The sequence below is a fragment of the Mycobacterium spongiae genome (assembly GCF_018278905.1).
In the GTDB taxonomy this organism is placed as follows: domain Bacteria; phylum Actinomycetota; class Actinomycetes; order Mycobacteriales; family Mycobacteriaceae; genus Mycobacterium; species Mycobacterium spongiae.
Window position 1 is genome coordinate 2,188,902 of record NZ_CP046600.1, and the last position, 57,671, is coordinate 2,246,572.

The following is a 57,671-nucleotide window of genomic DNA, read 5'->3' on the forward strand; positions in this document are numbered from 1 at the left end:
GGCCGGCCATCATGTCCGGGTCATTCCCACCGAATCCGCGCTGCGATTCGTCGGGGCAGCAACCTTCGAGGCCCTATCAGGCGAGCCGGTGCGCAGCGGTGTTTTTGACGACGTTCCGGCCGTACCGCACGTTCATATCGGTCAGCAGGCCGACCTGGTCGTGGTCGCGCCGGCGACGGCGGACCTCCTGGCGCGGGCCGTGGCCGGCCGTGCCGATGACCTGCTGACTGCAACGCTGCTCACCGCTCGGTGTCCCGTGTTGTTTGCGCCAGCGATGCACACCGAGATGTGGCTGCACCCCGCCACCGTCGACAATGTGGCCACGTTGCGTCGCCGCGGCGCCGTGGTGCTGGAGCCGGCGTCCGGGCGGCTCACCGGCGCCGATAGCGGTGCCGGCCGACTTCCCGAGGCTGAGGAGATCACCACCCTGGCCCAGCTGCTCCTGGAACGTCACGATGCCCTGCCCCATGACCTTGCGGGCCACAAGCTGCTGGTGACCGCCGGTGGCACTCGCGAGGCGATCGATCCGGTGCGCTTCATCGGCAACCGCAGCTCCGGTAAGCAGGGCTACGCGGTTGCGCGGGTGGCGGCGCAGCGCGGCGCTGAGGTCACGCTGGTAGCCGGTCACACCGCGGGGCTTGTCGACCCCGCTGGTGTCGAGGTAGTGCACGTTAGCTCCGCACAGCAACTCGCCGACGCGGTATCCAAGCACGCGCCCACCGCCGACGTGCTGGTCATGGCGGCAGCGGTTGCCGACTTCCGGCCCGCGCAGGTCGCCACCGCCAAGATCAAGAAGAGTGATGGCGTCGAGGGGCCACCAACCATCGAGTTGGTGCGCAACGACGACGTACTGGCCGGCGCGGTTCGGGCTCGCGCCCATGGTCAACTGCCCAACATGCGGGCCATCGTAGGATTCGCGGCCGAGACTGGCGACGTCAACGGCGACGTGCTTTTTCATGCCCGAGCTAAACTGAGAAGCAAAGGCTGCGATCTGTTGGTCGTCAACGCCGTCGGCGATGGGCGGGCCTTTGAGGTGGACAGCAACGACGGCTGGCTGCTGGGTTCCGATGGCACGGAGTCTGCACTACAGCACGGATCGAAGACGTTGATGGCGAGCCGCATCGTCGATGCGATCGTGATGTTCTTGGGCGGCGAAAGCGGAGTAGCGGAGCCGTGAGCTAGGTTCTGTACGGCTCCTGGACAGGTGCTGGGCGAACGCTTGATCGACGAACTGAGAATGATGCCGAAGTATATAATTCGGTTAACTAATTATCGGAAGGATGAAGAGTAGTGAGCGAAAAGGGGCGGCTGTTTACCAGTGAGTCGGTGACAGAGGGACATCCCGACAAGATCTGTGACTCAATCAGCGATGCGGTCCTCGACGCGCTTCTGGCGCAGGATCCCCGCTCACGTGTTGCAGTCGAGACTCTGGTAACCACAGGTCAGGTGCACGTGGTGGGTGAGGTGACGACGACGGCAAAAGAGGCCTTCGCGGACATCCCCAACACCGTGCGTGAACGCGTTCTCGAGATCGGCTACGACTCGTCCGACAAGGGCTTCGATGGGGCATCTTGTGGGGTGAACATTGGCATTGGTGCGCAGTCGCCCGACATCGCCCAGGGGGTCGACACGGCCCACGAGGCGCGTGTCGAAGGCGCGGCCGACCCGCTGGACTCTCAGGGCGCCGGTGACCAGGGCCTGATGTTCGGCTATGCCATCAACGACACCCCGGAATTGATGCCCCTGCCTATCGCGCTGGCGCACCGGTTGTCGCGGCGGCTCACGGAGGTCCGCAAGAACGGCGTGTTGCCATACCTGCGCCCCGATGGCAAGACCCAGGTCACGATCGCCTACGAGGGCAACGTCCCGGTGAAGCTGGACACCGTCGTCGTCTCGACTCAGCACGCGGGCGATATCGACCTGGTGAAGACGCTGGATCCCGACATCCGGGAAAAGGTGCTCAACAGCGTGCTCGATGACCTGGCCCACGAAACCCTGGACGCGTCGTCGGTACGTGTGCTGGTGAATCCCACCGGCAAGTTCGTCCTCGGCGGTCCGATGGGCGACGCAGGGCTCACCGGCCGAAAGATCATCGTCGACACCTATGGCGGCTGGGCGCGCCACGGTGGCGGCGCCTTCTCCGGTAAGGATCCGTCCAAAGTGGACCGTTCCGCGGCTTACGCGATGCGCTGGGTAGCCAAGAACGTGGTCGCCGCAGGGCTGGCGGAGCGGGTCGAGGTGCAGGTGGCCTACGCCATCGGTAAGGCTGCCCCCGTGGGCCTGTTCGTGGAGACATTCGGCTCGGAGGCAGTTGACCCGATCAAGATCGAAAAGGCCATCGGCGAGGTGTTCGATCTACGGCCCGGCGCGATCATCCGCGACCTGAACCTGCTGCGCCCGATCTACGCGCAGACGGCCGCTTACGGGCATTTCGGCCGCACCGACATCGAACTTCCGTGGGAGCAGCTCAACAAGGTCGACGACCTCAAGCGCGCCATCTAGTCTTGGCGCGGGCTCGGGGCCTCCTGCAGGGGGATACCCGCGAGTTTGCGCGACCAGCTGTCCGCGGTGCGGATTGGTGGCGACGCTGCACCGCGCAGCGGGTCTGCTACCGTGCAGGCTCGGCGTTGGCTTGGCACTGGGCTCATCTGCCGTCAACCCACCACCCACCCGGCAGTAGCCGGTCGGCATCCGATGAACGGCGATGTACCGGACACGACGGACTCGCGATCAATCCCGATATGTTGGTTGTGCGTCAGCCTCGCGGGCTTGCGCGGGTGACCTCGTCCAGCACCTCTCGCAGGTGAACCAGAATCCACAGGTGCCCTTGCCCGGGCACGATGTTGGCCTGACAGGACGGGATGACGTCGCTCAAGTATTTTCCCATTGCAGGTGGAACGCTCCGATCCAGCTCGCACGACCACAGCAGGACCTCGGTGCGGATCTGGTCTAACGCAAAGCCCCAGGGACGCCCGTGATTGGCGGCCATGTCGTCGACCATCCCCGCTGCGCCACCGCGCACCGCTTCGGCGAAGTCTTTGACCAGCATCTCGTGAATCTCCGGTCGGGCGAGGATGGCTTTGTCCACGTCGTGAATCTTGTACTTCATGGTGTCGAGGTATCGCCGCGGATGGCGTCGGATAACTGCCGCCAGGAATCGGGTGTTCGCGCTGGACAGCCAAGGCACATACCACGTCAGTTTCATGAAGAACCGGTTGGTGCCGCTGATTCCGTCGAAGACGCCAGGAGCGTCGGTCGGTGCGGGAGATGAGACGATGCCCACCGTCGTCAGGCGCTGCGGCATCTTCCAGGCGCACGCCAACGCACCGGGACCGCCACCGGAGATACCGACGATCGCGAACCCGGGGATGGCTAACGAATCTGCCAGTGTCTCAACGTCATTCGCCCAGTCCAGGAGCGTGCGACCCGGGTTGGGATCGGAGCCGCCGTAGCCGGGACGATCCGGCGCGATGATTCGCACGGCGGGCGGAAACGAACCATCGGGCAGCATGCCCCAGCTAAGACGCGTGCCCGGAAGTCCGTGGAAGACGAAGACGGGAACACCCGCACCGTCGCCATACTCCGCATAGGCCAACCGCCGATCGCCGGACACCCGAATCGCAGCATCGATTCGCGGCACCATCACAGCGACTGTCCTGTGTGGAAGGTCAGGCGATTGCTCGTCACTAGGCGCTGAATCGGTAGTTGTCGAGATCGAAATGGCGACTGCGCCAGTAGGCCTCCACAGTAGTGGTGGGGCGCAGCGGGACGTCGCCGTTCTTGTCAAAGTAGTAGCTGTTGGCCCGCCGGCAGCTGTCCTGCCAGAAGACCTGGCGGTAGCGCCGGCGCATCACTTCGGCGAAGTAGCGGGCGTTGGCTTCCTCGGTCACCTCGACCCGGGTCGCGTCGTTGCGCCGGGCCCGTCTCAGGCAGCGCACGATGTGGTGCGTCTGGGTCTCGATGAGTGCGAAATACGATGAGCCGACGTAGCCGTACGGGCCGAACACGGTGAAAAAGTTCGGGTAGCCGGGAACGCTGACACCTTCGTATGCCTGCAGCCGGTGCTCGTCCCAGAACCGACTCAAGGATCGCCCGCCGCTTCCGGCGACGGCATAGGTCGGCACGTTGTCGGTGTCCATGACGCTGAAACCCGTTGCCAGCACCAGCACGTCGATCTCGTGGTTGTCGCCGTCGGTGGTAGCCACCGCGGTGGGCGTGATCTTGTCGATCGGCTCAGTGACCAGGCGAACGTTCTCGCGGTTGAACGTCGACAGATAGCTGTTGTGAAAGCCCGGCCGTTTGCAGCCCACCGCATACTGCGGGGTGAGCTGCTCGCGCACCGCCGGATCTTTGACCTGCTGGCGCAGATAGCGCCGGCCCGACGCTGCCATCCAGCGGGCCAGCGGAAACAGCTTGAAGTAGTGCGCCGCTATCGGGAAGGTCGCCTCGATCAATGCCTGGCTGAAGAAGCGATGGAGAGGACGACCCCCCGGAATTCGCAGCGCCCAGCGAACCGGCGCCGGTAGCGGGACGTCGAGTTTGGGGAAGCACCAGATCGGTGTGCGCTGAAATACCGTGAGGTGGGAAACAATTGGTGCAATCTCGGGAATGACCTGTACGGCCGAGGCGCCGGTGCCGATGATCCCGACGCGCTTGCCGGTCAGGTCCTCGTTGTGGTTCCAGCGCGCGGTGTGCATGGTGGCACCGTCGAACGAATCCACGCCGTCGATGTCAGGCAGTTTCGGTACTGTCAGAACACCACTGGCGCTGATCAGGAACCTGGCCGTGATTTCGCCGCCCGGGTCCGTTTGAACGCGCCACAGCCTGTGCTCGTCGTCGAAGTCAGCGGCGATGACCTTGGTGTTGAACCGGATCCGGGACCGGATGCCGTACTTGTCGACACAGTGTTCGGCGTACGCCCTCAGTTCATGCCCCGGTGCGTAGGTCCGCGTCCAGTCCGGACTCTGTTCAAACGAGTACTGATAGGAGAACGACGGAATGTCCACGGCAATACCGGGATAGGTGTTCCAGTACCAGGTGCCGCCGACGCCGTCGCCGGCTTCGACCACGAGGTAATCGGTGAACCCCGCCTGGTCGAGCTTGATGGCGGCGCCGATCCCGGAGAATCCGGCACCGACGATCAGGGTGTGGTAATTGGGTCTGCTATGCGATTGCGTGCTCATGAGCGTCTGCTTCCGATGAGGTGTACTCCGTGCTTGGGCCGCAGGGTCAGCGTTGCCTCGAGCTCGACAGGATGACCGGGCGCAAGCTCAAAAGTGAAGTGTTGACTCATGATTGCGGCTATCAGAACCATTTCCATCAGGGCGAAGCTTTGTCCGATGCAGATACGTCGACCGCCGCCGAATGGCAGATAGGCCGAGCGAGGGCGGTCCCTGGCGCTCTTCATGAACCGGCCGGGATCAAATCGCTCCGGGTCCGGCCACCAACGCGGGTCGTGGTGAATGTGGTGGATCGGAATGACGACCGTAGTGCCGCGGCGAATGTGATGTGTGTCAACGACGTCGTCGGCAATGGCCTCGCGTGCGATCACCCACACCGACGAATAGTAGCGTTGCGCCTCCTGAAGGCATGCGGTCGTCCAGATCAGCTTGCCCAGGTCATCGGCGGTAGGCCGGCGTGTCCCCAGGACGGTGTCGACCTCGGCGAGCATCCGGTCGCAGGGCTCGGGGTTAAGCGCCATCAGGTACCAGAACCACGACATAGCGTTGGCCGTGGTTTCGTGACCGGCGAGCATGAACGTGAGTGCCTCGTCGCGGACCCGCTGGCGGGACCAAGCTCCTCCGTCGGCGCGTAGCAAAACATTGAGAAGGTCAGCGCAGTCGGTGGGCCGTGCCAACCGCCAATCGATGACCGCGTTGACCGCGCGGTCGAGTTCCAGGGTGATCTCCTGCATTCCCCGCAGCGGTGGGGGTAGTTGCACGCCGGAGTAGACACACCAGAGCAACGCGTCGTAGACCGCCCGCGGCATGAGACCCCACAGCCCGAGTCGTTCCAGTTTTTCCGCCTGGCGCAGCCCGCGCGTGGCGAGATCGTTCATGGACTGGACCAGCGGCCCGAAATCTTGGCTGAACAGGGCATTGGCGACCACGCGCAAGGTCGCCTCGACCATCGTCTGGTGCATGTCGAACTGCTGGCCGCCGCCGGTGGGCAGTGCGGCGGTGACATCGGCGATCGGATCGATCATCAGGTTGACGAGCTCGTTGAGGTGGCGCCGGGCAAAGGTCGGGTTCAGGACGCCGCGGTGCGTGGCCCAGGAATCGCCCTCATCGGTGAGCAGGTTCAGACCCGCGGTGGCCCGGATCGGCCCGTATTCGTCGGACTTGACGTATTTCAGGCGCGCCTCGTGGAGCACGTGGTCGACGTAGTCCGGGTGGCTGATCGAGACAAAACGTCTTCCAGCACAACGGAATCTGGTGATATCGCTGCCACGCGCCCGACCCAGGAAGCCGTCGCCGAAGTCGAAGCCGATCGTGAGGGCCTCCCGGGTCATCGTCCAGGTGCGCAGCCGTCTGGCGGGTCCCTTGGAGGGCCGCTCGGCGGTCAGAGTGGCCATGGCTCCACTGTATGGGTGACATGGGCGGTCGGTAATGAGACGATGGGACAAAGAGTTGGGAATTTAGGACAGCTCATGGGAGGTTTGACCCCTGTCGGGGTGCCGGCCGACGTGCGGCATCCGGTTTATGCGACCCGGGTGTTGTGCGAGGTGGCCAACGAACGCGGGGTGCCTACGTGTGACGTGCTTGCGGGCACGGCGATCGAGCTGGCGGATCTCGATGACCCGGAAACCTTGGTCAGCGGCCTCGACGAGATCACCACGGTGCGCCAATTGCTGGCCCGGCTGCCAGATGACGCTGGCGTGGGGATCGACGTGGGCAGCCGGTTTTCGCTCACCCATATCGGGTTGTTCGGGTTCGCCGCGATGTCGTGTGCCACCCTTCGCGAGTTGTTCGCCATCGCCATGCGCTATTTCGCGCTGACCATGTTGCACATCGACATCACGCTGTTCGAAACCGCCGACGACTGCCTGTTCGAGCTGGAAGCCGGCCACTTGCCCGCCGACGTGCGGCGATTCTTCATCGAACGCGATATCGCCGGAATCATTACGACAACAATGAGTTTCACGCTTCCCGTGGCAGAGAAGTATGCCGAGCGGGTATCGGCAGAGCTGGCGGTCGATGAGGAGCTGATGCGTCCGCTGCTCGGGGTCGTCCCACTAAGCGATGTCGCATTCGGCCGCGCACACAACCGTGTGCATTTCCCGCGCGCGATGTTCGATGAGCCGCTACCGCAGGCTGATCGGCACACACTGGAAATGTGCCTCGCGCAATGCGATGTGCTGATGCAACGCAACGAACAACGTCGGGGAATCACCGCGCTGGTGCGTACCAACCTGTTCCGCGATTCTGGGATTTTCCCAACGCTTTCCGACATCGCTTCCGAGCTTGACATGCATCCTCGAACCCTGCGGCGCCGGCTTGCCGCGGAGGGCACGTCTTTTCGGGCGTTGCTGAACGAAGCCCGCTCGGCGGTAGCCGTCGACTTACTCCGGAACGTGGGGCTGACCGTGGAAGAGGTGTCCACGCGGCTGGGCTACACCGAAGTCTCGACGTTCTCGCACGCCTTCAAACGCTGGTATGGCGTTGCGCCTACCCGATACTCGCGACCGTCTGAGATGGTGCCGCCGTAACCTCCATGCACACCTGTTGGATGGCCCGGAATGTCCCCACGGGCCGGCGGGTGCCGGGGAGATGTCAGCCTGAGCACGCGTGGTCGCAGAGAAAACTCATCCCTGGACTGTAGAGGCGCCACCCTGCAGCGGCGGTCGGCTTGGCCGCGCGGGTGACAGCTGGAGTAGTCCATGCCAATCTTCGAACAGGTCCATGAGCACTGGACTGAGATTGACTACCACCATCCCCACGCCGCGACCAAGGCAGTGGATTGCCTCTTCTTTGGTTCCTACAACGGCAACCTCGATGCTGTCGGTCTCAGCGGCATAGGCGCCAATGGTGGTCACCATGTCACTCGGTGACGGATGCTCACCATCTACTGCGGTTGAGGAAATCTCCAGATCGGCGGGACCGCACATAATGCCGTCGATACCGGCAACGGCCACTATCTCACGCAAAGCGAAGTATCCCGCGGGGGACTCGATCATGGCGATAACGATGGTTCGTTCTGTCTCGGCACGCGCATGATCGGTCGCTGCGACGCGCCCAAACCGTCCCTTCCGTACGTAGTTGGAGAACCCGCGGCTACCCAATGGTGGATAGTGCGAGCACGACACAGCCCTACGAGCCTGCTCGGCGCTGTCGATGTGCGGAAAAACGATCCCCGTCGCCCCCAGATCGAGGGCACGCTGGACCAGCGCGGGTTCATCGTGGCCTACCCGGACAAAGACCGCGGTCCCGTGGATTTCTGCGGCCGTGATGCAGCGCTCGAGCAAAACGTAGTCGCCAGGTCCGTGCTCGCAGTCAAGAAACACGAAGTCCATGCCCGCTGCTGCGGCCATTTCCACGAGCGAGCCGGCAGTCGTGGGCAGCAATACACCGAGAGCCTGGCCCCCGCCCCGCAGATGAGCCCGCAAGCCACCACGCTCACCCATGAGGTCTCGCTGCGCCAGAACAATGTTGAAAACGCCAGCTGTGTCCGCTGATTGACACCAGCAGATCGCGGTCCTGTTCTGAGCCGCCCACAGCGATGAACAACGCTAATGTACTGATCGTTTCCTCCTGAAAGACGTCAATCACATCCCCGCTCTGCTCTTCGGCGGCTCGTCGATCGCGTTGTCTGCCGACGTGAGTGGATGCTACGGCACCGCCCCCAACGGATCGCAGTGACCGCTGAGCGCCCTGCGGGCCACACACGAGCGTCGAATGCCGAACCCAAATGCCGCTGGCGATGTCCACAGCGGATCAGATGATGCCGCAAAAGAATCGGTTCAACTGTCGCAGGGCAATCGCACTACCGCTGAGGCCGAACGATCCGCGGTCGTCCAGATTAGGAATGTAAAGCTTTCTTCAGCGCCGCCAGCCCGCGGTTGGTGGCATCGGCCGCGGCGGGCACGACGAGGCCGAAGTTGACGTAGCCGTGCACCATGGTGGGCTCGTTGTACAACTCGGCGATGACTCCTGCGGCCGTGAGCAACTCCGCATAGCGGGCTCCATCATCTCGCAGCGGGTCGTGTTCGGCGGTGCCGATGAACGCGGGAGGCAAGTCGGCCAGATCACCATTGCCCGGGGCGAGGGTGCTGGGTAGGACGGTGTGGTCACTGATGTCGAGGCCCGGCACATACCAGGTCAGGAAGGCGCCGATGACGTCGAGGTCAAGAATGGGAGCGGTGGCATTCTCGGTGAAGGACGGCAGTGAGAGGTCGCCCATGCACGATGGGTACCACAGCAACTGGAAGGCCAGCGCCGGCCCGCCGTGGTCGCGGGCCAGCTGCGCCATGATCGCGGAGATATTGCCGCCCGCCGAATCACCCGCGACGGCAATCCGATTCGGATCGCCGCCCAGCTCGGACGCGTGCTCGCCGACCCAGCGCAGCGCCGCCCAGCAGTCTTCGACCCCAGCTGGATGCGGATGTTCGGGCGCAAGCCGGTAGTCGACCGACACCACAATGGCCTCGGCGCCGACGGCATGGGCGCGGGCGACGGGGTCGTGGGTGTCGAGGTCGCCGAGTGACCAGCCGCCACCGTGGTAGTAGACCACCACCGGCACGGGGTCGGCGGTCGCGACCGGCGGCCAATAGACGCGGACCGGAATGTCGGTAAGCCCGTCGTAACCGACCGTGTGTTCTTCGATGCGCAGATCCGGCAGCATTTCCGGCGGGGCCTTGAGCTGACGAAGCCGTTCGCGCGCAACTTCGACGCCGTCGGCCGCGGTGAAGGTCAACGGGAAAGAATCAAGCAGCATCTGAAGGATGGGATCGATGCCGGGTCGGGTTATTGTCGGCTCCGTCATAGACATACCGTACGCACAACCGCAGCTACTCGTGCAACGCGACGCGCAACGCCGCCAGCCCGCGATTCAAAGCGGCCGTGGCTGCGGGCACCACGCCGGCGTAGCCGATGTATCCGTGTACCAGAGTCTTCGCGTTGTGCGCTTCGACCGCGACGCCGGCCGTAGCCAGCAGCTCGCCGTACCGTAACCCATCGTCGCGCAACGGGTCGTGACCGGCGACCCCGATGTAGGCCGGTGGCAAACCTGATAGGTTGCGCGCCCGGCCCGGAGCCAATCCCGGCGGCGGGTCAGACACATCGATGTCACCTGCATACCAACGGGAGAATGCTGCGATTGCCTTGGCGTCAAGGATCGCTGCTGTGGCGTTCTCCGTGAACGATGGCAGCGATCGGTCCCACATTGTGGAGGGGTACCACAACAACTGGAATAAAACAGGGGGACCGTCCAGGTCCCGTGAGCGCTGCGCGATGACCGCGGCGATGGTGCCCCCCGCTGAATCCCCTGCCACGGCAATCCGGGTGGGATCGGCGCCAATCTCGCGACCATGGTCGGCGACCCATAGCGTTGCGGCCCACGCGTCTTCGATAGCGGCGGGGTAGGGGTACTCGGGCGCCAGCCGGTAGTCGACGGACACCACAATCGCATCGGCGCCGACGGCATGCTGGCGGGCGGAGCCGTCGTGAGTGTCGAGGTCCCCATGACAAATCCCCCGCCGTGAAAGAAGACCACAACTGGCACGTCGGTACGATTGGAACACTTTGGTGGCCAATAGATTCGGATGTCGATTGCGCCAGCTGGCCCGTCGATCTTTCGGTCGGCGACCCGTAGCTCGGGGTGCACCGCCCGGCGTGGCAGGTCGCGCAGTCGCTGGCGCGCTGCGTCGATCCCGTCCTCGGTGGATAGCCGGAACGGAACCGCATCCAGTACCTTCACCAGGATGGGGTCGATAGTGGGTTTCTCGTCCGCGGTGTTGTCCAGGCTGGGCATAGACGTACCGTACGCACCTCGTGTTGTTGCTGGTGGCTGGGTGGTCGCGGGTTGGGTGGGCCTCGCCTATGGTGTGTACCTGACCGTGCTGGCGGTGCACTCGCCGCCTGGGGCGGAGCTGACCGGACACTGGATTTTGCAACCGGCGTTCAAAGCATCCATGGCCGTGCTGTTGGCCCTCGCGGCGGCCGCGCACCCCATCGTGCGCGAGCGGCGGTGGCTGGTACCCGCGTTCCTCTTGTCCGCGACGGGCGATTGGCTGCTGGCTATCCCGTGGTGGACGCAGTCATTCGTATTCGGTCTGGGGGCGTTCCTCATAGCGCACTTGTGTTTCTTGGCAGCCCTACTACCGCTGGCTGTGATGGGGGCTCCGTCGATGGCACGCATCGCTGCGGTCGGCGCAACGTGTGTGGCGTGTGCGGCTCTGTTGATGTGGTTCTGGCCCCAGCTTGGCGAGGAGAAATTGACGATCCCGGTGACTGCCTACATCGTCGTGCTGTGTGCCATGGTCTGTGCGGCGCTCGTGGCGGCGCTGCCGACCATTTGGACCGCCGTGGGCGCGCTCTGTTTCGCGGCGTCGGATTCGATGATCGCGATCGGCAAGTTCAAGCTGGGCGACGAAGCATTGGCGGTGCCAATCTGGTGGTCCTACGGCGCGGCGGCGATCCTCATTGCCGCCGGGTTCTTTTTTGGTCGCGAGGACGCAGTAGACGCCCTGGCCAAGGCGGCAGAGCCGGCAGAGAGCTAGCGTCGGTGGCCCTAGGTATGGTGTGATCCAGCCGACCAGCCCCGCGGAACTCGGGTGGGAATAGACGAGAAAGATATTGCCTAGCAGCGCATCTCGCCGTCACACACGCACGCGTGTCGAAGTTGAGCCCATCGCCCGGGTGTTGCCGATGCTGTCGGTACCGCACCTGGATCGCGAGTTCGACTACCTCGTTTCGGCTGAGCAGTCCGACGATGCCCAGCCCGGCGTTCGGGTGCGGGTGCGGTTCCATGGTCGGCTGGTCGACGGGTTCGTGTTGGAGCGACGCAACGACACCGACCACCACGGCAAGTTGGGTTGGCTCGATCGCGTCGTGTCGCCCGAACCAGTCCTCATTCCCGAAACTCGCCGGCTGGTCGATGCTGTTGCGGCCCGCTATGCGGGGACCCGGCCGGACGTATTGCGGCTCGCCGTGCCTGCCCGGCACGCTCGAGTGGAGCGCGAAACAACGTTGCGCGCCGGCCTACCCGTCGTAGCGCCGGTCGATCCGTCGGGCTGGGAGTTATACGGTCGGGGCGGTCAATTCCTCGCTGCCCTTGCCAAGTCGCGCGCCGCCCGGGCCGTGTGGCAGGCACTGCCGGGCGAGTCGTGGGCAGAACGCCTTGCCGAGGCCGCCGCGCAGACCATCGGCGCCGGCCGCTCGGTGCTGGCGATCGTGCCCGACCAGCGGGACATCGACGTGCTCTGGAAGGCCACCACGGCCCGGATCGAGGAGCACAGTGTGGTCGCGTTGTCGGCGGGTTTGGGGCCGGCCGCCCGCTACCGACGTTGGCTCGCGGCGCTCCGCGGCAGTGCGCGGCTCGTAATCGGCACCCGCAGCGCGGCGTTTGCGCCGCTGAGCGACCTGGGTCTGGTCATGGTCTGGGCCGACGGCGACGACTCGCTGGCGGAGCCGCGGGCGCCCTATCCGCATGCCCGGGAGGTAGCGATGTTGCGCGCGCATCAGGGGCGGTGCGCGGCGTTGATCGGCGGCTACGCCCGCACCACCGAGGCCCACTCGTTGGTGTGCAACGGATGGGCGCACGACATTGTTGCGGCTCGGCCGGTGGTGCGTGCGCACGCGCCGCGCGTGGTCGCTCTCGATGACAGCGGGTACGCAGAAGAGCGCGACCCAGCCGCCCGCACTGCCAGGCTGCCGTCTATCGCCCTGCGCTCAGCGCGCTCGGCGCTGCAGTCAGGGGCGCCGGTCCTGGTACAGGTGCCGCGGCGCGGATACGTGCCTTCGCTGGCCTGCGGGCGATGCCGGGCAATTGCCCGTTGCCGGCAGTGCACCGGCCCATTGGCGTTGCTCGAGCAGGGTGGTCCCGGGCCGGGAGGTTCGACGAACTCCGCACGAGCAGATGCGGCCGCCATGGAGGGCATGGCCGCCGAGCCGGGAATGGTCTGCCGCTGGTGCGGCCGCGTGGAGCCATCGCTTCGGTGCGCGCGGTGCGGATCGGAGACGGTACGTGCCGTGGTGATTGGTGCCCGGCGCACCGCCGAGGAACTCGGCCGGGCGTTCCCGGGGACCGTGGTGATCACCTCGGCCGGCGGAGCCATCGTGGGCGAAGTGGCCGACCGGCCGGCCCTGGTGGTCGCGACCCCGGGAGCCGAGCCTCGGGCGCCAGGGGGATATGGGGCAGCGCTCCTCCTGGACACCTGGGCGTTGCTCGGCCGGCAGGACCTGCGCGCCGCCGAGGACGCCCTATCGCGCTGGATGACCGCCGCGGCACTGGTACGGGCACGCGCGGCCGGCGGCGTGGTGACAGTGGTAGCCGAATCCGCTATTCCTACGGTGCAATCGCTCATTCGCTGGGATCCGGTCGGTCATGCCGAGGCCGAGCTGGCGGCCCGTCGGGAAGTCGGCCTGCCGCCGACCGTGCACATTGCCGCCGTTGATGGCGGATTCGAAGCGGTCTCGGCGTTGCTGGATGCAGCCCAGCTGCCTGACGAGGCCGATGTTCTGGGTCCGGTGGATCTCCCGGCGGGCGCCCGCCGCCCGGCGGGCATCCCCGCCGAAGCGCCGGTGACCAGGATGCTGGTGCGGGTCCACCGCGAGCAGGGCCTCGAATTGGCTGCCAGCTTGCGCCGCGGTGTTGGCGTGCTCAGCGCGCGGCAGGCCCACCAGCCGGTACGGGTGCATATTGATCCGCTGCACATTGGATAGCTGGATAGTCGGGATAGCCGCTGTCGCAACATTTCCGGGTACTTGGACAATGTTTGCCTGACCACGGCGACTAGATGAATCGGTCGCGGTTGCTGGCATTGGTACGAATACGGTTGGTGGGCAAAAGGATTAGATTGACTGCCGGGTGATGGGGCGGTTTCGGGCAACGTCGGTAGAGGTGGTCGGTGTTGGCCGCGGCGCCGGGCGTCAGAACCCGACGCTGGCTAATCGGCGGGTCGACGACTACCGGACTCTCATCGCGCAATTCGAATGATGCTCTACTGCAATAATTTTTATAAGAAATAGTCACTGGCTATTATTGTGGGCTGTTACACTTTGGTGCCTGTAGCCCGTATGTTGTGCAACGACGAAGTTGACCGCCCGGACAAGCTCCGGGGAAGGGGGCAGCATTGCCGACGGAAAGTGCCGCGGCCGCCGACCAATCGCTCGATGTGATCACCGATGCGTTGCTGACGGCATCCCGGTTGTTGGTGGCCATCTCGGCTCACTCGATCACCGAGGTCGATGAGAACATCACCATCCCGCAGTTCCGCACCCTGGTGATTCTGTCGAACCGGGGTCCGATAAACCTGGCCACGCTCGCGACCTCCCTGGGCGTGCAACCGTCGGCGACGGGCCGGATGGTCGACCGGCTGGTTGGCGCTGGGCTGATCGATCGCTTACCGCACCCGACCTCGCGCCGCGAACTGCTCGCCGTGCTGACCAACCGGGGGCGTGATGTCGTTCGGCAGGTCACCGCGCACCGGAGGGCCGAAATCGCCCGCATCGTGGAAGAAATGCCCCAAGAGGAACGCCACGGGCTGGTGCGTGCCCTGACAGCGTTCACCGCCGCGGGCGGTGAACCCGACGCACGCTTCGACACGGAGATCTAGTCCGACGTGAGGATCTAGTCCACCGTGAGGACTTAGTCCCACATGTGGATCTAGAACGACATGTGGATCTAGAACGACATGAGAGACAAGAAATCTAGTCCGATATAGATGCGAGCCCGTGTCGGGCCTGCCGGACTCGGCAGGATCGCCCGACACGGGCTCTAGGACGGCGTTGTGCTCAGCGCCTCATTGCCTCGTTTCGGCGGTGATCGTCACCGCTTCTTTTCTGCGGTGAGGAGCAGGTACTCCCATTCCATGACCCCGTCAGTCAGGTATTGCGCTGCGAGCTCGATAAGTTCAGCGTCCAGCTCGGCGGCCAGCACCGCGTTGTCGCCGATGTTTGCATAGGCTTCGATCGTCGGGCCGTAGTGATTCTTGAAGTAGTTGTGAACGGCCTCAGCGGTGTCGAAGCGGTGTACCGGCAACCCTCCCCGGCGGGTCTGGGTGACGGTCACGCGATCGCCCAGCAAGTCGCCGATGTAGTGTTCACGGCCCCACAGCGCCGACGGCGGCAAGGCCGCCGACAGGCTCGGCCGATACGGCCTGATTACGGCCAGCATTCGGCCGAAGAAACCCTCATGGGTCCAACTGATCAGACCGATCGTCCCGCCGGGCCGGCAGACACGGACCAGCTCGCCGGATGCGCGTTGATGATCGGGTGCGAACATCACGCCGATCGCCGAGATCACGACGTCGAACTCGTTGCTGCCGAACGGCAGTTCGTGCGCATTTGCTTCCTGGTACTCGAGGGTCAAGCCCTGCTGCGCGGCTCTGGATTGCGACCGCTGCAGCAATTCCGGCGTGAGGTCGGTCGAGATGACGGTGGCACCGGTCCGGGCGGCAGGGAGTGAGATATTGCCAGAACCGGCGGCGACGTCGAGCACTCGAAGACCCGGCTTGATGCCCGCGGCGTCGACCAGGATGGGGCCGAGGGGGGCCATAACCTCTTCAGCCATTAGCGCGTAGTCGCCCAGTGCCCACATTGCTCGGTGCGTGGCAGCGAGCGATTGGCCTGCGCGGACAGGTGCGTCGATGGTGGTCATCAGACCTCCTGAAACGTAAGTGGATGACTGCGAACTTCGACACCGTTGTCGCTGGTGTGGCGGGTATTGACCATATATGTCAATTATGTCCGCCGGATACATTCCGTATCAGCAACAGTATATGCCTGTTGCAACCGGCACGCCCGGATTGTGGTCGACGCCACGCCGGCGAAGATTTCTAGACTGTGGCGGTGCGCCTAGTTTTTGCCGGCACTCCCGAGCCCGCGCTGCCCGCGCTGCGTCGGCTCATCGAATCGCCACGACACGACGTGATAGCGGTGCTGACCCGCCCCGATGCGGCCTCCGGCCGGCGGGGCAAGCCGCAGCCGTCGCCGGTAGCCCGCGAGGCGGCCGACCGTGGCATTCCCGTGCTGCGGCCATCGCGGCCGAATTCGGCGGAGTTCGTTGCGGAACTCTCCGAGTTGGCGCCGGACGGCTGCGCTGCGGTTGCCTACGGGGCACTGCTTGGCGACTCGCTGTTGGCTGTGCCTCGGCATGGCTGGATCAACCTGCACTTCTCATTGCTGCCGGCCTGGCGTGGCGCCGCGCCGGTGCAAGCCGCGATCGCCGCGGGGGACACGATCACCGGCGCCACGACATTCCAGATCGAGCCGAGCTTGGATTCCGGACCGATCTACGGAATTGTCACCGAGGTGATTCAGCCGACCGACACGGCGGGCGATCTTCTTCAGCGACTGGCGGTTTCGGGCGCAGCACTGTTGTCAACCACGCTGGATGGAATCGAGGACGCGACGCTGACGCCACGACCGCAACCGGCCGATGGGGTCAGCCTGGCCCCGAAAATCACCGTGGAGCATGCGCGGGTCCGGTGGGACTTGCCGGCGCCGATCGTCGAGCGCCGGATCCGTGCGGTCACCCCCAATCCGGGCGCCTGGACGCTCATTGGCGACGTGAGGGTGAAGCTCGGCCCAGTTCAGGTTGATGCCACGGCGTCGGAACCGCGAAATGCTCTGCCGCCCGGAGGTATTCAGGTGGATCGCAAAGATGTCTGGATCGGCACCGGCTCGCAACCGGTGCGGCTGGGCCAGGTTCAGCCTCCCGGGAAGAAGCTCATGAACGCCGCAGATTGGGCGCGTGGCGCTCGGCTCGACCCGGCTGTTCGGGCTTCATGACTGCACGAGGCCGTCGTCGCCGGCCGCTGGACCCGGCGCGCCGCGCCGCCTTCGAGGTGCTGCGTGCGGTCAGCGAGCGCGGCGCCTACGCGAACCTGATGCTGCCCGCGTTGCTTTCCGAACGCGGCATCACCGGTCGTGACGCCGCGTTCGCTACCGAGCTGGCGTATGGCACCTGCCGCACCCGGGGCCTGCTCGACGCGGTAATCGGCGCGGCAGCCGAACGCTCGCCGGAGGCAATCAATCCGATCCTGCTCGACCTGCTGCGGCTCGGCGCCTACCAACTGCTGCGCACCCGCGTCGACGCACACGCGGCGGTTTCGACGACAGTCGAGCAGGCTGGAATCGAATTCGATTCGGCGCGAGCAGGTTTCGTCAATGGCGTGCTGCGGGCTATTGCTGCCCGAGACGAGCAATCCTGGGTCGACGAGCTGGCCCCCGATCCAGTCGTTGACCCGATCGGGCACGCCGCGTTCGCGCACGCGCACCCGCGATGGATCGCTCAGGCCTTTGCCGACTCGCTTGGGGCTGCTGCCGGGGAGCTTGACGCGGTGCTTGCCAGCGATGATGAACGTCCCCAGGTTCATTTGGCGGCCCGCCCCGGCGTGCTGACTGCCGGACAACTGGCCGACGCCGTGCATGGGACGGTCGGCCGGTATTCGCCATTTGCCGTCTACCTGCGACGTGGGGACCCCGGATCGTTGGCGCCGGTTCGCGACGGTCACGCTCTGGTCCAGGACGAGGGCAGCCAGCTGGTGGCTCGGGCGCTGTCGCTGGCGCCGGTAGGTGCGGACACAGGACGATGGCTGGATTTGTGTGCTGGGCCGGGCGGCAAGACCGCGCTGCTGGCTGCGCTGGGCCGAAACCCACACGCGGAGCCCGGTGTCCGAGTGACCGCGGTGGAGCCGTCGCAGCACCGCGCGGACCTGGTAGTTGAGAACACCCGCGGCTTGCCGGTCGAGGTGCTCCGCGTCGACGGCCGAGACAGCGGCCTGGAGCCGGGCTTTGACCGGGTGCTGGTCGATGTTCCCTGCACCGGGTTGGGTGCGTTGCGCCGCCGGCCGGAGGCCCGGTGGCGTCGCCAGCCAGCCGACATACCCGCTTTGGTCAAGCTGCAACGTGAGCTGCTGGCCGCCGCGATCACGCTGACCAGGCCGGGTGGCGTGGTGCTGTACTCGACCTGCTCGCCGCATCTGGCCGAAACCGTCGGAATCGTGGCCGACGCGCGGCGCCGGCACCAGGTCGAACCGCTGGATACCCGGGAGTTGTTCGAGCCGATCGCCGATGGGTTGGGGGATGGGCCCTACGTTCAGCTGTGGCCGCACCGGCACGGCACCGACGCGATGTTCGCCGCCGCGTTGCGCCGCCTGAAGTGAGCTAGCTGGCATTGCTCAGTAGTGTGTCGAGCATGCCTTGCACCACCCGGGGACCGCTGATAGCGCCGTCGATCCTGGCCGCGGATTTCGCCCGGCTCGCCGATGAGGCAGCTGCGGTCGAAGGTGCCGACTGGTTGCATGTCGACGTCATGGACGGCCACTTCGTGCCGAACCTGACGATCGGGTTGCCGGTCGTGGAGAGTCTGCTGGCCACCACCGGCATCCCCATGGATTGCCATCTGATGATTGACAACCCGGACCGGTGGGCCCCGCCCTACGCGGAAGCGGGGGCCTACAACGTCACGTTCCACGCCGAGGCCACTGACAATCCGGTCGGGGTGGCCCGCGACATCCAGGCGGCCGGAGCCAAGGCGGGGATCAGCGTTAAGCCGGGTACGCCGCTCGATCCTTACCTCGATATCTTGCGGTACTTCGACACCCTTCTGGTGATGTCGGTAGAACCCGGCTTCGGCGGTCAGAGTTTCATCCCGGATGTATTGGGCAAAGTGCGTAGAGTACGCAAGATGGTCGACGCGGGAGAGCTGACAATCCTGGTGGAGATCGATGGCGGTATCAACGCGGACACCATCGAGCAGGCAGCCGAAGCCGGTGTCGACTGTTTTGTCGCGGGTTCCGCGGTTTATGGCGCGGCGGACCCGGCGGCCGCGGTTGAGGCATTGCGGCGACAGGCCGGTGCCGCGTCAGCACATCTGAGCGCATGAACCAGCCGCAGAACCAAGCCCAGGGCCAGCCGGAGACGGTCAAGAACATCGAGGAGGCAATGCGCCTCGCGGCCGAGCATGCCTGCCAAGTCAAGGGCAGCACGTATCCAAATCCACCCGTCGGGGCGGTCATTGTGGATCCCAACGGTCGGGTTGTCGGCGCCGGTGGCACCGAGCCTGCCGGTGGTGATCACGCCGAGGTGGTGGCGCTGCGCCGGGCCGGCGGGCTGGCGGCCGGCGGTATTGCCGTGGTGACCATGGAGCCGTGCAACCATTTCGGCAAGACTCCACCGTGCGTGAACGCACTGATCGAAGCCCGAGTGGGCACGGTGTTCTACGCGGTGCCCGACCCGAACGGGATCGCCGGCGGCGGCGCCGGCCGACTATCGGCGGCGGGTGTGCAGGTGCGATCGGGCGTGCTCGCGGATCAGGTGGCAGCCGGACCGATGCGGGAGTGGTTACACAAGCAACGGACCGGGCTGCCGCACGTCACCTGGAAGTTCGCCACCAGTATCGACGGTCGCAGCGCCGCTGCCGACGGCTCGAGCCAGTGGATCTCCAGCGACGCCGCGCGCCTGGACCTGCACCGTCGCCGGGCTATTGCCGACACGATCGTGGTAGGAACTGGCACCGTCATCGCCGATAACCCGGCCCTGACCGCGCGGCTGGCCGATGGCTCACTAGCGGACCGCCAACCGCTGCGTGTCGTTGTGGGCAAGCGTGAGGTGCCGCCGGAGGCGAAGGTGCTCAACGATGATGCCCGGACCATGGTGATTCGCACCCACGACCCTGTGGAGGTGCTCAGGGCACTGTCGGACCGCACCGACGTGCTTCTCGAGGGCGGCCCAACGCTGGCCGGCGCTTTTCTGCGGGCTGGGGCGATCAACCGAATCTTGGCTTATGTCGCGCCCATCTTGCTCGGAGGACCGGTCACCTCGGTCGATGATGTGGGAGTGTCCAGCGTGGCGAATGCCCTGCGCTGGCAGTTCGACGGCGTCGAGAAGTGCGGCCCGGATCTCCTGCTCAGCCTCGTGGCGGGATAGCGCGCCCCAAGCATCGCTAGGGCTTCGGCGCCAGTGCCTGACGCTCCGAGGCTTCGGGTTCCTCGGCATGTTCTTTGCGACCGCTGACCAACAGGCCCAGCACCGCACCGAACACACACACGAACGCGGTAATCGTAAAGATCTCCCCGTACATCAGCGCGAATGCCTGTTGGTACTGGGCGCCTATCGCGACCGCGCGTTCGAGCAGGCTGGCATCCGGAGGGATCGACGTCGACAGCCCGGCCAGGATCTGGTTGAAGCGGTACAAGCCCCAGGCGCTCAGCGCGGCCACACCGATCAACATGCCGGTCATCCGGGCGACCACCACCGCGGCTGAGGCGATGCCATGTTGGGCCGCTGGAACCACGCGCAGGGTCGCCGACGAGAGCGGCCCGATCACCAGCCCGAGTCCCAGCCCGGTGACGAGCAGGTCGGAGTGCATCGCGGGCACGGTGAATAAGCCCAAGATGCTGTGCCGATAGGCCAACAGGTCGACCGGCCAGTAGGAAACCAGCCAATAGCCACCAGCAGCGATCATCAGCCCGGCGAAGGTTACCGCCCGATCCCCGGCCCTCGTGGCGATCCAGCCGCCCGCCAGCGCCCCGATCGGCAGCGCGATGAGGAACCACAGCAGCATTCCGGCCGCTTGGGTCTGGTCCATTTGGAGCACACCCTGGCCGAACAGCTCGACGTTGACCAGCGTCACCATCAGCGCCGCGCCCGCGGCGACCGAGGCGCCCAGTGCGGCCAGGAACGGGCGGAAGTGGACGCCGGCAGGGTCGATGAGTCGGGTGCTGGACCGGCGTTCCCAGACGATGAATGCGACCGCCGCAGCGATGGCCCCGATCAGCAAGGGCAGACCGTAGCTCGGCAGTACTTCCTTGCCGTCGGGGTTGGGGTTGTACAACCCGATGACCGCAAGGCCCAGACCGACTGCGAGTAGCAGCCCGCCGACCAGGTCGATTTTTTCCGGCTCTGCGCTGCGGTCGTGAGAAGGCAGGCTGAAGTGGATCATGGTCATAGCGATCAGCGTCAGCGGAACATTGATCCAGAACACGTCCCGCCAATCGCGCAACAGCCAGACGATGAAGATCCCATACAGGGGGCCCAGCACACTGCCGAGCTCTTGTGCGGCGCCGATGCCCCCCAACACCCCAGCGCGGCTTCGCTGCGACCACAGATCGGCTCCGAGCGCCAGTGTGACCGGTAGCAACGCGCCACTGGCCACGCCTTGGATGGTGCGGCCGGCTATCAGCATGTGGAAGTCGCCAAAACCGCCGGCCAGCGCCGTCACCACCGACCCGACGATGAACGTCGCCAGGCTGACCTGCAGCAGGAGTTTGCGGCCGAACCGATCGGAGGCCCGGCCCAGCAGCGGCATGGCGGCGATGTAGCCCAGCAGGTACATCGTGACGATCCAGGTGATCCGCTGCAGCTGATTAACGGGGATGCCGACGTCACGCATGATGTCGCGCATGATGGTGACCACGACATAGGTGTCCAGCGCCCCCAGCAGGACCGCGAGACTGCCCGCGCTGATCGCGACTCGGCGACCGGCTCGCATGCTCATCAACTCACCGGGGGCTTGGTGACCTGCACCTGTTCGCCCCACTTCGACAACGTCATCTGAACCGAATTGCCCGAACCGCGATTCAACTTGGCCTGGGCGAGCTGGTGATCGCCGGACTCCTCAACCCACACGGTGCCTGGCACCGGCTCGGTCGCGCCGAACGGCGGCGCGATCGCATTCACCGCCTCCGCCGAGACGTTTCCGCTGATGCGGATCGTGCTCTGCCCGTTGATCGTGTCGCGCCCTTCGGCCTTGGCGTCGGTGAAGTTCGCCAGCACGTTGGCCAAGCCGACATCCGGGTTGAGGATCTGTGACGGATCGTAGACAGCGGCAGCCGGACCGAAATCGCTCCACTTGTTCGGTGTGAGGGTGGCGTACAGCACCCCTTCATAGACGATGAAGTCGGCGTCGATCTCCGATCCGCCGAGGGTGAGCTTGACGTTTCCGCTGGCAGCGGTGGCAGGAGAGGTGGTGAGATCGCCGCTGAGTGTCTTGAGCGACAATCCTGGAATCGTGCCTTCCACCGTGAGCACCAGGTGTGCGCTCTGGAGGTCCTTGGTCTGCTCGGTCGCCTGCTGAACCAGCGGCGCCGCGTCGGGCAGCGGTCCGCCGCTTGGTTTGGAGCTCGACGAGCAGCCAGCCACCACGATGGTGGCTGCGCTCAAGGCGGCGAAGCCGGCTAACAGCCGGCGGTGACGTCTGGGGGTCTGCATATCCTGCATCGTAGAGGGTGACGGTGAGCGGACTCGGGAACGTGGGGGTTGCGGGTCCGCCCTTGCGCCAGGGTGTCCGGTGTTTGTACTGGCCAATTAGCCTGGTGCAATGTTCACCGGGATTGTCGAGGAACTCGGAGAGGTAGTTGGCCGGGACGCGCTCGCTGATGCCGCCCGCCTGCTCATCCGTGGCCCCATCGTGACTACCGACGCCGGACACGGCGATTCGATTGCCGTCAACGGTGTGTGTTTGACCGTCGTCGACGTGCTGGCCGACGGTCAGTTCAGTGCCGACGTGATGGGTGAGACGCTAAACCGCTCCAACCTGGGCGAACTTCGGCCTGGCAGCCGGGTCAACCTGGAACGCGCGGCCGCGCTCAACAGCCGTCTCGGCGGACACATTGTCCAGGGGCATGTCGATGGTACGGGTGAGATTGTGGAACGCACACCGTCACCGCATTGGGAGGTGGTGCGGATCGAGATGCCCGCTGCGGTGGCGCGCTACGTCGTCGAAAAGGGGTCGATTACCGTGGATGGGGTTTCATTGACGGTTTCCGGGCTTGGCGCCGAGCCCCGGCACTGGTTCGAGGTTTCGCTGATCCCGACCACCCGGGAGCTGACCACCCTCGGTAGCGCTCCGGTGGGAACGCGGGTGAACCTCGAGGTCGACGTCATCGCAAAGTATGTTGAACGGCTGTTTCCCAGCGCCTCCACGGGGTAGCGGCCGGTGCCGAGGTGGCCGCGAAAGAGCCACTACCCCCGCTGGAGCGGGTCGGGCGAGCGGCCAACATTTTCTTCCCCATCGTGCCCGCACTACGGGCAGGCGAGGCCGACCGACCGAATGGGTCATACTGAAGGCAACACGTGGACTTCTCGTGTGCGCTGGTCCGACAGCAAGGTAGCGACGATGACGAAGTTGGACTCCGTCGAACGGGCGGTTGCCGACATTGCGGCGGGTAAGGCCGTCATCGTCATCGATGACGAGGAACGCGAGAACGAGGGCGACCTGATCTTCGCCGCCGAGAAAGCCACTCCGGAGATGGTGGCCTTCATGGTTCGCTACACGTCGGGATATCTCTGCGTGCCCCTGGACGGAGCAATCTGCGACCGGCTGGGCCTGTTACCGATGTACGCGGTGAACCAAGACAAGCACGGGACCGCCTACACAGTGACCGTAGATGCGAAAAATGGTGTAGGAACCGGTATCTCTGCTTCGGACCGGGCGACCACAATGCGTTTGCTGGCTGACCCCGCCAGCGTCGCAAACGATTTCACGCGGCCCGGACATGTTGTTCCGTTGCGGGCCAAGGACGGTGGGGTATTGCGCCGGCCCGGCCACACCGAAGCCGCCGTCGACCTGGCGCGGCTCGCTGGGCTGCAGCCCGCTGGTGCGATTTGCGAGATCGTCAGCCAAAAAGACGAAGGCGCGATGGCGCAGACCGACGAATTGCGGGTTTTTGCCGATGAGCACGGTCTCGCGTTGATCACCATCGCCGACCTGATCGAATGGCGCCGCAAGCACGAAAAGCACATTGAGCGGGTTGCCGAGGCCCGGATCCCCACTCGGCACGGGGAGTTTCGCGCCATAGGCTACACGAGCATCTTCGAGGACGTCGAACACGTCGCGTTGGTGCGCGGTGACCTTGGTGGGCCGAACGCAGATGGCGACGATGTGTTGGTCCGAGTGCACTCTGAATGCCTGACCGGTGACGTGTTCGGATCCCGCCGTTGCGATTGCGGGCCTCAGTTGGATGCCGCGATGGCCATGGTCGCGCGCGAGGGCCGCGGGGTGGTGCTGTACATGCGCGGTCACGAGGGCCGCGGCATTGGCCTGATCCACAAACTGCAGGCCTACCAACTGCAGGATGCTGGAGCCGACACCGTGGACGCGAATATCAAGCTCGGATTGCCGGCTGACGCACGGGATTACGGTACTGGCGCGCAGATCCTCGTCGATCTCGGGGTGCGGTCAATGCGGCTGCTGACGAACAACCCGGCAAAGCGGGTGGGACTAGATGGGTACGGCTTGCATATCATCGAGCGGGTGGCGCTACCGGTGCGGGCCAACGCTGAGAATATCCGCTACCTGATGACCAAGCGCGACAAGATGGGCCACGACCTCATCGGTTTGGATGATCTCCACGAATCCGTCTATCTACCAGGCGATTTTGGCGGTGCCCTATGACCCTCGGCGACGGCGCCGTGGAGGCGCTCCCGGCTTGTGGGGGAGCAATCCCACTTGCCGGCGCGCGAGAGTGGTGCTGGTGAGCGGTGGTGCCGGCGTCCCGGAGATCCCGGTTCTTGACGCGTCCGGCGTGCGGCTGGCAATTGTTGCCAGCACCTGGCACGACAAGATCTGTGATGCCTTGTTGGCCGGTGCCCGCAAAGTGGCGGCCGGCTGCGGTGTCACCAACCCCACGGTTGTTCGGGTGCTCGGCGCGATCGAGATCCCGGTGGTGACCCAGGAGCTGGCGCGCAACCATGACGCTGTCGTCGCATTGGGTGTCGTGATACGTGGTGCTACACCACATTTCGACTATGTCTGTGATGCGGTAACGCAGGGTCTGACTCGGGTTTCCCTCGATGCCTCGACCCCCGTTGCTAACGGAGTGCTGACCACCAACACCGAGCAACAGGCGCTGGATCGAGCCGGGCTTCCGACATCGGCCGAGGACAAAGGGGCGCAGGCAACCGCCGCGGCGTTGACCACCGCACTGACCCTGCGCGACTTGCGCGCCCGGTCGTGACCGTGAGATCTGGCCACGACGACTGGGATTGCGTGGTGCGACCCTACCGAACGCCGTTTTTCGCCTATGCCGCAGCCTTTTTGATCGCGGCGGCACACATCGCGGTCGGTTTGCTGCTGAAAATCAAGTCCAGCGGGGTGATTTTTCAAACCGCCGACCAGGTGGCGATGGCGGGCCTGGGGCTGGTTTTCGCCGGGGCCGTGCTGTTATTCGCACGGCCCCGGCTATGGGTCGGAGCACCCGGCCTTCAGGTGCGTAATCTCTTGGGTGACAAACTGATCCCGTGGTCCGATGTGGTCGGTGTGTCGTTTCCATCTGGAAGCCGGTGGGCGCGCATCGACCTGCCCGGCGATGAGTACATTCCCGTGCTGGCAATCCAGGCTGTTGACAAAGACCGGGCCGTACAGGCGATGGATGCGGTGCGCTCACTGCTGGCCCGGTATCGGCCGGACCTGCAGGCCAACTGACACTCGCCTCAGACTGCCCCGCCACACCCGCCGGGGGGAGCGAGTGGCGGCAGGATGCTGCCGTTGTCGACCACACACGTCAGCGTGAGCTGTGAGCCCGCGAACGGGACCTCGAAGCGTACCTGGTGCCAGTAGGACCCATCGGGGTAGCGGATGCCATCGCAGTAGCCGAGTCCAGTGAACCCACCGTTGCCGCCGCCGGGACACCAGCCCTGTGAGCTGTTGGGCATGAATGGGCTGAAAGTAGGCGGTGGGGCCGGCGCGGGTGGCGCGGGCTGTCCCTCGGACGCGGGCTCCGCACTGGCGACCCCGGTGGACCCAACGAAGGCGGCGGCAGCGATTGCAAAGACTAAGTTCCCTAATTTACGCACGATTAACTCATTTCTCTCCAACTGGGTTTAGCGCCCGGACCCACCCGGGTCCCGGGTCCGGCCAAACGCACGTGAGTATCGCCGCCAGCAAACAGCGGATCGGCGCCGCTAGCGCGGCGACGGTGTTACGCCACCGGAGCAGAGTCGCGATGTGTCTGCTCGTTTACTAGCGTGTCTAGCCATTTACTTTCGTGTCTAGTCAAATACTTCCGTGTCTCATTTGTTACCTTAGCAAGCTGGGTGTTGAATGCAACTTCGTCATAGAAACGTCATAGGAACGAGCACACCGACAGTCCGCCACTGGGCGGACCACACCCGGACCGGTGCACCGCCAGGTGCCGGCACGGCCATGCGGGCACCGCCGGGAACCGACGCGAAACGGTCCGTTCAGCTACTACTAGCCTGGATACGTGGCAGATCCCGCAACCTATCGGCCCGCTCCCGGGTCTATCCCGGTCGAGCCGGGTGTCTACCAATTTCGGGATCAGCATGGGCGAGTCATCTACGTCGGCAAGGCCAAGAGTCTGCGCAGCCGGCTAACGTCATACTTTGCCGATCTTGCGAACCTGCACCCGCGAACCCGGCAGATGGTGATGACCGCGGCCAAGGTCGAGTGGACGGTGGTCAACACCGAGGTCGAGGCGCTGCAGCTGGAATACAACTGGATCAAAGAGTTCGATCCGCGATTCAACGTTCGCTACCGCGACGACAAGTCCTATCCGGTGCTGGCCGTTACGCTCAACGAGGAGTTTCCGCGATTGATGGTCTACCGCGGTCCGCGGCGTAAAGGTGTGCGCTATTTCGGGCCTTACTCGCACGCGTGGGCAATCCGGGAGACGTTGGATCTGCTCACCAGGGTGTTTCCAGCGCGCACCTGTTCGACTGGAGTATTCAAGCGGCACAAGCAGATCGACCGTCCCTGCCTGCTGGGCTACATCGACAAGTGTGCGGCTCCGTGTGTCAACCGGGTCAGCGCGGCGGAGCATCGCCGGATCGTGGGAGACTTCTGTGACTTCCTCTCCGGCAAGACCGACCGATTTGCCCGCGATCTGCAGCATCGGATGACCGCCGCCGCCGAGCAGCTCGACTTCGAACAAGCCGCGCGACTGCGCGACGATCTGTCCGCGGTGAAGCGGGCCATGGAAAAGCAGACAGTGGTGCTCGGTGACGGCACCGACGCCGATGTGGTGGCCGTGGCTGATGACGAGCTGGAAGCGGCCGTGCAGGTGTTCCACGTGCGTGGCGGGCGGGTTCGCGGCCAACGCGGCTGGATTGTGGAAAAGTCCGGAGAGCCAGGAGATTCCGACGAACAACAGGTGGTCGAACAGTTCTTGACCCAGTTCTACGGTGACCAAGCGGAGCTGGACCTCCACACCGCGCCGGCCGCAGACGAATCCGCCAATCCGGTTCCCCGTGAGGTGCTGGTGCCGTCTCTGCCGTCCAATGCGGACGAACTGGCCAGCTGGCTGTCCGGGCTACGTGGTGCACGGGTCGCGCTGCGGGTACCTCGCCGGGGCGATAAACGGGCACTGGCGGAAACGGTGCAGCGCAACGCGAAAGAAGCGCTGCAGCAACATAAGCTGAAGCGTGCTGGGGACTTCAATGCCAGATCTGCTGCGCTGCAGAATATTCAGGACTCCTTGGGTTTGGCCGAAGCGCCGCTGCGGATCGAGTGCGTCGATGTCAGCCATGTGCAAGGCACCGACGTGGTTGGGTCCTTGGTCGTGTTCGAGGACGGGTTGCCACGCAAATCGGACTACCGCCACTTCGGTATCCGAGAGGCCGCCGGGGCCGGCCGATCCGATGACGTCGCGTCTATCGCTGAGGTGACCCGGCGGCGGTTCCTACGACACCTGAACGAGCAGAGTCAGCCGAATATGCCGTCCCCGGAGGGAAAATCATCAGAAAAGGTAAGGCGGTTCGCCTACCCGCCTAACTTGTACGTGGTGGATGGCGGCGCACCTCAGGTCAACGCCGCCAGCGCAGTGCTCGACGAGCTGGGTATCACCGATGTCGCGGTCATTGGTCTGGCCAAACGGCTAGAGGAGGTGTGGGTGGCGTCCGAGCCCGACCCGATCATTCTGCCGCGCAACAGTGAGGGTCTCTATCTTCTGCAGAGGGTGCGCGACGAGGCGCATCGATTCGCCATCACCTACCATCGGAGCAAGCGATCCAGGCGAATGACCGCATCGGCGTTGGATTCCGTGCCGGGATTGGGAGAGCACCGCCGCAAGGCGCTGGTCACTCACTTCGGATCGATAGCTCGACTCAAGGAGGCCACCGTCGAGCAGATCACCGCCGTACCGGGAATCGGCGTGGCCACCGCCACCGCTGTCGTGGAGGCGCTGCGACCCGATCGGCGCGGAGCTGCGGAATGACCAGTCCGATTGGGGCCGACGACAACGGTCCAGGTCCGATCCACGCGGAACTTGCCGACAGCCTGCCTAGCGATGCCTGCGCCGGTATCGACGTCGTCCTGGTGACCGGGCTCTCCGGGGCAGGCCGCGGCACTGCGGCCAAGGTGCTCGAGGACCTTGGCTGGTATGTCGCCGACAACCTGCCCCCGCAGCTGATCACCCGCATGGTGGACTTTGGGCTGGCGGCGGGATCACGAATCACCCAGCTGGCGGTGGTCATGGATGTGCGGTCGCGTGGTTTCACCGGCGACCTAGATTCCGTGCGCAGCGAACTGGCCACGCGCAGCATTACGCCGCGCGTGGTGTTCCTGGAGGCGTCCGATGACATGCTGGTGCGACGCTATGAACAGAATCGCCGCAGCCATCCGCTGCAGGGCGAGCAGACCCTGGCTGAGGGCATCGTTGCCGAACGTAGGATGCTGGCTCCAGTTCGCGCCACCGCGGACTTGATCATCGACACGTCAAAACTATCGGTACGGGGCTTAAGGGAAAGTATCGAGCGCGCATTCGGCGGCAACGGCGGCGCGACCACGAGCGTCACCGTGGAGTCGTTCGGTTTCAAGTACGGCCTGCCGATGGACGCCGACATGGTCATGGACGTGCGATTCCTGCCGAATCCGCATTGGGTGGATGAGTTGCGGCCGCTCACCGGCCAGCATCACCCGGTGCGGGAGTATGTGCTGAGCCAGCCCGGTGCGGCTGAATTTCTCGAGACCTACCATAGGTTGCTGTCGCTGATTGTCGGTGGCTACCGCCGGGAGGGGAAGCGGTATATGACGATCGCCGTTGGCTGTACCGGTGGTAAGCATCGCAGCGTGGCGATCGCCGAGGCGCTCATGGAACTGTTGCAGCTCGACCCGCAACTGTCGGTGCGGGTGTTGCATCGGGATCTGGGTCGCGAATGAGTTCGCCGATGGGCCCAGCGACAAGCGGAAGCATCGTTGCGCTTGGCGGTGGTCACGGCTTGTACGCGACCCTGTCGGCGGCTCGCCGGCTGACTCCGTCCGCCACCGCGGTGGTGACCGTCGCCGATGACGGTGGCTCGTCCGGCCGGCTCCGCAACGACCTGGATGTCGTCCCGCCGGGGGATCTGCGAATGGCCTTGGCGGCGTTGGCATCCGACAGCCCACATGGACGATTGTGGGCGACCATCCTGCAGCATCGCTTCGGCGGCAGCGGCGCGTTGTCCGGTCATCCGATTGGCAACCTGATGCTCGCCGGCCTCAATGAGGTGCTCGCCGACCCGGTCGCCGCGCTGGACGAGCTCGGTCGCATCCTCGGGGTCAAGGGCAGAGTGTTGCCGATGTGTCCCATCGCGCTGCAGATCGAGGCCGACGTGTCCGGCCTCGAAGCCGATCCCCGGATGTTTCGGCTGATCCGCGGTCAGGTGGCGATCGCGACGACGCCGGGAAAGGTGCGGCGGGTGCGCTTGTTGCCCACCGATCCGCCGGCGACTCGACAGGCCGTCGACGCGATCATGGCCGCCGACCTCGTCGTTCTGGGACCTGGATCGTGGTTCACCAGTGTCATCCCGCACCTGCTGGTGCCGGGGCTGGCTGCGGCTCTACGGGCCACCACGGCCAGGCGGGCGCTGGTGCTGAACTTGGTGGCGGAACCGGGGGAGACGGCCGGTTTCTCGGTGGAGCGTCATCTGCACGTGCTGGCCCAGCACGCGCCAGGATTCACTGTGCACGACGTCATCATCGACGCCGAACGAGTGCCCAGTGAACGAGAGCGGGATCAACTGCGTCGCACGGCGACCTTGTTTGAGGCCGAGGTGCACTTCGCGGATGTCGCCCGACCTGGTACACCTTTACATGACCCGGGCAAGTTGGCGGCGGTCCTCGATGGAGTGCGGGTGCGCGGCGGGGGGCCGGCACCGTCTCCGGTGGCGAGTACCGAGGAGATTCCGGTCGACGATGGACGTCAGCAGACTGGCGTGCATGGACCGGGTGGTTACGGACCGAGGGGTGACGACACGTGGCGATGACAACCGAAGTCAAAGACGAGCTGAGCCGCATTGTTGTGAAGTCCGTCAGTGCCCGGCGCGCCGAGGTCACTTCCCTGCTGCGGTTCGCCGGTGGTCTGCACATCGTGGCTGGCCGCGTCGTGGTCGAAGCCGAGCTTGACCTGGGTAACACCGCGCGCAGGTTGCGCAAGGACATCTTCGACCTCTACGGCTACAGCGCGGTTGTGCATGTGTTGTCGGGCAGCGGGATTCGCAAGAACACCCGGTATGTGCTGCGGGTCGCCAACGATGGCGAGGCCCTGGCGCGCCAAACCGGGCTCCTCGACCTGCGCGGACGTCCGGTGCGGGGGTTGCCGGCCCAGGTTGTGGGCGGCAGTATCGGCGACTCGGAAGCCGCGTGGCGAGGGGCTTTCTTGGCGCACGGGTCATTGACCGAGCCGGGGCGTTCGTCGGCCTTGGAGGTCAGCTGTCCCGGCCCAGAGGCGGCACTTGCGCTGGTGGGCGCGGCACGGCGGCTGGGGATCAGCGCGAAGGCCCGCGAGGTCCGTGGCGCCGACCGCGTTGTCGTGCGCGATGGCGAGGCGATCGGCGCCCTGCTGACCCGGATGGGTGCCCAGGAAACCCGGCTGGTTTGGGAGGAGCGCCGGATGCGCCGCGAGGTGCGGGCGACGGCCAACCGGCTCGCCAATTTCGACGACGCAAATTTGCGTCGCTCGGCGCGGGCTGCGGTCGCCGCGGCCGCCCGGGTGGAGCGGGCGCTCGAGATACTCGGCGACACGGTGCCCGATCATCTGGCTTCGGCGGGCAAGCTTCGCGTTGAGCACCGTCAGGCCTCACTGGAGGAGCTCGGCCGTCTCGCTGACCCTCCGATGACGAAAGATGCTGTTGCCGGCCGTATTCGGCGGTTGTTGTCGATGGCCGATCGCAAAGCGAAGGTGGACGGCATCCCCGATACGGAATCGGCGGTGACTCCCGACCTCCTCGAGGATGCCTAGCCGGCGGGCAGTCGATAACCACCGTACAAGCCAAATCGTTGTGAGATTGCCAGAGAAGCTGGCCGTGGCATGTGGGCGAGGGCTACGGTCGTAGAATGAAGCGGCTTTCGAGTGTTGATGCGGCATTTTGGTCGGCGGAAACCGCCGGCTGGCATATGCATGTGGGTGCGCTCGCCATCTGCGATCCGACTGACGCGCCCGACTACAGTTTTGCGCTACTGCGGGAACTGCTCATCGAGCGGCTGCCCGAGATCCCGCAGTTGCGGTGGCGTGTGACTGGTGCTCCGCTTGGGCTGGACCGGCCGTGGTTCGTCGAGGACCAGGACCTTGACGTCGACTTTCATATTCGGCGCATCGGCGTTCCCGCTCCCGGGGGCCGGCGGGAGCTCGAGGAGCTCGTCGGCCGGTTGATGTCCTACAAGCTGGACCGGTCGCGGCCGCTATGGGAATTGTGGGTCATCGAGGGTGTCGAGGGCGGCCGCATCGCGACGTTGACCAAGATGCACCATGCCATCGTCGACGGGGTTTCTGGCGCGGGGTTGGGCGAAATCCTGTTGGACCTGGCGCCGGAACCGCGCCCTGCGCAAAAGGAAACCGTTGGGTTCGTCGGATTCCAGATCCCGGGATTGGAGCGGCGCGCGATCGGCGCGCTCGTCAACGTCGGAATCATGACGCCGTTTCGCATTGCCCGGCTGATGGAGCAGACGGTACGTCAGCAGATCGCGGTGTTCGGTATTCGAGCCAAACCGCCGCGGTACTTCGATGCGCCCAAAACCCGGTTCAACGCGGCCGTGTCGCCGCACCGCCGGGTTACCGGCTGCCGGGTCGAGCTCGCTCGCGTCAAGGCGGTCAAGGACGCGTTCGGTGTGAAGCTCAACGACGTGGTGCTTGCCCTGGTGGCCGGAGCGGCCCGCGAATATCTGCAGAAGCGCGACGAGTTGCCGGCCAAGCCGTTGATCGCTCAGATTCCTGTCTCAACCCGCACGGATCAAACGATGGCCGATGTCGGGAATCAGGTCAGCTCGATGACCGCTTCGCTCGAAACCCATATCGACGACCCCGGCGAGCGACTCGCGGCTATCCACGAGAGCACCCAAAGCGCCAAGGAGATGGCCAAGGCGCTGTCGGCGCATCAGATCATGGGCCTCACCGAAACCACACCGCCGGGGCTGCTTCAGCTGGCGGCCCGCGCATACACGGCCACTGGGCTGTCACAAAACCTGGCGCCGATCAACGTCGTGGTGTCCAACGTCCCGGGTCCGCAGTTCCCGCTGTACATGGCCGGTGCCAAACTGGATTCGCTGGTGCCACTTGGGCCACCGGTCATGGACGTCGCGCTGAACATCACCTGCTTCTCCTACGAGAACCAGTTGGACTTCGGTTTCGTGACTACCCCCGAGGTGGCGCACGACATCGACGAGATGGCCGACGCCGTCGAGCCGGCGTTGGCCGACTTGGAACGCGCCGCCGACCTGTGTTGAGCGGCTGAAGCGCAGCGCCAACGAGACCGATGTAAAATCCGAAATACGCTCCCAGACAAGGCTTTAGAGTCTGGCTCCGACTCCAGAGGCCCGGAGATCAGCCTCGGTTTGTTGCGTACACCCAGGACAGAAACCGGGCAACGGCCTCAGCGGTCTGGTGTGCCCGCGGCGAGCCGAAGATGTCGAAAGCATGCTGAGCGTTGGGCAGCTCCGCGTAGGCGACCGGGGCTTTGGACACCGCCCGCAGTTCGCCGACGAATTCGCGCGCCTCGACCACCGGGATAAGGGAATCATCGTGTCCGTGCAGCACGAAGAACGGCGGCGCATCGGCCCGCACGCGCTGGATCGGCGACGCATCGAGAAAGACGTCCCGGTGTGTGCTGAATTTCTGCTTGACCACCAGCTTTTCGAGTAGCCCGACGAACTCGGCTCGGCCTTTGGCCTCGGTGGAGAACCAGTCATAGCGCCCGTATATGGGCACCGCGGCCATCACCGAGGTGTCGGCTTCTTCGAAGCCGGGCTGGAACTTGGGGTCGTCGGGGGTCAGAGCCGCCAGCGCGGACAGGTGGCCGCCGGCTGACCCACCGCTGATCGCGACGAAGTTCGGGTCCCCACCGTAGGCCGCGATGTTCGCCTTGACCCACGCCAGCGCGCGTTTGACATCAACGATGTGCGCCGGCCAGGCGTGCAGCGGGGAAACGCGATAGTTCAAGGACACACACACCCAGCCGCGCGAAACCAGGTGATTCATGAGGGGATAGGCCTGCGGACGCCGCCACCCGAGTACCCACGCACCACCGGGCACCTGCACCAGCACTGGCGCCTTTCCGTCGCGTGGCAAGTCTCGGCGCCGCCAGATATCGGCCAAGTTGGCGCGCCGGTGCGGCCCGTAGGCCACAATGTGTGTCTTCTCGACATAGCGACGGCGCGCCACGGTGGTGCGTAACGGCAGCTGGCGTTGGCCCCCGCGCGTGGCACGGGTGGCCGTCCTAGGTGCGGCGGGGAGTTCCTCGGCGTAGTCGGGTCCGAGTTGTTCGCGCAGCCCGGCTTCAAGCACCGGACCTGGAGTGGTGACGCCGCGGTAGCGAATCACTGCGAGAATGGCCCACGCCGCGGCTGTCAGGGCCAATGCCGCCGTTCCCTTCCGGCCTGCGAAGTCGCCACGGCGCCCGCGGCGCAAGGCGTCGAGCGCCGAAGCGGTCAGGTACAAACCCGGCACCTCGGATGTCGGCCACCCGAACCAGAACACCAGGAACGAGGCAAAGGGGTGACGAGTTATCGGGCGCAATCCGTTGGCGGCATTGATGAATTCGACTGCCCCACGCGTCAGGGGCCGTGGGCGTCGCAGTAGCTGCGGCCGCCGAAGTCTCATGAGCCGGTGACCCTTGCCTGCAATTCGGAACGCAGGATCTTGCCGGTGCTGCCGCGCGGAAGCTCGTCGAGGACCGCTAGTTCGCGTGGCACTTTGTAGTTGGCCAGGTTCTCGCGGATATGTTGCTTGAGGGCCTCCGGCGTCGCCTTCGCGTCGGGCTCGGCGCTGGGCTCGAGCACAACAAAAGCCGCTAGTCGCTGGCCGTATTGCTCGTCGTCCACGCCGATGACCGCGGCCTCGGCCACCGCCGGGTGGGCCGCCAGCGTCTTCTCCACTTCGATCGGATAGACATTCTCGCCCCCGGAGACGATCATCTCGTCATCGCGGCCGACGACGAACAGCCGGCCGTTGTTGTCGAGGTACCCGACATCGCCCGATGACATGAACCCTGCGTGGAAATCCTTGGTGCTACCCGACGTGTAGCCGTCGAATTGGGAATCATTGCGGACATAGATCGTCCCGACCTCACCCTTGGGAACCTCGTTGAAATCCTGGTCGAGGATCCTGATCTCGGTTCCTACGGCAGGACGGCCCGCGGTGTCGGGGGCGGCGCGCAGGTCGGTCGGCGTCGCGGTGGCGATCATGCCGGCTTCGGTGGCGTTGTAGTTGTTATAGATGACGTCGCCGAACTGATCCATGAACGCGATGACGACGTCGGGTCGCATGCGTGAACCGGATGCGGCGGCGAACCGCAACGATCGGCCGCTGTAGTGGTTGCGAACGTCGTCCGGCAACTCCATGATCCGGTCGAACATGACCGGCACCACCGCCAGGCCCGTCGCCCTATGGCGGTCGATGAGGTCCAAAGTGGCCTCCGGGTCGAACTTGCGGCGGGTGACGACCGTACAGGCCAGCGAGGAGGCCAGCACGAGTTGGGAAAAACCCCAGGCATGGAACATCGGTGCGACGATCACGATGGGCTCCTCAGCCCGCCACGGCGTGCGATCGAGGATGCCCTTGAGTGTGCTGATTCCACCCCCACCGCCAGAATGCTTGGCGCCCTTGGGGGTTCCTGTAGTTCCTGAGGTGAGCAGGATCATCTTGCCCTTGCGGCCGGTGCGTTCGGGCTGCTGCCCGGCGTGCGCGGCGATGAGGCTCTCCACGGTCAGGTCGCCGCGGTCTTCGCCCCACGCCACGATGCGGGTGGTTTCCGGCTGGTCAGCGAATGCTCGATCCACCGTGCTCGTGAATTCTTCGTCGTAGATGACGGTGTCGACGCCTTCTCGGGTCACCACGTCCGCTAGTGCCGGCCCGGCAAATGCGGTGTTGAGCAGCAAGACGTCGGCGCCAATCCGATTGGCCGCAATCAGCGCATCGACGAAACCGCGATGGTTACGGCACATGATTCCGATGACGCGCGGCTGCCCAGTCGGCGAACCGGTGTGGCGGGTCTGTAGCGCCGCGGCCAACGCGTCGCCACGTTCATCGAGCTGTCGCCACGTCAACGTGCCCAGTTCGTCGATCAGGCCGGGCCGCTCCGGGCAGCGTTGCGCCGCTCCGGCAAAGCCGGATGTGATACCCATGCCTTCGTGGCGCATGGCGGCTGCGATTTTCACGTACCGGTCAGGCCGCATGGGTGCGATCATCCCGGCGCGCCGCAGCGTGGTCACTAGACCCAGGATCTGGCTGATGCGAGATGGCATTGTTCAGCCCAGAATTGGGAAGCGGCGTTCGGCGGCGAGCTGGTCGAGGCCCTGCTGCATGACCGACCGCACGTGTTCGTCGACCTCGTCGACGTCGGGGTCCTCGCCGAATTGCTCGGCAATGTCGACGGGTTGGAGGACTTGCGTCACGATCTTGGCGGGCAGCGGCAGGTTGGGCGGGATCGTGGCGCTCAACCCGAACGGAAAGCCGAACGATATCGGCAGGATCTCGCTGCGCAGCAGCCGCTTCAGCTGGAGCCGCCGGGCCAGCCACATGCCGCGGGACAGATAGAGCTGACTTTCCTGCCCGCCGATGGACACCGCGGGCACGATGGGTACGCCGGCGTCGATCGCCGTGCTGACGTAGCCCTTGCGGCCGTTGAAGTCGATGACGTTCTCCGAGAACGTTGGCCGGTATGCGTCGTAGTCGCCGCCGGGAAAGACGACCACCACACCGCCGGACCGCAATGCCGTGGCCGCGTTCTCCCGGTTGGCACGGATGTAGCCGGTGCGCCGGAAGAAGTCCCCACTGAGGCCCTTAAAGAGGATGTCGTGGCTCAGGGTGTAGACCGGTCGGTCGTAGCCGAACGTCTCGTAGAAGTCGACGCTGAACACCGGGACGTCCATTGGGAACATGCCGCCGGAGTGATTGGCGACAACCAGTGCTCCGCCCGGTGGGAAAGCGTCCAGACCACGCACTTCAGACCGGTGGTAGGTCTTGAGGATCGGGCGCATCAAACCGACCAGACGCTGGGTCAAGCCCGGGTCGAATTTGCCGATGTCGTCGTCGTCAACCTCTGGGTTGTCGGTATCGCTCACTGTGCTCCCTTGTGGCTAGCTCGAGGCTCCATTGCCCGCGTCGCGTCCCTCGATGGTAGCGATCGCAGGTAGGGTCGCCACGCCGGCGCTTCTTGGCGCCGGTTTCTGGTGCCGGTTTCTGGTGCCGGCAGCGCGGGTAACAACGCACGCCGCATCGATGACCGAATCCGCCCCTGCTGGCGGACCTCCTGGGGTTACTGAGCAGGTTCGGATCACCGGCAACCGGCTGCAGGGGCGGTTTTGGTGAGAAAAGCCTCGTAAACGGTCCACGCCCCGGTTAGATCGGGATAGCATCCACCCCGACCAAAGGGTGCCGGCCGCAGACAGTAGCCGGGTCGGCGGAGTGGCCGGAGGGGCGAGATGTCGTTCGTGGTGGCGGCGCCGGAGTTGTTGGCGGCGGCGGCCTCCGATCTGGAGGGCGTTGGCTCGGCGGTGACCGCGGCCAATGCGGCGGCCGCGGCCGCGACCACGCGCGTCGCGGCCGCCGCCGCCGACGAAGTGTCCGCGGCCATCGCCGCGCTGTTCGGCGCGCATGCCTTGGAATATCAGGCCATCAGTGCGCAGGCAGCGGCTTTTTCCGAGCGGTTTGCGCAGGCGCTCAACGCGGGGGCGGGGTCGTATGCCAGTGCCGAGGCCGCCGCCGCGTTGCTCCTGGGCAACGTACAACGCGATGTGCTCACTGCGGTGAACCCGCCGATCCAGGCGCTCGTGAGTGGGGCCGGGCAGGCCGTCGTCGCTGAGGGCAGCGCGGCTACTCGTGTCGCCACGATGATGGACTCGGTGATCGCGGCTACTCAGAACAACGCCCTGATCATGGGCTCAACCGGGACCCCGAACCCGGGTGCGAGGTACGTGCGCCAGGTCTATGACCTGTTCATTGCCCCCGACTACCCGGGCTACACGCGATCCGGCCTGTACACGCCCGCAGAGTTTCAGCCATTTACCGGAATCCCCAGCCTGACCTTTGACCAGTCCGTGGCCCAGGGGGTCATCGAGCTGCACACCGCGATCATGCAGCAATACGCCGCTGGCAACAACGCCGTCATATTGGGCTTCTCCCAGAGCGCGACGGTGGCCAGTTTCGAAATGAATCTCCTCCAAACCTTGCCGGTCGGCCTGCGGCCGAGCCCAGACGAGCTAGCATTCGTCCTGCTCGGTAACCCCGTCAACCCCAATGGCGGCATTCTCGCGCGGTTTCCCGGTCTGTTCCTGCAGTCGATGGGTCTAACATTCAGCGGCGCGACTCCGGTCACTGAGTATCCGACCACGGTGTATACGACTCAGTACGACGGCTATGCCGACTTCCCGCAATATCCGCTCAATATCGTCGCCGACCTCAATGCGCTGCTGGGTATTTTCTATTCGCACTCGCTCTATCCTGACCTCACGCCCGAGCAGGTTGCCTCCGGCGTCGTTTTGCCGACGTCTCCGTCCGCCGTCAATACCACCTATATTCTGATTCCCAACGAGAATTTGCCGCTGCTGGAGCCTTTTCGCGGGGTCGTGCCCGAGCCGGTGCTGGATCTGGTCGAGCCCAATTTGCGGGTGATCATCGAGTTGGGCTATGACCGCGGCGGATACGCTGATGTACCCACACCGGCCGGGCTGTTCCCGACCCACATCAATCCGTTCACTGTCGCGGGCGACCTTGCTTATGGGACCGGGCTGGGAATCGATAACGCGCTAGCTCACTACGGGCTGGGGCCGCTGCCGAAGCCACCGAACCTGCCGATCGTGCCGGAGGGGCCGATCGGCTCGCTGGCGCTACCGAGCTTGCCGCCGATCCTGCCCGATACGATCTATGTTCCACCGCAGATCGGTGGCCTCATCGACGGCCCGCTCAATGGACTGAACGATGTGGTAGATACCGTCATCAACGACCAAATCAATCCCGTCATCACGTCAACCATTTACCAGCAGGGCGGCGAGCTTGCGGCGGCCGCGACGAGCCACGGCGCTTCCGACCGGGTTATTAGTGCCATCAATACTGGCCGGATAGTGTTGCCGATTATTGTTGAAGGACCGGGCGTCTTTGTCGCCACCGATACTCACTACCTGGTCAATGCGACGACGGACTTGGCTGCCGGTGACCTTCGCGGATTCAGTCAGAACCTGCAACTCATCCCCGCTACCAACACGATGTTGCTCGTGTCTGGCTTTGGAATTTCCGCAGTAGGGCTCGTGGGCATACTGGGCGGTACGAACCCGTTTCCGATTTAGTTGGCGGTTATCCTATGTGGCGTGTGATCGCGTCTGATGTGCGGCGGGCTGGAGGGTGGTGCGATGGGTGTTCTGGCTGCGCCGTTGCCGTGTCCGCCACCATCTCCCCCTTGCTCGACCCGCCAATTACCCTATCCGCCAATTGATTTCATGCCGTCGTCAACGGGAATGAGGCCGCCGTGGGATTCATGACACCGGTACTCCCGGACGTCGATCGGGACGCGTGGCTGACCCAGCCGCGCGCGGCGCGACTGAAAATCGTGACTCGGCACTGGGTGGAACACGGCTTTGGAACTCCGTACGCGGTGTATCTGCTCTACCTGCTCAAGATCGCGGTGTACATCGCCGCGCCCGCGGCGATCATCTCGCTGACCCCTGGGCTGGGCGGGCTGGGCCGCATCGCCGACTGGTGGACGCAACCGATTGTCTACCAGAAGGTCATCATCTTCACGCTGCTGTTCGAGGTACTGGGCCTCGGTTGTGGATCCGGGCCCCTCACGGGGCGGTTCTGGCCGCCCATCGGGGGGTTCCTCTATTGGTTGCGCCCCAACACCATCCGACTTCCGGCCTGGCCGGACAAGGTTCCGCTGACCCGCGGCGATACCCGCACCATCGCCGACGTCGTCTTGTATGCCGTCGTGTTGGGCGGCGGGGTGTGGGCGCTGTTGGCACCCGGGCAGGGCGGGCCGGTCACCGCCGCCGGCGATGTCGGTGTGATCGACCCTGTACTGGTAGTGCCGCCGATCGTCGCGCTGGGGCTCTTGGGGTTGCGCGACAAGACCATATTCTTGGCTGCGCGTGGCGAACACTACTGGTTGAAACTCTTCGTGTTCTTCTTCCCCTTTGTCGATCAGGTCGCGGCGTTCAAGATCATCATGCTCGCCTTGTGGTGGGGGGCGGCGACCTCCAAACTCAACCACCATTTCCCGTACGTGGTGTCGGTGATGACCAGCAACAATGCGCTGCTGCGGGGCAGATTGTTCAACCGCGTCAAGCACATGCTCTACCTGGATCCGGTCAACGACCTGCGACCTTCGTGGTTGCCGAAACTCATGGCACATGTTGGTGGGACTACCGCCGAGTTCCTGGTGCCGGCAATTCTAGTTCTCGTCGCCGGTGACCAACCGTGGCGGTGGTTCCTCATCGGGTTCATGGTGATCTTCCACCTCAACATCCTGTCGAACCTGCCGATGGGCGTTCCGTTGGAGTGGAACGTTTTCTTCATTTTTTCGCTGTTCTACTTGTTCGGGCACTACGGCTCGATCCGTGCCACCGATCTCCGGTCACCGCTGCTGCTGGCTATCGTGATGGTCGCGGTTGCCGTTGTGATTGCGGGAAACCTTTTCCCGGACAAGATTTCGTTCTTGCCCGCCATGCGCTACTACGCTGGCAACTGGGCCACCAGTGTGTGGTGCTTTCGCGCGGATGCCCGCGGTGGTGCGGAGGCCAAGATCGAAGCCAACGTTGTGAAAAGCTCGGCGCTCGTTGTCAATCAACTTGCCAAGTTCTACGACGCGCAGACGGCAGAAATCATGGCCGACAAGACGGCCGCGTTTCGGGCTATGCACACTCACGGCAGGGCGCTCAACGGACTCTTGCCGCGCGCGTTGGGAAGTGAGGCCGACGAGGCCGACTATCGCGTTCGTGAGGGCGAGATCGTGGCCGGACCCCTCATCGGATGGAACTTCGGCGAGGGGCACTTGCACAACGAGCAGTTGGTGGCGGCGGTGCAGCGGCGCTGCAACTTTGAGGAGGGTGACGTCCGAGTCATCATCCTCGAAGGCCAACCGATCCACACGCAACGGCAGTGGTATCGCATCGTCGACGCCAAGACCGGATTGGTGGAGGCGGGCTACGTGACCGTCGAGGATATGTTGTCTCGTCAGCCATGGCCGGAGCTCGGTGATGAATTCCCCGTCCACGTCACGACTCAACGCACCACCCGATGACGACCGGGGTGGTCGTCGGTGCCGGACCCAATGGCCTGGCAGCTGCGATCAAGCTGGCCCGCCACGGTGTCGACGTTCGTGTGCTCGAGGCTAGCGACACCATCGGTGGCGGAGCGCGTTCCAGTGAACTGACGGTGCCCGGGGTCATCCACGACCATTGCTCGGCGTTTCATCCGTTGGGTGTCGGCTCGCCATTCTGGAAGGAGCTCGCCCTCCACCGATATGGGCTGACGTGGCAGTGGCCCGAAATCGACTGCGCGCACCCCCTCGACGATGGCACCGCTGGGTTGCTCTATCAATCGATCGAGGCCACTGCGGTCGGACTGGGACTCGATGCCGGCCGGTGGCGTGGCGCGGTCGGTGACCTTGCGGCTGAATTCGATGACTTGGCCCAGGATTTGCTGCGCCCGGTTCTTAACATCCCGCGTCACCCAATCCGCCTCGCTCGTTTCGGTCCACGCGCGGTGTTGCCGGCCACCGCAATGGCGCGGTGGTTCCGGACCGAGGAGGCGCGGGCGCTGTTCGGTGGCGCCGCCGCACACATCTACACGCGGCTCGACCGCCCCCTGACGGCATCGCTCGGGTTGATGATCCTGGCCAGTGGCCACCGCTACGGTTGGCCCGTGGCCCAGGGCGGATCCGGGGCGATTACGCAGGCCCTGGCGGCGGCTCTGCGCGCCCACGGCGGCCGTATCACGACCGGTGTGACAGTCACGCGTCGCGAGGACATTCCCGACGCCGACATCGTCATGCTCGACCTCAGTCCAGCAGGGGTCCTGGGGATCTACGGCGACGTCATTCCGGGCCGGATCAAGCGGTCTTACCGTCGTTACCGGCAAGGATCGTCGGCGTTCAAGGTCGACTTCGCCATCGAGGGCGATATTCCCTGGACGAACCCCGACTGCGGTCGCGCGGGCACCGTTCACCTCGGCGGGACGTTCGCCGAGATCGCCGACACCGAACGCCAACGCGCGCAGGGGACGATGGTGCAACGCCCTTTCGTGCTCGTCGGTCAGCAGTACGTGGCCGACCCAACGCGATCGGCGAGCAACGTCAACCCGATCTGGGCCTATGCACACGTGCCATTCGGCTACACCGGTGACGCGACCGACGCAGTCGTCAACCAGATCGAGCGGTTCGCGCCTGGGTTCCGGGACCGCATCACCGCAACGGTCAGCACGTCCACCACCGAACTGCATGACTACAACCGAAACTTTGTTGGCGGAGACATCATTGGCGGCGCGAACGACCGCCTCCAGGTCATCTTCCGCCCGCGGGTGGCCGTCGATCCCTATGCGATTGGGGTGCCGGGCGTCTACTTGTGTTCGCAATCCGCGCCACCCGGCGCCGGGGTCCACGGATTGTGCGGGTATTACGCCGCCCAATCAGCGCTGCGCTGGCTGCGCACGCGACGCGCGCATTGACCCGTCGTCGGTCTCGGGTGCGTGGGTTAATTCGCTGTAGCCAAAATGTGACAGAGGCTTGATCGAATTACCAACGCGCGCCTGCACTTCCACCGCTGCGAGCACCCTTACCATCACTATCGCAGTGCTATCAATCAATAGAGGAATCGAAGTCATGCGTGCGATTGTTCGGTGTGTTATCGCCATCCTTGGTATCGCCGCGAGCGTGGTTGCGGAGCCAGCCGTAGTAGACCTGGCGGCAGTGAACCACGCCTATAGATTCGCCATCGCCTCGGTAGCGCCGACGGGGGGCGAGGTGGTGGGCGTGGCCCACCCCGTGATGGTGACGTTCGCTGCGCCCATCACCAACTCCGCCGACCGTGAGGCCGCTGAGCGTGCCATTGACATCACATCGGCACCCGCGATGACCGGCAAGTTCGAATGGCTCGACAACGATGTCGCGCAATGGGTCCCCGACCGATTCTGGCCGGCACACAGCGATGTAGCGCTCTCGGTGGGCGGAGTGTCCACGAACTTCGCAACAGGTCCCGCCGTCGTGGGTGTTGCCAGCATTTCGGAGCACACGTTCACCGTGAGCATTGACGGGGTCGAGGCCGGCCCCACGCCCCCATTACCGGCGCCGCACCACCGACCGCACTTCGGCGAAGAGGGGGTGATGCCGGCCTCCATGGGCAGGCCAGAGTTCCCGACGCCTGTCGGCACCTACACAGTGCTGTCCAAGGAACGCTCCGTGCTCATGGATTCGAGCAGTGTCGGCATCCCCGTCGACGATCCCGATGGCTACCTGCTTCCGGTGGATTATGCCCTCCGGATCACCCGCCGGGGCCTCTTCGTGCATTCGGCGCCATGGGCCATTCCATCACTGGGACTGCAGAATGTCAGCCACGGCTGCATCAGCCTAAGCCCCGAGGACGCGGAGTGGTACTACAACGCGGTCAATGTGGGCGACCCGGTGATTGTGCTGGAATAGCGGCAGCGACGATTTCTCGCGTCCCGACGCGGTTTCGTGCTCAGACGATGCGCTGATGATCTGGGGGGTGCGCGCGCGTGTCGAGATGTTCGTGCCGCGGCCGCCGTTTCACTGTTGTGTTCGCCGTTGTTGACGTTGTTGACGCATCGACGATTGCGCGTACCCCATGCCGCCGAGCGGCGTGAGGTGCCGGTATTTCCGCTGGGCGCACCTTCGAGACAGGGTCAATCACCGACGTAGTTCGTCGCTCGGACGCTTTATCGCTTAGCCCGGTGCGGCGTCGGCGCTGTGAGCGGGCTTCCCTTCCCGCGCGCAGCACCTACCCGACAGGGACGGAACCGGCAGGCGACGCCCCGAAGTTTCGCTCAACCTCACAGAACAGGCGCCGGAAGAGGGGCTGGTCGGGGGTCGGCCTCAGTGGCCAGCTGCAGGCGCATCCGACGGACCGGGCGGAACCGGCTGGCCGGGCACGGGCCCGCCAGCTGGCGCCGGATCAGTCGGCGCATCCTTGGCCCCAGACATGCCGATCATCGGAGCACTGGCCACGCCTCCGGCGGGAGCACCCGCCGGGACCGGCGCAAGGGCAATCAGCGGAGTGCCCAGGGGCACGACTGGTGCCGGTGCCGCCGCCACCACGGGGACAGGTGCGCCTGCCGGGACGGGGACGGGTGCGCCCGCGGGGATGGGCACGGGTGCGCCCGCGGGGATGGGCACCGGTGCGCCGGCGGGGATGGGCACCGGTGCGCCGGCGGGGATGGGCACCGGTGCGCCGGCGGGGATCGGCAGGGGTGCGCCGGCGGGGATCGGCAGGGGTGCGCCGGCGGGGATGGGCACCGGTGCGCCAGCGGGAATGGGCACGGGTGCGCCAGCGGGGACGGGGACCGGTGCGCCCGCGGGGACGGGGACCGGTGCGCCCGCGGGGACGGGGACCGGTGCGCCCGCCGGCACCGGTACCGGTGCGCCAACTGGCACCGGAGCGCCCCCTGGCAGCGGTCCAGGCACAACAAACGGAACGCCAGCCATGTCAGTGATTGCGGCACTGCACACGTCCGCGCCGGCCGGCCCGCCACCGGCCACAGGCCCGCCGGTGGCTGCTGGGTCGCCAATGGCTGCTGGCCCGCCGGCGGCTGCCGGCGCCTCGCCTGACATCCCTTCGATGCACGCGTAGCCACCCGTAATCAGCGGGTCCGCGGCCGCATCCGGGCTCAACGCTATAGCGGCTCCGCACAACCCAGCGCTGGCAACTACCTTGATGTTGAACCGATCGACGATCGCCATCAGCGTCAACTCTCCTCTATTCGCGCTCAGACATTTCCGCAATCCGTTGGTCCAGCAGAACCGCATAGCCGTACCGAGATCTTTTTCAACGACCGGCCCGATTGTCGGTAGCCGACGTGCAACATGAGCGGCGCCGCACCGCGCTGTGTCCAAATGGTGACGTCACGACGACGTCACAAGTCAGCGCACCCTCCCCGGACCCTCACCGACCTGCGCCGATGGCATCTCGCGGGTGTTTCGTACTCGTCGAAGAACACGCCGGGGCGCCCGCACACGAACTCGCCGGACTCGGCCTTCGGCACCAACCGAAGGCCGGCGATCTTGTCTTCCGGCCGGGGGGACCAATTGGCGGTCGGCGGGAGAGCCCACTGCTGCCCGTTCTCGTCAACCGCGGACGGCGATCCCAACCTTGCGCATGACGTGGGCGGTCGCTTGATCGAGCAGCTCGGATCGTAAGTCCAGCTTGTTAATCGCATCACCATTGATCGCTCCGGCCAAGCCGTGCATGGACGACCAGATGAACAGCGCGTCAAGATCGATCTGATCTGGTTGCGACGGCTCCGGGCCGTGAATGCGACGCATGACTTGGCGCAGGATGTCGAAGGCATGGACAGCATCGCGCACCAGGTCGGGGTCTTCCGCGGTTTCTGGCCACGGCGTGGAGAACATCAGTCGGTATTCCAACGGGTGCTGCCGGGCGTAGCTGAGGTATTGCCGCCCCAGTGAGGCCAAGTCATCTTCGGGAGAGTCGAAATGTTCTCTGTCGTCCAGGTGGGCGGCGAACCCTTGGAAACACCGCCGCATCACCTCGGCGAGTAAGTGATCACGGCTGGGATAGTGCTTGTATGGCGCTTGATGGGAGACGCCGAGTTTGCGCGCCACCTCGCGCAGGCTGAGGTTTTCCAGGCCCCGCTCGGCGATCACTTGCTGAGCTGCGGCGATGTAGGCCGCCCTTGCTGGGGGTTCCGACTGGCCGACGGTCACGACCAAGGGTAGCGAGCCACCCGGCTTCAACGGCCAGCGGCCGTCGGCCCCACCGGCTGGTGGGCGGTCAGGGTCTTCATTACGCGTGACAAGGCCAACACCCGTGCCGGACGCGGCAGTAGCGCAAGAGGCACACCGAGCAGTTTTGACAGCGCACCCGGCCGCACGGTCGTCCGGCGTCCCAACGCACGCAAGGTTGCGCGAGCAACCGCCTCAGGTGTCGTGGTGGCCGACAGTTGCATGTCAGCGCGGCCACCGAACCCGCTACGCACCGGCCCGGGCGCCGAGCTGATCACGTCAACGCCGAGCGGTGCTAGCTCTCGGTGTAGGCCCTCGGCGAGGCTCTGGACATAGGCCTTGGTCGCAGCGTAATTCGCCGCCCGGGGTACTCCCGCGAAGCCCAACAACGAACTCAGCAAGACCAGACCGCCGCTGCCGCGCGCGGCCATGCGGCGCCCGTAGTGCCACGCCACCGCCAGCACGGCGGTGCAATTCACTGCGAGCATCTCGATCTCGTCGGATAGCGGCGCATCGATCAGTGGCCCGGACCGACCGAACCCCGCGGCAGCCACCACGATTCCCACATCGAGATCGGCGGTGGCCTGCACCAGCCCTTCGACCGCACTCGCGTCTGCGAGGTCCGTAGGGATGACTCGGCAGGCGATACCGTGCTTGTCGGCGAGCTCCTGGGCCAACTTCTCGAGCACCGGACCGCGTCGAGCTACCAGAACGAGGTTCAGGCCCCGGGCCGCCAACTGGATCGCGAACTCACGTCCGATTCCGTCCGAGGCCCCGGTCACCACCGCCCATGGGCCATATCGGCGCCCGAACGAGGACGCCGCGATCGGGGCGCCGTTACCGTCTCGCTCAGCCGCTTGCGTTCCCGCGGAGACATGTCGTCGCATACCTGCTCCTGGTTACTTCGAGGTTAACCGGTTGACAGCGTCAACCAATCGTAGGAATGATGTGTTGACACTGTCAACCTGTCGCCCTCGAAGGATGCGCACCATGCACAATATCTTGCGCCACCAGGTGCTTCACAACCGTTCCGTTGCGCTTGCGGTGGTCTGTCTCAGCGTGTTCGTCATCAGCGTCGACGCCACGATCGTTAACGTCGCTTTGCCCACCCTGTCGCGGGACCTCGACGCCGACAACGCGCAGCTGCAATGGATCGTGGACGCCTACACGCTGGTTCTATCAGGGCTGCTGCTCTCGGCGGGCAGCCTGGCCGACCGATACGGACGGCGCGGCTGGCTCATCGCCGGCGTCGTCGTGTTCGCCGTTGCGTCTGTCGTGGCGGCCCGTGCCTCATCGGCCGATGCTTTGATCGCGGCGCGTGCGGGCATGGGGGTCGGTGCCGCTGTCATATTCCCCACCACGCTGAGTTTGATCAGCAACATCTTCACCGAGCCGGTCGCGCGGGCCAAGGCGATTGGCGGATGGGCGGCGATGACCGGAATCGGGGTGGCCGTCGGACCAATCAGCGGCGGCTGGCTGTTGGCGAACTTTGCCTGGGGCTCCATCTTCCTAGTCAACGTGCCCATCGCCGCGGTCGCCATCGTCGGTGCATGGCTGTTTGTGCCGACGTCGCGTGACCCCGCCGCACCGCCCATCGACGTCGGCGGCCTCATCCTTTCCATCGCGGGCATAACAGCACTCGTCTACACCGTCATCGAGGCCCCGGGCTGGGGCTGGACCAACATCCGGACGCTAGGAGGGCTCACAGCGGCCGCGATGGTGCTGGCCGGGTTCGCGCTGTGGGAGCGGCAGCGGCGTTATCCGATGCTCGATCTATCGGTGTTTGCCAACCGGCGCTTCTCCGGCGGCACTCTGGCGGTCACCGCAAGCTTTGTGACGTTGTTCGGGTTCATCTTCGTGATTACCCAGTACTTCCAGTTCATCAAGGACTACAGCGCCTTGACCACCGGAGTGCGGTTGCTGCCGGTCGCCGTATCGATCGCCATGGCTAGCATGCTCGGTCCCCGCATCGTGGAAATGATCGGCAGTACCACCGTCATCGTCGCCGGGCTGGCCATCTTCGCCATGGGTCTGGGATGGGCTTCAACCGTCGACGCTGCCACGCCTTACCCCCAAATCGCGGCGCAGATGCTGCTGTTGGGTGCCGGTCTCGGCTTGACGTTCGCTCCGGCAACGGAGGCGGTGATGGGATCGCTACATACTGATACCGCTGGCGTTGGCGCGGCGATCAACTCCACCAGCCGAGAGCTGGGCGGAACATTGGGGGTCGCGATCATCGGCAGCGTGTTCGCATCGGTATATACCGGTAGGCTCACCGCGGATCCGCTGCTGGCCGGGCTGCCGGCCCAAGCCCGCGACACCATGGGTCAGTCGGTGGCGGGGGCCTACAAGGTGATCGCGCAACTGCCGCCGGACCAGGTCACGGCGATCAGCGATGTCGTGCAGCACGCGTTCCTGGATGGGTTGCGTATCGGCACGTTGATCTGTGCCGGCATCGCCATGGCTGCGGCCGCGGTCATCGCCGTCCTGTTGCCACCGCGCGCACCCGCGCCCCCATCGGCCGAAGGTGATCGGGCCAGCCTGATCGGGGCCGCGCGATCATGACGACATCGATGGCTGCGGTGTCCACCCCCTATCCGCGTGTCAGCATCACCGCCGCCACTGCTCACCAGCCCGTGGCCATCGTGATGACCCAAGCGCGAATCGATCGAGCGCGCCGCGCCGAGTTCGTCCGGCAAACTAGCTGCGTCATGGACGCGATGGTGGGACAGCCGGGTCTGCTCGGCTACTCGGCCAGGCGCCAAGTATTCAGCATGCACGCGTGGCGGGCCAGCCTCGCCCGTGCACACATTCTGTAGAGCTGGGCTCAGGCGCTGGCGATGTTCGCCGAGTCCGACGATTCCGACGATAGCGTCACGACGCCGAACCAGCTGCTGAGAATCGGTATGGATTCCTTGCCCGATGGGATTTCGCGGAAAGTCTGATGTTGGGCTGGCGGTTGGCATAAAGTTGTTTGCTGCCAGACTGTTTGACTTGTCGGATGCTCGATGAAGTGTCGGTGTCGGGAGGCGCAGCATGGTGGATCGGGTCATACCGGTGGTGAGGGCGGCGGCCGGTGCGATGGCGCTGGTGGATGCGCGGCCGCCACGTGCGTGGTAGGTAATCAGCCGGGGCGGCCACGGCGGTGGCGGCTAGGCCGGAGAATGCAGCCGGAGAAGGGATCGACGCGATGAGCTTTATGGTGTTGCCGCCAGAGGTGAATTCGGCGCGGATGTTTGCCGGTGCGGGGTCGGCTCCGACGCTGGCCGCGTCGGTGGCCTGGGATGGGTTGGCTGCTGAGCTGGGGTCGGCGGCGGCGTCGTTTTCGTCGTTGACTGCGGGGTTGGCGGGGGAGTCGTGGCAGGGTCCGGCGGCGGTGGCGATGGCGGCGGCGGCGGCGCCGTATGTGAGTTGGCTTTCGGCGGCGGCGGCGCAGGCGGGGGGCGCGGCTGTCCAGGCCAAAGCGGCCGCGGCGGTGTATGAGGCCGCGCGGGCGGCTACCGCGCATCCGGTGATGGTGGCGGCTAACCGTAATCAGTTGGTGTCGCTGGTGTTGTCGAACTTGTTTGGGCAAAACGCTCCGGCGATCGCGGCGACCGAGGTGGCCTATGAGGAGTTGTGGGCGCAGGACGTGGCGGCGATGGTGGGTTATCACGTTGGGGCGTCGGCGGTGGTCGATCAGTTGGCTCCGTGGCAGCAGGTGATGCGTTCGTTGCCGGGTTCGGTGGCTGGTCTGGTGGCGGGCCCTGTGGCCGGTGGGGCGGTGGGGGTGAGTCCGGCCGCGACGCGGGTGGTTGCGGCGGCGGGGCGGGTGGCTGATGTGGCCGCGGGTAGCCCGGTTGCGGCGCGGGTGGCTGCGGCGGGTGCGCGGGTGTCCGGGGTGGTGGCGGCTCCGCTGGCGGCGGCTCGTGCGGCGGCGGCGAGTGTGACGGCGCAGGTGGTGACGCCGGTGGCGGCGGGGCCGGCGGCTGCTGGGGTTGGTCCGGCTGCGTTGGCGATTCCGGCGTTGGGTATCGGGAATATCGGTGTGGGGAATTTGTTGAGCATCGGCAATATTGGCAACAACAACCTGGGCAGTGGAAACACCGGTGACTTCAACATCGGGTCGGGGAATACTGGCAATGCGAACCTGGGTAGCGGAAATCAGGGTCAGGCCAACCTGGGTAGCGGGAATTTCGGCTTCTTCAACCTGGGCAGCGGAAACCTCGGCAACACCAACCTCGGCGACGGCAACTTCGGCTCACTGAACCTGGGCAGCGGAAACAACGGATCTGGCAACTTCGGCTTCGGGAACTCCGGTAGCGGGAACTTCGGCAGCGGAAACATCGGCGACACCAACGTGGGCAGCGGAAATATCGGCAACTTGAACTTGGGTAGCGGAAACAACGGTGCCTCGAACGTGGGCTTTGGGAACCTCGGCAACAACAACCTGGGCTTTGGGAACACCGGCAACAACAACATCGGCTTCGGGATCACGGGCAACAACCAGATCGGTATTGGTGGGCTGAACTCCGGCGTCGGGAACTTCGGCTTCGGCAACTCCGGTAACAACAACATCGGTTTCTTCAACTCGGGCAGCAACAATATTGGTTTCTTCAACTCCGGGGACAATAACTTCGGCTTCGGAAACTCCGCTAACACCAACACGGGCTTCTGGAACTCGGGCGATATCAACACGGGCTTCGGCAACGCGGGCAACGACAACACCGGCTTCGGGAACTCGGGCTTCCAAAACACCGGTTTCGGGAACTCGGGCAACCAAAACACGGGCTTCGGCAACGCGGGCTTGCAAAACACCGGCGTCGGAAACTCGGGCTCCACGAACACCGGCTTCGGAAACTCGGGCGAGATCAATACGGGCTGGGGCAACTCGGGTGACACCAACACGGGCGGCTTCAACGCGGGTGACCTGAATACCGGCATCGGCAGCGCGACCAACCAAGTTGGTCCGAACTCGGGCTTTGGCAACACCGGCACCGGCAACTCGGGCTTCAATAACTCGGGCGTGGGTAGTTCGGGCTTGCTGAACCCGAGCGACGATAGCTCCGGATTCCAGAACACCGGCAACTTCAACTCCGGCTTCCAGAACACGGGTGGGATCCTGAACTCGGGTTTCTTCAACTCGGGCCTGTTCAGCTCGGGAGTGGCCAATGCGGGCATCACCAGCTCGGGTATTGCGAACTCGGGTGACGGTAGCTCGGGGGGGTTCAACACCGCCAATAACCAGTCGGGTTTCTTCGGCATCTCCGCGCTGGCGTTTGCGGCTGTGGCCGGCCTGCCGGCCGTGCCCGCGATTCCCCTACCGGGCCTCCCGCCCATCAACACCGGCTTCGGGAACATCGGCGCGTGGAACCTGGGCATCGGCAACATCGGCGACCTCAACCTGGGCAGCGGCAACACCGGCTCGTGGAACTTCGGCGACGGGAATCTGGGGAACGCCAACCTGGGCAGCGGCAACGACGGCAACGCGAACCTGGGCATCGGAAACGACGGATTGTTCAACTTCGGTGGCGGAAACGCCGGCAACACGAACTTCGGCTTCGGAAATGACGGCGATCTCAACTTCGGCTTCGGGAACCGCAACGACGGAAACTTCGGTCTCGGAAACCAGGGCACCGGAAACTTCGGCAGCGGGAACAGTGGCAGCACCAACTTCGGCAGCGGAAATCTCGGCAATTTCAACGTGGGTAGCGGCAACAACGGGTTGTCGAACGTGGGCTTTGGGAACCTCGGTGACAACAATCTGGGCTTTGGGAACAACGGCAACAACAACATCGGCTTTGGGCTCACCGGCAACAACCAGATCGGTATTGGCGCGCTGAACTCGGGTGTCGGAAACATCGGTTTTGGCAACTCCGGCAACAACAACATCGGATTCTTCAACTCCGGTAGCAACAACATCGGCTTCTTCAACTCCGGCGATGGGAACTTCGGCTTCGAAAACGCCGGTAACACCAACACCGGCTTCTGGAACGAGGGCGACAGAAACACTGGCTTCGGAAGCGCGGGCAACGCCAACACCGGATTCGGAAACGGGGCCGACCAAAACACCGGATTTGGAAACTCGGGCTTCCAAAACACCGGTTTCGGAAATTCCGGCAACCAGAACACGGGATTTGGAAACTCGGGCTTCCAAAACACTGGCTTCGGAAACTCGGGGGCCGACAACACGGGGTGGGGTAACTCGGGCGACACCAACACCGGCGGCTTCAACTCGGGCAACCTGAACACCGGCTTCGGCAGCGCGGTTAACCAGGCGGTCGCGAACTCGGGCTTCGGCAACACCGGCGCCGGTCACTCGGGCTTCAACAACTCGGGCAACAATGGCTCCGGCTTCCTGAACTCGGGCAACGGTAGCTCCGGCTTCCAGAACATGGGCAACAACAGCTCCGGCCTACAGAACATGGGCGGGCCCTTCGTATCGGGCTTCTTCAACGTGGGCAACTTCACTTCGGGCTTGGCCAATACGGGCGACCAGACTTCAGGTGTGGCGAACTCGGGCATCAACAGCTCGGGGGGGTTCAACACCGGCAATAACCAGTCGGGTTTCTTCAACTTGTGACCGGCCGAGAGGCTACGCGCATTCGGGTTTCAACTCTGAGCGCAGGCAGTCGGTGCTCCTCGGGTGTTCTGCCGGCGACGACGGCGCGGCATGGTAGTGCGGTCGATGGTCGCTTCGCGGGGTCGCCGAACGATCTTGCGCAAACCTCCGATGTTGCGCCGGCGATGGCGTAATGTTGTTTGCTGCCAGACTGTTTGAATTGTCGGATGCTCGATGGAGTGCGATGGCGCTGGTGGATGGGCGGCCGCCACGTGCGTGGTAGGTAATCAGCCGGGGCGGCCACGGCGGTGGCGGCTAGGCCGGAGAATGCAGCCGGAGAAGGGATCGACGCGATGAGCTTTATGGTGTTGCCGCCAGAGGTGAATTCGGCGCGGATGTTTGCCGGTGCGGGGTCGGCTCCGACGCTGGCCGCGTCGGTGGCCTGGGATGGGTTGGCTGCTGAGCTGGGGTCGGCGGCGGCGTCGTTTTCGTCGTTGACTGCGGGGTTGGCGGGGGAGTCGTGGCAGGGTCCGGCGGCGGTGGCGATGGCGGCGGCGGCGGCGCCGTATGTGAGTTGGCTTTCGGCGGCGGCGGCGCAGGCGGGGGGCGCGGCTGTCCAGGCCAAAGCGGCCGCGGCGGTGTATGAGGCCGCGCGGGCGGCTACCGCGCATCCGGTGATGGTGGCGGCTAACCGTAATCAGTTGGTGTCGCTGGTGTTGTCGAACTTGTTTGGGCAAAACGCTCCGGCGATCGCGGCGACCGAGGTGGCCTATGAGGAGTTGTGGGCGCAGGACGTGGCGGCGATGGTGGGTTATCACGTTGGGGCGTCGGCGGTGGTCGATCAGTTGGCTCCGTGGCAGCAGGTGATGCGTTCGTTGCCGGGTTCGGTGGCTGGTCTGGTGGCGGGCCCTGTGGCCGGTGGGGCGGTGGGGGTGAGTCCGGCCGCGACGCGGGTGGTTGCGGCGGCGGGGCGGGTGGCTGATGTGGTCGCGGGTAGCCCGGTTGCGGCGCGGGTGGCTGCGGCGGGTGCGCGGGTGTCCGGGGTGGTGGCGGCTCCGCTGGCGGCGGCTCGTGCGGCGGCGGCGAGTGTGACGGCGCAGGTGGTGACGCCGGTGGCGGCGGGGCCGGCGGCTGCTGGGGTTGGTCCGGCTGCGTTGGCGATTCCGGCGTTGGGTATCGGGAATATCGGTGTGGGGAATTTGTTGAGCATCGGCAATATTGGCAACAACAACCTGGGCAGTGGAAACACCGGTGACTTCAACATCGGGTCGGGGAATACTGGTAATGCGAACCTGGGTAGCGGAAATATGGGTCAGGCCAACCTGGGTAGCGGGAATTTCGGCTTCTTCAACCTGGGCAGCGGCAACCAAGGGAGCACCAACGTCGGCGGCGGGAACTTAGGCAATCTCAACCTGGGCGGCGGAAACAACGGATCCGGAAACTTCGGGTTCGGGAACAGGTTCGATGGGAACGTCGGCAGCGGGAACTTCGGCACCAGCAACCTCGGCGACGGAAACCTTGGCAACTTCAACTTGGGTAGCGGAAACAACGGTGCCTCGAACGTGGGCTTTGGGAACTTCGGCAACAACAATCTGGGCTTCGGGAATAGCGGCAACAACAACATCGGCTTTGGGATCACCGGCAACAACCAGATCGGTATTGGTGGGCTGAACTCCGGCGTCGGGAACTTCGGCTTCGGCAACTCCGGTAACAACAACATCGGCTTCTTCAACTCGGGCAGCAACAACATCGGCTTCTTCAACTCCGGGGACAACAACTTCGGCTTCGCCAATACCGGTGCCACCAACACCGGCTTCTGGAACTCGGGCGACATCAACACCGGATTCGGCAACGCGGGTGATGGGAATTTTGGGTTCAGCAACGCGGGACCCGGAAACTTCGGCTTCGGCAATGGCGGCGCATTCAACATGGGCTTCGGGAACGCGGGCGGCGGCAACACGGGCTTCTTCAACTCGGGCGAGCTCAACACGGGGTGGACCAACTCAGGCAATACCAATACCGGGTGGGCTAATTCGGGTGACACCAACACCGGCGGCTTCAACGCGGGCGACCTCAACACCGGTATCGGCAGCCCGGACAACCAGGTCGGTCCGAACTCGGGCTTTGGCAACACCGGCACAGGTAACTCGGGCTTCAACAACACGGGCGATACGAACTCCGGCTTCCAGAACACAAGTTCGGGCCTGTTCATCGCCGGTAGCTCGGGCTTCCTTAACTCGGGTGATGGCCTCAGCGCTGGCATCAGTAACTCGGGCGGTGCTTTGAACGTGGGCGTGGCCAATGCTGGAAACTTCAACACCGGATTGGTTAACGCGGGCGCCAACGCCGGCTTCGGGACCCGCACGTCGGGGTTGGCGAACTTGGGCGACAACAGTTCGGGGGGTTTCAACACCGCTAACGACCAGTCGGGTTTCTTCAACATCTCCGCGCTGGCACTTGCCGCTGTGGCCGGCCTGCCCGCAGCGCCCGCGATTCCCCTACCGGGCCTGCCGCCCTTCAACACCGGCATCGGGAACATCGGGGCGTGGAACCTGGGCATCGGCAACATCGGCGACCTCAACCTGGGCAGCGGCAACACCGGCTCGTGGAACCTGGGCGACGGAAACTTCGGCAACGCCAACCTGGGCAGCGGGAACACGATGGGCAACGCCAACCTGGGATTCGGAAATGAGGGCTTCTTCAACTTCGGTGCCGGAAACCAGGGCAACACCAACCTCGGCTTCGGCAACGAGGGCAATCTCAACCTCGGCCTCGGCAACTCCGGCGACGGCAACTTCGGCTTGGCGAACATCGGCGACGGGAACTTCGGCAGCGGTAACATCGGCAACACCAACTTCGGCAGCGGAAATCTCGGCTTATTGAACGTGGGTAGCGGAAACAACGGGTTGTCGAACGTGGGCTTTGGGAACCTCGGTGACAACAACCTGGGCTTTGGGAACAACGGCAACAACAACATCGGCTTTGGGCTCACCGGCAATAATCAGATCGGCATCGGCGCGCTGAACTCGGGCGTCGGGAACATCGGCTTCGGCAACTCCGGCAACAACAACATCGGATTCTTCAACTCCGGTAGCAACAACATCGGCTTCTTCAACTCCGGGGACAACAACTTCGGCTTCGAAAACGCCGGTAACACCAACACCGGCTTCTGGAACGCGGGTAACGGCAACACCGGCTTCGGTAACTCGGGCCTGCAAAACACGGGATTCGGCAACCAGGGCTTGCAAAACACCGGTTTTGGCAACGCGGGCAGCCAAAACACCGGATTTGGGAACGGAGGCAGCCAGAACACGGGGTTCGGAAACGGCGGCGACCAAAACACGGGATTTGGAAACGCGGGCGAGGACAACACGGGGTGGGGCAACTCGGGCATCACCAACACCGGCGGTTTCAACTCCGGCGGGCTGAATACCGGCTTCGGGAGCTCGGTCACCCAAGTTGGTCCGAACTCGGGCTTCGGCAACACCGGCACCGGTCATTCGGGTTTCAATAACTCGGGCGACTTTGGGTCCGGCTTCGGAAACTTGGGCAACAGTTCCTCGGGTTTCTTTAATTCGGGCAACACCGTTTCCGGCTTCCAGAACACCGGCAACACGGTCTCCGGCTTCCAGAACTCCGGCAACACCACGTCGGGTTTCCTGATCGCCGGCAACACGACGTCAGGTGTGGCGAACTCGGGCGACGACAGCTCGGGGGGTTTCAACACCGCTAACAACCAGTCGGGTTTCTTCGACGTGTGATCGACCGCAGGTACGGTTGGCGGCGGTTTGGCGCCAATCCTGGATAGACAACGTCTCCGGGAACACGGGCGAGCTTCGCCGGGGCTTGACGTGGTCAGGAGATGGTGGCTAGCCGGCCGTATAGATCGCTGTGTCGGCTGACTTTTTGGGGACTTCATTGGCGGAGCCCGATTGACGCAAAGATTCGGCGGAAACTCCGATGTTGCGCTGGCGCGGCGCTTTGAGTTTTCGCTACTAGATTGGTTGAGTTGTCCGACGATTGCCCAGTGCGGTTGATGCGGGGCACACCACCTGGGTGGCGGTGTTAGCGGCTAGGCCGGGAAGGGACGTGCGTGATGAGTTTTGTGGTTTTGCCGCCAGAAATCAATTCGGCGCGGATGTTTGCCGGTGCGGGGTCGGCGCCGACGTTGGCCGCGTCGGTGGCCTGGGATGGGTTGGCTGCTGAGCTGGGGTCGGCGGCGGCGTCGTTTTCGTCGTTGACTGCGGGGTTGGCGGGGGAGTCGTGGCAGGGTCCGGCGGCGGTGGCGATGGCGGCGGCGGCGGCGCCGTATGTGAGTTGGCTTTCGGCGGCGGCGGCGCAGGCGGGGGGCGCGGCGGTTCAGGCCAAGGCGGCGGCGGCGGTGTATGAGGCGGCGCGGGCGGCTACGGCGCATCCGGTGATGGTGGCGGCTAACCGTAATCAGTTGGTGTCGCTGGTGTTGTCGAATGTGTTTGGGCAAAACGCTCCGGCGATCGCGGCGACCGAGGTCGCCTATGAGGAGTTGTGGGCGCAGGATGTGGCGGCGATGGTGGGTTATCACGTGGGGGCGTCGGCGGTGGTCGATCAGTTGGCCCCGTGGCAGCAGGTGATGCGCTCGTTGCCGAGCTCGGTGGCTGGTCTGGTGGCCGGCCCCGTGGCCGATGTGGCTGCCGGTAGCCCGGTTGCGGCGCGGGTGGCTGCGGCGGGTGCGCGGGTGTCTGGGGTGGTGGCGGCTCCGCTGGCGGCGGCTCGTGCGGCGGCGGCGAGTGTGACGGCGCAGGTGGTCGCGCCGGTGGCGGCGGGGCCGGCGGCTGCTGGGGTTGGTCCGGCTGCGTTGTCGATTCCGGCGTTGGGTATCGGGAATATCGGTGTGGGGAATTTGTTGAGCATCGGCAATATTGGCAACAACAACCTGGGCAGTGGAAACACCGGTGACTTCAACATCGGGTCGGGGAATACTGGCAATGCGAACCTGGGTAGCGGAAATATGGGTCAGGCCAACCTGGGTAGCGGGAATTTCGGCTTCTTCAACCTGGGTAGCGGAAACCTCGGCAACACCAACGTCGGCGACGGCAACTTCGGTAATCTCAACCTGGGCAGCGGAAACAACGGGTCTGGCAACTTCGGCTTCGGGAACTCCGGTAGCGGGAACTTCGGCAGCGGAAACATCGGCGACACCAACGTGGGTAGCGGAAATATCGGCAACTTGAACTTGGGTAGCGGAAACAACGGCTCTTCGAACGTGGGCTTTGGGAACTTCGGCAACAACAACCTGGGCTTTGGGAATAGCGGCAACAACAACATCGGCTTTGGGATCACGGGCAACAATCAGATCGGTATTGGTGGGCTGAACTCGGGTATCGGGAACTTCGGCTTCGGCAACTCGGGCAACAGCAATATCGGTTTCTTCAACTCGGGCAGCAACAATATTGGTTTCTTCAACTCCGGGGACAATAACTTCGGCTTCGGAAACTCCGCTAACACCAACACGGGCTTCTGGAACTCGGGCGATATCAACACGGGCTTCGGCAACGCGGGCAACGACAACACCGGCTTCGGGAACTCGGGCTTCCAAAACACCGGTTTCGGGAACTCGGGCAACCAAAACACGGGCTTCGGCAACGCGGGCTTGC

At 64.8% G+C, this 57,671-nt stretch carries 43 protein-coding genes and 5 pseudogenes (2 of these 48 cut by a window edge); 32 read left to right on the top strand and 16 right to left on the bottom strand.

The genetic code is table 11. The features are described from left to right. Together coaBC and metK are read left to right on the top strand one after the other, a co-directional pair. Positions 1-1,177, top strand: the 3' portion of a protein-coding gene (gene coaBC / locus F6B93_RS09050; RefSeq protein WP_211698796.1) for a bifunctional phosphopantothenoylcysteine decarboxylase/phosphopantothenate--cysteine ligase CoaBC. The gene continues 86 nt to the left of window position 1, outside the view; the window shows 1,177 of its 1,263 coding nt (coding positions 87-1,263); its start codon lies off the left edge, out of view; the stop codon is at positions 1,175-1,177. Positions 1,178-1,290: 113 nt separating this feature from the next. After that, entirely contained in the window at positions 1,291-2,502 is a 1,212-nt protein-coding gene (gene metK / locus F6B93_RS09055; protein ID WP_211698797.1) for a methionine adenosyltransferase, read from the top strand. A gap of 253 nt (positions 2,503-2,755) precedes the next feature. Here metK and F6B93_RS09060 read toward each other — a convergent pair whose 3' ends face one another. From F6B93_RS09060 to F6B93_RS09070, 3 genes are read right to left on the bottom strand one after another with little or no spacing between them, the layout of a single operon-like run. Continuing rightward, positions 2,756-3,643: an alpha/beta fold hydrolase gene (locus F6B93_RS09060; protein WP_211698798.1), complete on the bottom strand. Its 888-nt coding sequence runs from the start codon at positions 3,641-3,643 to the stop codon at positions 2,756-2,758. Positions 3,644-3,686: 43 nt separating this feature from the next. Further along, positions 3,687-5,183 (bottom strand): flavin-containing monooxygenase, encoded by a 1,497-nt coding sequence (locus F6B93_RS09065; RefSeq protein ID WP_211698799.1) that lies wholly within the window; start codon positions 5,181-5,183, stop codon positions 3,687-3,689. Then, entirely contained in the window at positions 5,180-6,574 is a 1,395-nt protein-coding gene (locus F6B93_RS09070) for a cytochrome P450 (RefSeq protein ID WP_211698800.1), read from the bottom strand. The genes F6B93_RS09065 and F6B93_RS09070 overlap by 4 nt, the downstream gene beginning before the upstream one ends. A 75-nt stretch (positions 6,575-6,649) precedes the next feature. On the opposite strand from F6B93_RS09070, the gene F6B93_RS09075 reads away from it, so the two are divergent. Continuing rightward, positions 6,650-7,708 (top strand): helix-turn-helix transcriptional regulator, encoded by a 1,059-nt coding sequence (locus F6B93_RS09075; RefSeq protein ID WP_211698801.1) that lies wholly within the window; start codon positions 6,650-6,652, stop codon positions 7,706-7,708. 96 nt (positions 7,709-7,804) lie between these two features. Here the strand turns inward: F6B93_RS09075 and F6B93_RS09080 are convergent, their stop codons facing one another. The 3 genes and pseudogenes from F6B93_RS09080 to F6B93_RS09090 all read right to left on the bottom strand — a co-directional run bounded on the left by F6B93_RS09080 (position 7,805) and on the right by F6B93_RS09090 (position 10,968). Further along, positions 7,805-8,623: an HpcH/HpaI aldolase family protein gene (locus F6B93_RS09080; protein ID WP_211698802.1), complete on the bottom strand. Its 819-nt coding sequence runs from the start codon at positions 8,621-8,623 to the stop codon at positions 7,805-7,807. Positions 8,624-9,018: 395 nt separating this feature from the next. Beyond that, the gene (locus tag F6B93_RS09085; protein ID WP_211698803.1) at positions 9,019-9,981 is read right to left on the bottom strand and encodes an alpha/beta hydrolase; all 963 of its coding nucleotides are present in this window, start codon (positions 9,979-9,981) and stop codon (positions 9,019-9,021) included. A 25-nt stretch (positions 9,982-10,006) separates the two neighbouring features. Beyond that, positions 10,007-10,968: pseudogene (locus F6B93_RS09090) on the bottom strand (alpha/beta hydrolase). Here F6B93_RS09090 and F6B93_RS09095 point away from each other — a divergent pair. From F6B93_RS09095 to F6B93_RS09105, 3 genes are all read left to right on the top strand, one after another. Continuing rightward, positions 10,967-11,716, top strand: coding sequence for a lysoplasmalogenase (locus F6B93_RS09095; RefSeq protein WP_246541112.1), 750 nt, complete (start codon positions 10,967-10,969; stop codon positions 11,714-11,716). The pseudogene F6B93_RS09090 and the gene F6B93_RS09095 sit on opposite strands and share 2 nt — an antisense overlap. A gap of 148 nt (positions 11,717-11,864) precedes the next feature. After that, positions 11,865-13,880 (top strand): primosomal protein N', encoded by a 2,016-nt coding sequence (locus F6B93_RS09100; RefSeq protein WP_211698805.1) that lies wholly within the window; start codon positions 11,865-11,867, stop codon positions 13,878-13,880. A 410-nt stretch (positions 13,881-14,290) separates the two neighbouring features. Further along, positions 14,291-14,773 carry a MarR family transcriptional regulator gene (locus tag F6B93_RS09105; protein WP_211698806.1) on the top strand — a complete coding sequence of 161 codons (483 nt, stop codon included), beginning with the start codon at positions 14,291-14,293 and terminating at the stop codon, positions 14,771-14,773. A gap of 212 nt (positions 14,774-14,985) precedes the next feature. Here the strand turns inward: F6B93_RS09105 and F6B93_RS09110 are convergent, their stop codons facing one another. Then, on the bottom strand, positions 14,986-15,816 hold the full coding sequence (locus F6B93_RS09110) for a class I SAM-dependent methyltransferase (RefSeq protein WP_211698807.1): 831 nt from the start codon (positions 15,814-15,816) through the stop codon (positions 14,986-14,988). A 191-nt stretch (positions 15,817-16,007) separates the two neighbouring features. Between F6B93_RS09110 and fmt the strand changes: the two genes are divergently transcribed. Genes fmt through ribD form a run of 4 tightly spaced genes read left to right on the top strand, consistent with a single transcriptional unit; the run spans position 16,008 to position 20,090 of the window. After that, entirely contained in the window at positions 16,008-16,949 is a 942-nt protein-coding gene (fmt, locus tag F6B93_RS09115; RefSeq protein ID WP_211698808.1) for a methionyl-tRNA formyltransferase, read from the top strand. Continuing rightward, on the top strand, positions 16,946-18,325 hold the full coding sequence (locus F6B93_RS09120; RefSeq protein ID WP_211698809.1) for an RsmB/NOP family class I SAM-dependent RNA methyltransferase: 1,380 nt from the start codon (positions 16,946-16,948) through the stop codon (positions 18,323-18,325). The genes fmt and F6B93_RS09120 overlap by 4 nt, the downstream gene beginning before the upstream one ends. Positions 18,326-18,357: 32 nt before the next feature. Further along, the gene (rpe, locus tag F6B93_RS09125) at positions 18,358-19,047 is read left to right on the top strand and encodes a ribulose-phosphate 3-epimerase (RefSeq protein WP_425518514.1); all 690 of its coding nucleotides are present in this window, start codon (positions 18,358-18,360) and stop codon (positions 19,045-19,047) included. Continuing rightward, positions 19,044-20,090, top strand: a complete 1,047-nt coding sequence (gene ribD / locus F6B93_RS09130) for a bifunctional diaminohydroxyphosphoribosylaminopyrimidine deaminase/5-amino-6-(5-phosphoribosylamino)uracil reductase RibD (RefSeq protein ID WP_211698811.1) — start codon at positions 19,044-19,046, stop codon at positions 20,088-20,090. The genes rpe and ribD overlap by 4 nt, the downstream gene beginning before the upstream one ends. Positions 20,091-20,106: 16 nt before the next feature. Here ribD and F6B93_RS09135 read toward each other — a convergent pair whose 3' ends face one another. Both F6B93_RS09135 and F6B93_RS09140 read right to left on the bottom strand, forming a co-directional pair. After that, entirely contained in the window at positions 20,107-21,654 is a 1,548-nt protein-coding gene (locus F6B93_RS09135; protein ID WP_211699367.1) for an MFS transporter, read from the bottom strand. Between the two features lie 5 nt (positions 21,655-21,659). Next, on the bottom strand, positions 21,660-22,373 hold the full coding sequence (locus tag F6B93_RS09140; RefSeq protein ID WP_211698812.1) for an LppX_LprAFG lipoprotein: 714 nt from the start codon (positions 22,371-22,373) through the stop codon (positions 21,660-21,662). 109 nt (positions 22,374-22,482) lie between these two features. Here F6B93_RS09140 and F6B93_RS09145 point away from each other — a divergent pair, with 109 nt between their 5' ends. The 4 genes from F6B93_RS09145 (at position 22,483) to F6B93_RS09160 (ending at position 25,587) form a co-directional block, all read left to right on the top strand. Further along, on the top strand, positions 22,483-23,094 hold the full coding sequence (locus F6B93_RS09145; protein WP_211698813.1) for a riboflavin synthase: 612 nt from the start codon (positions 22,483-22,485) through the stop codon (positions 23,092-23,094). Between the two features lie 186 nt (positions 23,095-23,280). Then, positions 23,281-24,558, top strand: coding sequence for a bifunctional 3,4-dihydroxy-2-butanone-4-phosphate synthase/GTP cyclohydrolase II (locus tag F6B93_RS09150; RefSeq protein WP_211698814.1), 1,278 nt, complete (start codon positions 23,281-23,283; stop codon positions 24,556-24,558). A 79-nt stretch (positions 24,559-24,637) separates the two neighbouring features. Beyond that, positions 24,638-25,120, top strand: a complete 483-nt coding sequence (gene ribH, locus F6B93_RS09155; RefSeq protein ID WP_211699368.1) for a 6,7-dimethyl-8-ribityllumazine synthase — start codon at positions 24,638-24,640, stop codon at positions 25,118-25,120. 2 nt (positions 25,121-25,122) lie between these two features. Next, on the top strand, positions 25,123-25,587 hold the full coding sequence (locus F6B93_RS09160; protein ID WP_211699369.1) for a PH domain-containing protein: 465 nt from the start codon (positions 25,123-25,125) through the stop codon (positions 25,585-25,587). Positions 25,588-25,595: 8 nt separating this feature from the next. Here F6B93_RS09160 and F6B93_RS09165 read toward each other — a convergent pair whose 3' ends face one another. Next, positions 25,596-25,979, bottom strand: a complete 384-nt coding sequence (locus F6B93_RS09165) for a hypothetical protein (protein WP_425518515.1) — start codon at positions 25,977-25,979, stop codon at positions 25,596-25,598. A 389-nt stretch (positions 25,980-26,368) separates the two neighbouring features. On the opposite strand from F6B93_RS09165, the gene uvrC reads away from it, so the two are divergent. From uvrC to F6B93_RS09190, 5 genes are all read left to right on the top strand, one after another. Beyond that, positions 26,369-28,336 carry an excinuclease ABC subunit UvrC gene (gene uvrC, locus F6B93_RS09170; protein ID WP_211698815.1) on the top strand — a complete coding sequence of 656 codons (1,968 nt, stop codon included), beginning with the start codon at positions 26,369-26,371 and terminating at the stop codon, positions 28,334-28,336. After that, positions 28,333-29,280, top strand: a complete 948-nt coding sequence (gene rapZ / locus F6B93_RS09175) for an RNase adapter RapZ (protein ID WP_246541047.1) — start codon at positions 28,333-28,335, stop codon at positions 29,278-29,280. The genes uvrC and rapZ overlap by 4 nt, the downstream gene beginning before the upstream one ends. An 8-nt stretch (positions 29,281-29,288) precedes the next feature. Further along, positions 29,289-30,365, top strand: a complete 1,077-nt coding sequence (gene yvcK / locus F6B93_RS09180) for a uridine diphosphate-N-acetylglucosamine-binding protein YvcK (RefSeq protein ID WP_425518516.1) — start codon at positions 29,289-29,291, stop codon at positions 30,363-30,365. Then, positions 30,362-31,339: a DNA-binding protein WhiA gene (whiA, locus tag F6B93_RS09185; protein ID WP_211699371.1), complete on the top strand. Its 978-nt coding sequence runs from the start codon at positions 30,362-30,364 to the stop codon at positions 31,337-31,339. The genes yvcK and whiA overlap by 4 nt, the downstream gene beginning before the upstream one ends. Positions 31,340-31,434: 95 nt before the next feature. Continuing rightward, on the top strand, positions 31,435-32,820 hold the full coding sequence (locus F6B93_RS09190; RefSeq protein WP_211698817.1) for a WS/DGAT/MGAT family O-acyltransferase: 1,386 nt from the start codon (positions 31,435-31,437) through the stop codon (positions 32,818-32,820). 97 nt (positions 32,821-32,917) lie between these two features. On the opposite strand, the gene F6B93_RS09195 is transcribed toward F6B93_RS09190, so the two are convergent. The 3 genes from F6B93_RS09195 to F6B93_RS09205 are packed head-to-tail and all read right to left on the bottom strand — an operon-like array spanning position 32,918 to position 36,654. Beyond that, the gene (locus F6B93_RS09195; RefSeq protein ID WP_211698818.1) at positions 32,918-34,192 is read right to left on the bottom strand and encodes an alpha/beta hydrolase; all 1,275 of its coding nucleotides are present in this window, start codon (positions 34,190-34,192) and stop codon (positions 32,918-32,920) included. Next, the gene (gene fadD12, locus F6B93_RS09200; protein ID WP_211698819.1) at positions 34,189-35,835 is read right to left on the bottom strand and encodes an acyl-CoA ligase FadD12; all 1,647 of its coding nucleotides are present in this window, start codon (positions 35,833-35,835) and stop codon (positions 34,189-34,191) included. The genes F6B93_RS09195 and fadD12 overlap by 4 nt, the downstream gene beginning before the upstream one ends. Positions 35,836-35,838: 3 nt before the next feature. After that, complete coding sequence (locus tag F6B93_RS09205; RefSeq protein WP_211698820.1) at positions 35,839-36,654, bottom strand: 1-acyl-sn-glycerol-3-phosphate acyltransferase; 816 nt, start codon at positions 36,652-36,654, stop codon at positions 35,839-35,841. A 360-nt stretch (positions 36,655-37,014) separates the two neighbouring features. Between F6B93_RS09205 and F6B93_RS09210 the strand changes: the two genes are divergently transcribed. The 4 genes from F6B93_RS09210 (at position 37,015) to F6B93_RS09225 (ending at position 43,217) form a co-directional block, all read left to right on the top strand. Continuing rightward, on the top strand, positions 37,015-38,874 hold the full coding sequence (locus F6B93_RS09210) for a PE family protein (RefSeq protein WP_211698821.1): 1,860 nt from the start codon (positions 37,015-37,017) through the stop codon (positions 38,872-38,874). 179 nt (positions 38,875-39,053) lie between these two features. After that, positions 39,054-40,823, top strand: a complete 1,770-nt coding sequence (locus F6B93_RS09215; RefSeq protein ID WP_211698822.1) for a DUF3556 domain-containing protein — start codon at positions 39,054-39,056, stop codon at positions 40,821-40,823. Next, positions 40,820-42,247: a phytoene desaturase family protein gene (locus tag F6B93_RS09220; protein WP_211698823.1), complete on the top strand. Its 1,428-nt coding sequence runs from the start codon at positions 40,820-40,822 to the stop codon at positions 42,245-42,247. The genes F6B93_RS09215 and F6B93_RS09220 overlap by 4 nt, the downstream gene beginning before the upstream one ends. 154 nt (positions 42,248-42,401) lie before the next feature. Then, positions 42,402-43,217: a L,D-transpeptidase gene (locus F6B93_RS09225; protein ID WP_211698824.1), complete on the top strand. Its 816-nt coding sequence runs from the start codon at positions 42,402-42,404 to the stop codon at positions 43,215-43,217. A 414-nt stretch (positions 43,218-43,631) separates the two neighbouring features. Here the strand turns inward: F6B93_RS09225 and F6B93_RS09230 are convergent, their stop codons facing one another. From F6B93_RS09230 to F6B93_RS09240, 3 genes are all read right to left on the bottom strand, one after another. Beyond that, a complete protein-coding gene (locus F6B93_RS09230) occupies positions 43,632-44,495 on the bottom strand; it encodes a beta-xylosidase (RefSeq protein WP_211698825.1) in 864 nt (287 codons plus the stop codon). Between the two features lie 384 nt (positions 44,496-44,879). Further along, positions 44,880-45,479, bottom strand: a complete 600-nt coding sequence (locus F6B93_RS09235; protein ID WP_281426144.1) for a TetR/AcrR family transcriptional regulator — start codon at positions 45,477-45,479, stop codon at positions 44,880-44,882. A 26-nt stretch (positions 45,480-45,505) separates the two neighbouring features. Beyond that, positions 45,506-46,384 carry an SDR family NAD(P)-dependent oxidoreductase gene (locus F6B93_RS09240; protein WP_211698827.1) on the bottom strand — a complete coding sequence of 293 codons (879 nt, stop codon included), beginning with the start codon at positions 46,382-46,384 and terminating at the stop codon, positions 45,506-45,508. Between the two features lie 103 nt (positions 46,385-46,487). Between F6B93_RS09240 and F6B93_RS09245 the strand changes: the two genes are divergently transcribed. The 9 genes and pseudogenes from F6B93_RS09245 to F6B93_RS23730 all read left to right on the top strand — a co-directional run. After that, entirely contained in the window at positions 46,488-48,062 is a 1,575-nt protein-coding gene (locus F6B93_RS09245) for a DHA2 family efflux MFS transporter permease subunit (protein WP_211698828.1), read from the top strand. Further along, positions 48,059-48,316 carry a hypothetical protein gene (locus tag F6B93_RS09250; protein WP_211698829.1) on the top strand — a complete coding sequence of 86 codons (258 nt, stop codon included), beginning with the start codon at positions 48,059-48,061 and terminating at the stop codon, positions 48,314-48,316. Before F6B93_RS09245 ends, F6B93_RS09250 begins: the two co-directional genes overlap by 4 nt. Positions 48,317-48,687: 371 nt before the next feature. Beyond that, positions 48,688-49,215: pseudogene (locus tag F6B93_RS23705) on the top strand (PPE family protein); the annotation flags it as partial. Further along, complete coding sequence (locus tag F6B93_RS09255; protein ID WP_425518534.1) at positions 49,201-52,059, top strand: beta strand repeat-containing protein; 2,859 nt, start codon at positions 49,201-49,203, stop codon at positions 52,057-52,059. The pseudogene F6B93_RS23705 and the gene F6B93_RS09255, both read left to right, overlap by 15 nt. 332 nt (positions 52,060-52,391) lie before the next feature. Further along, positions 52,392-52,931 (top strand): annotated as a pseudogene (locus F6B93_RS23710) (PPE family protein); the annotation flags it as partial. Then, positions 52,905-54,122: pseudogene (locus F6B93_RS23715) on the top strand (beta strand repeat-containing protein); the annotation flags it as partial. The pseudogenes F6B93_RS23710 and F6B93_RS23715, both read left to right, overlap by 27 nt. Positions 54,123-54,479: 357 nt before the next feature. After that, the gene (locus F6B93_RS23720) at positions 54,480-55,799 is read left to right on the top strand and encodes a beta strand repeat-containing protein (RefSeq protein WP_425518535.1); all 1,320 of its coding nucleotides are present in this window, start codon (positions 54,480-54,482) and stop codon (positions 55,797-55,799) included. Between the two features lie 335 nt (positions 55,800-56,134). Beyond that, a pseudogene (locus F6B93_RS23725) lies at positions 56,135-56,674 on the top strand (PPE family protein); the annotation flags it as partial. A gap of 132 nt (positions 56,675-56,806) precedes the next feature. After that, a protein-coding gene (locus F6B93_RS23730; protein WP_425518536.1) for a beta strand repeat-containing protein crosses the window boundary here: on the top strand, positions 56,807-57,671 show its 5' end (the start). It continues 1,769 nt past the right edge of the window; only the first 865 of its 2,634 coding nucleotides appear in the window; the start codon lies at positions 56,807-56,809; the stop codon falls past the right edge of the window.

Bases quoted from the DNA above. Each gene is read 5' to 3' on its own strand.
- F6B93_RS09225 (WP_211698824.1), top strand. From the start codon at position 42,402: ATGCGTGCGATTGTTCGGTGTGTTATCGCCATCCTTGGTATCGCCGCG.
- F6B93_RS09140 (WP_211698812.1), bottom strand. From the start codon at position 22,373: ATGCAGACCCCCAGACGTCACCGCCGGCTGTTAGCCGGCTTCGCCGCC.
- F6B93_RS09190 (WP_211698817.1), top strand. From the start codon at position 31,435: ATGAAGCGGCTTTCGAGTGTTGATGCGGCATTTTGGTCGGCGGAAACC.
- F6B93_RS09120 (WP_211698809.1), top strand. From the start codon at position 16,946: ATGACTGCACGAGGCCGTCGTCGCCGGCCGCTGGACCCGGCGCGCCGC.
- F6B93_RS09065 (WP_211698799.1), bottom strand. From the start codon at position 5,183: ATGAGCACGCAATCGCATAGCAGACCCAATTACCACACCCTGATCGTC.
- F6B93_RS09230 (WP_211698825.1), bottom strand. From the start codon at position 44,495: ATGGCGATCGTCGATCGGTTCAACATCAAGGTAGTTGCCAGCGCTGGG.
- rpe (WP_425518514.1), top strand. From the start codon at position 18,358: ATGCCTTGCACCACCCGGGGACCGCTGATAGCGCCGTCGATCCTGGCC.
- F6B93_RS09245 (WP_211698828.1), top strand. From the start codon at position 46,488: ATGCACAATATCTTGCGCCACCAGGTGCTTCACAACCGTTCCGTTGCG.
- F6B93_RS09070 (WP_211698800.1), bottom strand. From the start codon at position 6,574: ATGGCCACTCTGACCGCCGAGCGGCCCTCCAAGGGACCCGCCAGACGG.
- F6B93_RS09085 (WP_211698803.1), bottom strand. From the start codon at position 9,981: ATGACGGAGCCGACAATAACCCGACCCGGCATCGATCCCATCCTTCAG.
- F6B93_RS09250 (WP_211698829.1), top strand. From the start codon at position 48,059: ATGACGACATCGATGGCTGCGGTGTCCACCCCCTATCCGCGTGTCAGC.
- F6B93_RS09110 (WP_211698807.1), bottom strand. From the start codon at position 15,816: ATGACCACCATCGACGCACCTGTCCGCGCAGGCCAATCGCTCGCTGCC.
- F6B93_RS09135 (WP_211699367.1), bottom strand. From the start codon at position 21,654: ATGCGAGCCGGTCGCCGAGTCGCGATCAGCGCGGGCAGTCTCGCGGTC.
- whiA (WP_211699371.1), top strand. From the start codon at position 30,362: ATGACAACCGAAGTCAAAGACGAGCTGAGCCGCATTGTTGTGAAGTCC.
- ribD (WP_211698811.1), top strand. From the start codon at position 19,044: ATGAACCAGCCGCAGAACCAAGCCCAGGGCCAGCCGGAGACGGTCAAG.
- F6B93_RS09220 (WP_211698823.1), top strand. From the start codon at position 40,820: ATGACGACCGGGGTGGTCGTCGGTGCCGGACCCAATGGCCTGGCAGCT.
- F6B93_RS09075 (WP_211698801.1), top strand. From the start codon at position 6,650: ATGGGAGGTTTGACCCCTGTCGGGGTGCCGGCCGACGTGCGGCATCCG.
- F6B93_RS09080 (WP_211698802.1), bottom strand. From the start codon at position 8,623: ATGGGTGAGCGTGGTGGCTTGCGGGCTCATCTGCGGGGCGGGGGCCAG.
- F6B93_RS09240 (WP_211698827.1), bottom strand. From the start codon at position 46,384: ATGCGACGACATGTCTCCGCGGGAACGCAAGCGGCTGAGCGAGACGGT.
- F6B93_RS09100 (WP_211698805.1), top strand. From the start codon at position 11,865: ATGCTGTCGGTACCGCACCTGGATCGCGAGTTCGACTACCTCGTTTCG.
- yvcK (WP_425518516.1), top strand. From the start codon at position 29,289: ATGGGCCCAGCGACAAGCGGAAGCATCGTTGCGCTTGGCGGTGGTCAC.
- F6B93_RS09255 (WP_425518534.1), top strand. From the start codon at position 49,201: ATGCGTTCGTTGCCGGGTTCGGTGGCTGGTCTGGTGGCGGGCCCTGTG.
- F6B93_RS09210 (WP_211698821.1), top strand. From the start codon at position 37,015: ATGTCGTTCGTGGTGGCGGCGCCGGAGTTGTTGGCGGCGGCGGCCTCC.
- F6B93_RS09145 (WP_211698813.1), top strand. From the start codon at position 22,483: ATGTTCACCGGGATTGTCGAGGAACTCGGAGAGGTAGTTGGCCGGGAC.
- fadD12 (WP_211698819.1), bottom strand. From the start codon at position 35,835: ATGCCATCTCGCATCAGCCAGATCCTGGGTCTAGTGACCACGCTGCGG.
- F6B93_RS09060 (WP_211698798.1), bottom strand. From the start codon at position 3,643: ATGGTGCCGCGAATCGATGCTGCGATTCGGGTGTCCGGCGATCGGCGG.
- F6B93_RS09195 (WP_211698818.1), bottom strand. From the start codon at position 34,192: ATGAGACTTCGGCGGCCGCAGCTACTGCGACGCCCACGGCCCCTGACG.
- F6B93_RS09150 (WP_211698814.1), top strand. From the start codon at position 23,281: ATGACGAAGTTGGACTCCGTCGAACGGGCGGTTGCCGACATTGCGGCG.
- rapZ (WP_246541047.1), top strand. From the start codon at position 28,333: ATGACCAGTCCGATTGGGGCCGACGACAACGGTCCAGGTCCGATCCAC.